Annotated in this window: 48 protein-coding genes and 2 tRNA genes (1 of these 50 running past the window's edge); 29 read left to right on the top strand and 21 right to left on the bottom strand. The window is 40.4% G+C overall.

All coding sequences use genetic code 11. From position 1 onward, the window contains the following. The 3 genes from GSF09_RS03465 to pruA all read left to right on the top strand — a co-directional run. Positions 1–39, top strand: the end of a protein-coding gene (locus GSF09_RS03465) for a DUF5103 domain-containing protein (RefSeq protein WP_159799545.1). It extends 1,227 nt beyond the left edge of the window; 39 of the gene's 1,266 nt are visible here — the last part of the coding sequence; the start codon falls outside the window, past its left edge; it ends in the stop codon at positions 37–39. Positions 40–138: 99 nt separating this feature from the next. Then, entirely contained in the window at positions 139–525 is a 387-nt protein-coding gene (apaG, locus tag GSF09_RS03460; RefSeq protein ID WP_159799544.1) for a Co2+/Mg2+ efflux protein ApaG, read from the top strand. A gap of 109 nt (positions 526–634) precedes the next feature. After that, positions 635–2,260, top strand: coding sequence for an L-glutamate gamma-semialdehyde dehydrogenase (gene pruA, locus GSF09_RS03455; RefSeq protein ID WP_159799543.1), 1,626 nt, complete (start codon positions 635–637; stop codon positions 2,258–2,260). A 47-nt stretch (positions 2,261–2,307) separates the two neighbouring features. Here pruA and rsmG read toward each other — a convergent pair whose 3' ends face one another. Beyond that, positions 2,308–2,937 (bottom strand): 16S rRNA (guanine(527)-N(7))-methyltransferase RsmG, encoded by a 630-nt coding sequence (gene rsmG / locus GSF09_RS03450; protein ID WP_159799542.1) that lies wholly within the window; start codon positions 2,935–2,937, stop codon positions 2,308–2,310. A gap of 108 nt (positions 2,938–3,045) precedes the next feature. Between rsmG and GSF09_RS03445 the strand changes: the two genes are divergently transcribed. The 7 genes from GSF09_RS03445 to GSF09_RS03415 all read left to right on the top strand — a co-directional run bounded on the left by GSF09_RS03445 (position 3,046) and on the right by GSF09_RS03415 (position 8,908). After that, positions 3,046–4,143, top strand: a complete 1,098-nt coding sequence (locus GSF09_RS03445) for an acyl-CoA desaturase (protein WP_159799541.1) — start codon at positions 3,046–3,048, stop codon at positions 4,141–4,143. A 22-nt stretch (positions 4,144–4,165) separates the two neighbouring features. Continuing rightward, positions 4,166–5,350, top strand: coding sequence for a pyridoxal phosphate-dependent aminotransferase (locus GSF09_RS03440; RefSeq protein WP_159799540.1), 1,185 nt, complete (start codon positions 4,166–4,168; stop codon positions 5,348–5,350). A gap of 64 nt (positions 5,351–5,414) precedes the next feature. Further along, complete coding sequence (purT, locus tag GSF09_RS03435) at positions 5,415–6,581, top strand: formate-dependent phosphoribosylglycinamide formyltransferase (RefSeq protein ID WP_159799539.1); 1,167 nt, start codon at positions 5,415–5,417, stop codon at positions 6,579–6,581. 73 nt (positions 6,582–6,654) lie between these two features. Beyond that, entirely contained in the window at positions 6,655–7,029 is a 375-nt protein-coding gene (locus GSF09_RS03430) for a DUF4878 domain-containing protein (RefSeq protein WP_159799538.1), read from the top strand. A gap of 23 nt (positions 7,030–7,052) precedes the next feature. Further along, complete coding sequence (locus GSF09_RS03425; protein WP_159799537.1) at positions 7,053–7,763, top strand: YiiX/YebB-like N1pC/P60 family cysteine hydrolase; 711 nt, start codon at positions 7,053–7,055, stop codon at positions 7,761–7,763. A 75-nt stretch (positions 7,764–7,838) separates the two neighbouring features. Beyond that, a complete protein-coding gene (gene fabD, locus GSF09_RS03420) occupies positions 7,839–8,720 on the top strand; it encodes an ACP S-malonyltransferase (protein ID WP_159799536.1) in 882 nt (293 codons plus the stop codon). Between the two features lie 2 nt (positions 8,721–8,722). Beyond that, on the top strand, positions 8,723–8,908 hold the full coding sequence (locus GSF09_RS03415) for a hypothetical protein (RefSeq protein WP_159799535.1): 186 nt from the start codon (positions 8,723–8,725) through the stop codon (positions 8,906–8,908). Positions 8,909–8,921: 13 nt separating this feature from the next. On the opposite strand, the gene GSF09_RS03410 is transcribed toward GSF09_RS03415, so the two are convergent. From GSF09_RS03410 to GSF09_RS03400, 3 genes are read right to left on the bottom strand one after another with little or no spacing between them, the layout of a single operon-like run. Next, positions 8,922–9,152: a hypothetical protein gene (locus tag GSF09_RS03410; protein ID WP_159799534.1), complete on the bottom strand. Its 231-nt coding sequence runs from the start codon at positions 9,150–9,152 to the stop codon at positions 8,922–8,924. A 1-nt stretch (position 9,153) separates the two neighbouring features. Next, positions 9,154–10,170 (bottom strand): UDP-glucose 4-epimerase GalE, encoded by a 1,017-nt coding sequence (gene galE, locus GSF09_RS03405; RefSeq protein WP_159799533.1) that lies wholly within the window; start codon positions 10,168–10,170, stop codon positions 9,154–9,156. Positions 10,171–10,197: 27 nt separating this feature from the next. Further along, the gene (locus GSF09_RS03400; protein WP_159799532.1) at positions 10,198–11,331 is read right to left on the bottom strand and encodes a DegT/DnrJ/EryC1/StrS aminotransferase family protein; all 1,134 of its coding nucleotides are present in this window, start codon (positions 11,329–11,331) and stop codon (positions 10,198–10,200) included. A 99-nt stretch (positions 11,332–11,430) separates the two neighbouring features. Here GSF09_RS03400 and GSF09_RS03395 point away from each other — a divergent pair, with 99 nt between their 5' ends. Together GSF09_RS03395 and GSF09_RS03390 are read left to right on the top strand one after the other, a co-directional pair. Continuing rightward, complete coding sequence (locus GSF09_RS03395) at positions 11,431–12,693, top strand: 3-deoxy-D-manno-octulosonic acid transferase (protein WP_159799531.1); 1,263 nt, start codon at positions 11,431–11,433, stop codon at positions 12,691–12,693. Then, positions 12,674–13,126: a GNAT family N-acetyltransferase gene (locus GSF09_RS03390; RefSeq protein ID WP_236564843.1), complete on the top strand. Its 453-nt coding sequence runs from the start codon at positions 12,674–12,676 to the stop codon at positions 13,124–13,126. Before GSF09_RS03395 ends, GSF09_RS03390 begins: the two co-directional genes overlap by 20 nt. A gap of 86 nt (positions 13,127–13,212) precedes the next feature. Here GSF09_RS03390 and GSF09_RS03385 read toward each other — a convergent pair whose 3' ends face one another. The 3 genes from GSF09_RS03385 to GSF09_RS03375 all read right to left on the bottom strand — a co-directional run bounded on the left by GSF09_RS03385 (position 13,213) and on the right by GSF09_RS03375 (position 15,584). Next, positions 13,213–13,650: a carboxymuconolactone decarboxylase family protein gene (locus tag GSF09_RS03385; protein ID WP_159799530.1), complete on the bottom strand. Its 438-nt coding sequence runs from the start codon at positions 13,648–13,650 to the stop codon at positions 13,213–13,215. 83 nt (positions 13,651–13,733) lie between these two features. After that, positions 13,734–14,306, bottom strand: coding sequence for a Crp/Fnr family transcriptional regulator (locus GSF09_RS03380; protein WP_159799529.1), 573 nt, complete (start codon positions 14,304–14,306; stop codon positions 13,734–13,736). Positions 14,307–14,315: 9 nt separating this feature from the next. After that, positions 14,316–15,584: an STAS-like domain-containing protein gene (locus GSF09_RS03375; protein ID WP_159799528.1), complete on the bottom strand. Its 1,269-nt coding sequence runs from the start codon at positions 15,582–15,584 to the stop codon at positions 14,316–14,318. Positions 15,585–15,705: 121 nt separating this feature from the next. On the opposite strand from GSF09_RS03375, the gene GSF09_RS03370 reads away from it, so the two are divergent. Together GSF09_RS03370 and GSF09_RS03365 are read left to right on the top strand one after the other, a co-directional pair. After that, positions 15,706–17,850 (top strand): S46 family peptidase, encoded by a 2,145-nt coding sequence (locus tag GSF09_RS03370; protein WP_159799527.1) that lies wholly within the window; start codon positions 15,706–15,708, stop codon positions 17,848–17,850. Between the two features lie 192 nt (positions 17,851–18,042). Next, positions 18,043–18,246 (top strand): hypothetical protein, encoded by a 204-nt coding sequence (locus GSF09_RS03365; protein ID WP_159799526.1) that lies wholly within the window; start codon positions 18,043–18,045, stop codon positions 18,244–18,246. 153 nt (positions 18,247–18,399) lie between these two features. Here the strand turns inward: GSF09_RS03365 and GSF09_RS03360 are convergent. From GSF09_RS03360 to mutS, 3 genes are all read right to left on the bottom strand, one after another. Continuing rightward, positions 18,400–18,485 (bottom strand) — tRNA-Leu (locus GSF09_RS03360). A 17-nt stretch (positions 18,486–18,502) separates the two neighbouring features. Beyond that, positions 18,503–18,575 (bottom strand) — tRNA-Gly (locus tag GSF09_RS03355). A 150-nt stretch (positions 18,576–18,725) separates the two neighbouring features. Next, positions 18,726–21,293: a DNA mismatch repair protein MutS gene (gene mutS, locus GSF09_RS03350; RefSeq protein ID WP_159799609.1), complete on the bottom strand. Its 2,568-nt coding sequence runs from the start codon at positions 21,291–21,293 to the stop codon at positions 18,726–18,728. 169 nt (positions 21,294–21,462) lie between these two features. Here mutS and GSF09_RS03345 point away from each other — a divergent pair, with 169 nt between their 5' ends. Both GSF09_RS03345 and GSF09_RS03340 read left to right on the top strand, forming a co-directional pair. Next, positions 21,463–21,993, top strand: a complete 531-nt coding sequence (locus GSF09_RS03345) for an RNA methyltransferase (protein WP_159799525.1) — start codon at positions 21,463–21,465, stop codon at positions 21,991–21,993. 34 nt (positions 21,994–22,027) lie between these two features. Next, positions 22,028–24,100, top strand: a complete 2,073-nt coding sequence (locus GSF09_RS03340; protein ID WP_159799524.1) for a T9SS type B sorting domain-containing protein — start codon at positions 22,028–22,030, stop codon at positions 24,098–24,100. Here the strand turns inward: GSF09_RS03340 and folK are convergent. Next, positions 24,090–25,238 (bottom strand): 2-amino-4-hydroxy-6-hydroxymethyldihydropteridine diphosphokinase, encoded by a 1,149-nt coding sequence (folK, locus tag GSF09_RS03335; RefSeq protein WP_159799523.1) that lies wholly within the window; start codon positions 25,236–25,238, stop codon positions 24,090–24,092. The two genes, GSF09_RS03340 and folK, sit on opposite strands and share 11 nt — an antisense overlap. Positions 25,239–25,370: 132 nt before the next feature. Here folK and sppA point away from each other — a divergent pair, with 132 nt between their 5' ends. Further along, entirely contained in the window at positions 25,371–27,143 is a 1,773-nt protein-coding gene (gene sppA, locus GSF09_RS03330) for a signal peptide peptidase SppA (protein ID WP_159799522.1), read from the top strand. 58 nt (positions 27,144–27,201) lie between these two features. Continuing rightward, positions 27,202–29,847 (top strand): AsmA-like C-terminal region-containing protein, encoded by a 2,646-nt coding sequence (locus GSF09_RS03325; RefSeq protein WP_159799521.1) that lies wholly within the window; start codon positions 27,202–27,204, stop codon positions 29,845–29,847. A gap of 31 nt (positions 29,848–29,878) precedes the next feature. Here GSF09_RS03325 and GSF09_RS03320 read toward each other — a convergent pair whose 3' ends face one another. Further along, on the bottom strand, positions 29,879–30,673 hold the full coding sequence (locus GSF09_RS03320; protein ID WP_159799520.1) for a DUF2797 domain-containing protein: 795 nt from the start codon (positions 30,671–30,673) through the stop codon (positions 29,879–29,881). 42 nt (positions 30,674–30,715) lie between these two features. On the opposite strand from GSF09_RS03320, the gene GSF09_RS03315 reads away from it, so the two are divergent. Continuing rightward, complete coding sequence (locus tag GSF09_RS03315) at positions 30,716–32,257, top strand: GH3 auxin-responsive promoter family protein (protein ID WP_159799519.1); 1,542 nt, start codon at positions 30,716–30,718, stop codon at positions 32,255–32,257. Between the two features lie 236 nt (positions 32,258–32,493). On the opposite strand, the gene GSF09_RS03310 is transcribed toward GSF09_RS03315, so the two are convergent. The 7 genes from GSF09_RS03310 to GSF09_RS03280 form a co-directional block, all read right to left on the bottom strand. Beyond that, on the bottom strand, positions 32,494–34,590 hold the full coding sequence (locus tag GSF09_RS03310; protein WP_159799518.1) for a glycoside hydrolase family 97 protein: 2,097 nt from the start codon (positions 34,588–34,590) through the stop codon (positions 32,494–32,496). A gap of 153 nt (positions 34,591–34,743) precedes the next feature. Further along, positions 34,744–35,976 (bottom strand): ATP-dependent Clp protease ATP-binding subunit ClpX, encoded by a 1,233-nt coding sequence (clpX, locus tag GSF09_RS03305; protein ID WP_159799517.1) that lies wholly within the window; start codon positions 35,974–35,976, stop codon positions 34,744–34,746. Positions 35,977–36,050: 74 nt separating this feature from the next. Further along, a complete protein-coding gene (clpP, locus tag GSF09_RS03300; protein ID WP_159799516.1) occupies positions 36,051–36,725 on the bottom strand; it encodes an ATP-dependent Clp endopeptidase proteolytic subunit ClpP in 675 nt (224 codons plus the stop codon). 87 nt (positions 36,726–36,812) lie between these two features. Then, on the bottom strand, positions 36,813–38,138 hold the full coding sequence (gene tig, locus GSF09_RS03295) for a trigger factor (RefSeq protein WP_159799515.1): 1,326 nt from the start codon (positions 38,136–38,138) through the stop codon (positions 36,813–36,815). 95 nt (positions 38,139–38,233) lie between these two features. Beyond that, a complete protein-coding gene (locus GSF09_RS03290) occupies positions 38,234–38,587 on the bottom strand; it encodes a phage holin family protein (RefSeq protein ID WP_159799514.1) in 354 nt (117 codons plus the stop codon). A gap of 78 nt (positions 38,588–38,665) precedes the next feature. Further along, positions 38,666–40,237, bottom strand: a complete 1,572-nt coding sequence (locus GSF09_RS03285; protein WP_159799513.1) for a G-D-S-L family lipolytic protein — start codon at positions 40,235–40,237, stop codon at positions 38,666–38,668. 13 nt (positions 40,238–40,250) lie between these two features. Further along, positions 40,251–41,552 carry an OmpP1/FadL family transporter gene (locus GSF09_RS03280; RefSeq protein WP_159799512.1) on the bottom strand — a complete coding sequence of 434 codons (1,302 nt, stop codon included), beginning with the start codon at positions 41,550–41,552 and terminating at the stop codon, positions 40,251–40,253. 269 nt (positions 41,553–41,821) lie between these two features. Between GSF09_RS03280 and GSF09_RS03275 the strand changes: the two genes are divergently transcribed. Then, the gene (locus GSF09_RS03275) at positions 41,822–43,399 is read left to right on the top strand and encodes a hypothetical protein (protein ID WP_159799511.1); all 1,578 of its coding nucleotides are present in this window, start codon (positions 41,822–41,824) and stop codon (positions 43,397–43,399) included. Here the strand turns inward: GSF09_RS03275 and GSF09_RS03270 are convergent, their stop codons facing one another. Beyond that, a complete protein-coding gene (locus GSF09_RS03270) occupies positions 43,400–44,167 on the bottom strand; it encodes an alpha/beta fold hydrolase (RefSeq protein WP_159799510.1) in 768 nt (255 codons plus the stop codon). Positions 44,168–44,175: 8 nt separating this feature from the next. Then, positions 44,176–44,889, bottom strand: coding sequence for a pyridoxine 5'-phosphate synthase (locus GSF09_RS03265; RefSeq protein ID WP_159799509.1), 714 nt, complete (start codon positions 44,887–44,889; stop codon positions 44,176–44,178). A 99-nt stretch (positions 44,890–44,988) separates the two neighbouring features. On the opposite strand from GSF09_RS03265, the gene GSF09_RS03260 reads away from it, so the two are divergent. The 9 genes from GSF09_RS03260 to GSF09_RS03220 form a co-directional block, all read left to right on the top strand. Further along, positions 44,989–45,648, top strand: a complete 660-nt coding sequence (locus tag GSF09_RS03260; protein WP_159799508.1) for a CBS domain-containing protein — start codon at positions 44,989–44,991, stop codon at positions 45,646–45,648. 7 nt (positions 45,649–45,655) lie between these two features. Then, positions 45,656–46,537: an NAD kinase gene (locus tag GSF09_RS03255; RefSeq protein WP_159799507.1), complete on the top strand. Its 882-nt coding sequence runs from the start codon at positions 45,656–45,658 to the stop codon at positions 46,535–46,537. 151 nt (positions 46,538–46,688) lie between these two features. After that, positions 46,689–47,375, top strand: coding sequence for a DUF6089 family protein (locus GSF09_RS03250; RefSeq protein ID WP_159799506.1), 687 nt, complete (start codon positions 46,689–46,691; stop codon positions 47,373–47,375). A 3-nt stretch (positions 47,376–47,378) separates the two neighbouring features. Next, positions 47,379–48,119, top strand: coding sequence for an isoprenyl transferase (locus GSF09_RS03245; protein ID WP_159799505.1), 741 nt, complete (start codon positions 47,379–47,381; stop codon positions 48,117–48,119). Beyond that, positions 48,052–50,760, top strand: coding sequence for an outer membrane protein assembly factor BamA (gene bamA, locus GSF09_RS03240; RefSeq protein ID WP_201309326.1), 2,709 nt, complete (start codon positions 48,052–48,054; stop codon positions 50,758–50,760). The genes GSF09_RS03245 and bamA overlap by 68 nt, the downstream gene beginning before the upstream one ends. A 37-nt stretch (positions 50,761–50,797) precedes the next feature. After that, the gene (locus tag GSF09_RS03235; RefSeq protein ID WP_159799503.1) at positions 50,798–51,934 is read left to right on the top strand and encodes an OmpH family outer membrane protein; all 1,137 of its coding nucleotides are present in this window, start codon (positions 50,798–50,800) and stop codon (positions 51,932–51,934) included. Positions 51,935–51,950: 16 nt separating this feature from the next. Next, a complete protein-coding gene (locus GSF09_RS03230; RefSeq protein WP_159799502.1) occupies positions 51,951–52,460 on the top strand; it encodes an OmpH family outer membrane protein in 510 nt (169 codons plus the stop codon). 67 nt (positions 52,461–52,527) lie between these two features. Then, positions 52,528–53,310 carry a glutamate racemase gene (murI, locus tag GSF09_RS03225; RefSeq protein ID WP_159799501.1) on the top strand — a complete coding sequence of 261 codons (783 nt, stop codon included), beginning with the start codon at positions 52,528–52,530 and terminating at the stop codon, positions 53,308–53,310. Positions 53,311–53,467: 157 nt separating this feature from the next. Then, positions 53,468–57,671 (top strand): fibronectin type III domain-containing protein (locus GSF09_RS03220; RefSeq protein ID WP_159799500.1); only part of this gene is annotated, 4,204 nt, incomplete at its 3' end.

Below are 57,671 nucleotides of genomic sequence, written 5' to 3'. Positions count from 1 at the left end.
GGCATAGGAGCAGCGAATTCGGAAAATATTATCAACTAAACACCAATAGGTTAAACAATAATTTCAATTAATTTAATATTTAAAATTTAAGGCTTAGCCAATAAATTTGTATTTTTGGGAACCTGAACCCGTAATTGTATGGTATCACAAATAACAAGAGGCATAAAAATATCTGTTTCCACCAGTTTTGAAGGCACCTACTTTAAAAACTACAGGATACAATTTGCCTTTACTTACCAGATTACCATAGAAAACCACGGAAAAGACTCGGTACAGCTCAACAGCCGCCACTGGGAAATTTATGATTCGCTTAACGATATTGAGATGGTAGATGGCGAAGGCGTGGTAGGGCAAAAGCCAGTATTAAAACCCGGCGAAAAGCATACTTACAGTTCAGGCTGCCTCCTCTCATCACCTTTTGGTGCCATGCGCGGGTATTTTAATATGGTAAACTTTACCACCACGCGCAGTTTCAGGGTTATTGTGCCTACTTTCAGGCTAAGTGCGCCGTTTGCGCTTAATTAACAATATCTTCATTATTTAGAGCGTTACACTGTACTTTCCTCAATTATAGGATAAATAATTTCTGTATATTTGCATAACTCATATTTTTAATCCTTTAATTAATTACATTATGCCAAAAGGAATTTATAATGTACCCGAAGCTTATAATGAGCCGGTTAAATCATATGCACCCGGCACAAAGGAGCGCGAAGAGGTTCTTTCAACTTTTAAAAAATTATACAGCACAACCGTAGATGTGCCCTTATATATAGGCAGTGAGGAAATCCGCACAGGAAAAACAAAAGAAATACGGCCGCCTTTCGACCATAAAAAAGTAGTAGGCACCTACCATGAAGCTGAAAAGCAGCATGTGGAAAAAGCCATAGCTGTTGCTCTTGAGGCAAGAAAAAAATGGGCTGCAATGGCATGGGAACACAGGGCATCTATATTCTTGAAGGCAGCCGAACTCATTGCAGGGCCTTACAGGGCAAAAATAAATGCCGCCACCATGATTGCACAGGCAAAAACCGTGCACCAGGCAGAAATTGATGCTGTGTGCGAGTTTATAGACTTCCTTCGTTTTAATGTGGAATTCATGTCGCAGATATATGCAGAGCAGCCAATATCATCAGACGGTATATGGAACAGGATGGAACACCGCCCATTGGAAGGCTTTGTTTATGCCGTTACTCCATTTAACTTTACGGCTATAGCAGGGAACCTGCCGGCCTCCCCTGCCCTTATGGGTAATGTAGTAATCTGGAAACCAAGCGCATCGCAGGTATATAGTGCCAATGTTATAATGGAAGTGTTTAAGCTTGCCGGATTGCCAGACGGAGTTATTAATATGGTACATGGCAACGCTGCCATGATTAGTGATACTGTATTTGAGAGTGCCGATTTTGCAGGAGTTCATTATACAGGCTCAACAGGAGTATTTAACGGAATATGGGCTAAAATAGGCCAGAATATTGATAAATATAAAACCTACCCAAGGATAGTAGGTGAAACCGGAGGCAAGGATTTTGTGCTTGCCCACCCTTCATCAAACGCTGCCGAGGTAGCTACGGCACTTTCCCGCGGTGCTTTTGAGTACCAGGGGCAAAAATGTTCTGCGGCTTCCCGGGCCTATCTCCCAAAATCATTATGGGCTGATATTAAGGAGCTTTTAATTAAAGATGTGCAGTCCATGAAAATGGGTTCTCCTGAAGATTTTGGCAACTTCCTTTCTTCAGTTATACATGAAGCTTCATTCGACAAACTTGCTTCTTATATTGACGCTGCTAAAAAAGCAAGTGATGCCGAAATTATAGTAGGTGGAAATTATGATAAATCGGTAGGTTATTTTATAAAGCCAACAGTTATTGTAACTACCAACGCAAAATATGACACAATGTGTACAGAGCTTTTTGGCCCGGTACTTACCATACATATTTATGAAGATGAAAAATGGGAAGAAACCCTTAAACTGGTAGATGAAACATCTCCTTACGCATTAACGGGGGCTATTTTCAGCCGCGACCGTTATGCTATTGAACAGGCTACAAAAGCACTTGAAAACAGCGCAGGAAATTTTTATATAAACGATAAGCCTACAGGAGCTGTAGTGGGCCAGCAGCCTTTTGGCGGCGCAAGGGCATCAGGAACTAATGATAAAGCCGGAAGCGTACTTAACCTTTTACGCTGGGTATCACCAAGAACTATTAAAGAAACATTTGTACCGCCAACAGATTATAGGTATCCGTTTCTTGGATAAATAAAATTGGATAAATAAAAAAAGGGCTGTTAGTAACAGCCCTTTTTTTATTTATTATACTTCATGGCAAGGTGTACTACCTTTTTGGTTTCAAAAAATTCATCTTCAAAATAATCAGAAAGATTATAAAGCGTTACACGCTGAAAAACCTGTAGCTCTTCTGCCAGGTCGCCACCTTTTAGGTAAAGTATGCCATTTGGCAATTCATGGTTTTGTTCTTTTTTCACTTTGCCCCTCACCCACTTTACAAAATCAGGCATATTGGTTACGGCACGGCTCACTATAAAATCGAATTCATCATTTACATTTTCGGCTCTTTTCTGCTCAGCTTTCACATTTTTAAGCCCAAGTGCCTGTGCCACTTCCTGTACCACCTTAATTTTTTTACCGATAACATCTATCAGGTAAAAATCGGTTTCAGGAAATAATATAGCCAGCGGTATGCCGGGAAAGCCTCCACCTGTACCTACATCCATAACCTTAGCACCGGGGTTAAACTCCATTACTTTTGCTATGCCAAGCGAATGCAGCACATGGCGTGTATAAAGCTCGTCAATATCCTTGCGGGATATTACATTTATCCTGCTGTTCCACTCTTTATACAATTCCTCAAGGCGCCCAAATTGTGCTTTTTGCTTATCTGTAAGGTTAGGAAAATACTTAATCACCTCCTGCATTATTTTTGTTTTTGGCAAAAGTAAACATTTGGTACTAAATTGTATATCTATTTTTGTTTTAAGCCCCTATTATAATTACCTTTGGCTTTTTTCTTTATAATATTATATATGCATATTAACCCTCCCGTTTTTTCTAAAACTGACTCTATAAAATTTTTCCGCACACTAAATAAGCGTGTAAACGATTATTTTAAGGAAAACAACATAAAAAAAACCGGCAACTGGAAGCTTCACATTAAGGCTTTTGTAATGTTTGCCCTATACCTTACCCCCTACTTTTTTATCCTTGCGCTGGATATGCCCGTTTGGGTTCAGCTATTGCTAACGGTGGTAATGGGCATAGGCATGGCAGGCATAGGGATGAATGTAATGCATGATGCCAACCATGGCTCATATTCATCTAAATCATGGCTTAATAAAATAATGGGCAGCAGCATGTACCTTTTGGCCGGCAATGTGTATAACTGGCAGGTACAGCACAATGTACTGCACCACACTTACACCAATATACACGGGCACGATGAAGACCTTGATGCAGGACGAATTATACGCTTTACACACACGGCACAATGGAGGAGGTTCCATAAATTCCAGCACTATTATTCTGTATTCTTATATGGTTTGCTAACCTTTAACTGGGCAATTACCACCGATATTAAACAAATGAGGCGCTATATTAAGAAAGGGCTTTCTTATGGGGAATTCCGCAGCCCTGTAAAACAATGGACTGTATTGGTTATAACAAAAATTATATATGTATCCATGTGGATTGCAACACCTATACTTTTAGGCATAGTTTGGTGGAAAGTACTTATAGGCTTCTTTATAATGCATTACACTGCCGGGCTTATTTTAAGCATCGTTTTCCAGTTGGCGCACGTGGTTGAAGAAACGGAAAACCCTGTACCGGATGAAAATGGCGAGTTACAGAACACATGGGCAATACACCAGCTTTATACCACTGCTAACTTTGCACCAAAAAATAAAATTGTAAACTGGTTTACAGGGGGGCTTAACCACCAGATAGAGCACCACATCTTCCCGCATATCAGCCACGTGCATTATAGTAAAATTGCCGAAATTGTAAAACAGACAGCAAAAGAGCATAACCTGCCATACCATGAGTTTAAAACCATGCGCCAGGCAGTGGCAGCCCATTTCAGGCACCTGAAAGACCTGGGCATGAAGCCTGCAATGAGTAACTAATCTATATAACTACAACACAAAAATGAATCAGCTTTCTGACAGGATTAATAACCTGAGCACATCGCAAACCCTTGCTATGGCAGCCAAAGCACGCGAGCTTAAAGCACAGGGTAAAGATATTATAAGCCTTAGCCTTGGTGAGCCCGATTTTAACACCCCTGACTTTATAAAGGAAGCCGCCAAAAAGGCTATAGATGAAAATTACAGCACCTACACTCCAGTAGATGGCTATGTGGAATTAAAAGAAGCTATATGCCGTAAGTTTAAACGCGATAACGGCCTTGATTATAAGCCATCGCAAATTGTAGTTTCCACAGGGGCAAAACAGTCGCTTTACAATATAGCACAGGTTATGCTTAATGAAGGGGATGAAGTTATATTACCGGCACCTTATTGGGTCAGCTATTATGAAATAATCAAACTATCCGGTGGTGTACCGGTGGTAGTGCCAACTTCTGTAGAAACAGATTTTAAGATAACTCCGCAGCAGCTTGAGGCTGCCATAACGTCCAAAACAAAAATGATGTGGTTTAGTTCGCCGTGCAACCCAAGCGGTTCCGTTTATAACAGGGAAGAACTTACCGCACTTGCCAAGGTACTGGAAAAGCACAGCAATATTTATGTAGTATCTGATGAGATATACGAGCATATAAATTTCTCAGGGACTTTTTGCAGTATTGCCTCTGTTCCCGGAATGTTTGAAAGGACTGTTACCGTAAATGGCGTGGCTAAGGCTTTTGCCATGACCGGATGGCGCATAGGTTATATAGGTGGGCCGGAGTTTATTGCCAAAGCCTGTACCAAAATGCAGGGGCAGGTTACCAGCGGTGCTAACAGTATTGCACAGCGTGCCACTATTGCTGCTGTAGATGCAAACCCTGAAGTACTTAAAGACATGGTAAATGCTTTCCACAGCAGGAGAGATTTAGTTATAGGGCTTATAAATGAAATACCCGGCTTAAAAGTAAATGTGCCCGAGGGTGCATTTTACGTTTTCCCTGATGTTTCTTATTATTTTGGAAAAACGCTTAACGGCTACGAAATTAAAAATGCCGATAATTTTTCCATGTACCTCTTAGAGTATGCTAACGTTGCCACTGTTACAGGGGATGCTTTTGGAAACCCTGACTGCATACGCTTTTCATACGCTACCAGCGAGGCACTTTTAACAGAAGCACTGCGAAGGATTAAAGATGCGCTTGCATAAAATATAACTTCCCGCCACTGTGCGGGATTTTTTTATTACACGCTATAACAACACAATATACATAATGCAAAAAAAGATTTTACTGTTAGGATCAGGGGAACTGGGAAAGGAGTTTGTAATTGCCGCCCAGCGCCTGGGGCAAACCGTTATTGCGGTTGACAGCTATGAAGGTGCACCTGCAATGCAGGTTGCCCATACGTTTGAAGTTATAAATATGCTGGATGGCAATGCGCTGGATGCTATAGTAGCAAAGCACCAACCCGATTTTATAGTTCCTGAAATTGAAGCAATACGCACCGAACGCTTTTATGATTACGAAAAGCAGGGAATAACGGTAGTACCCTCTGCTAAGGCGGCTAACTTTACCATGAACCGTAAGGCAATACGTGACCTTGCCGCTAAAGAACTGGGGCTTCGCACGGCGGCTTACCAATATGCAGCCTCGGCAGAAGAATTGTACAAAGCAGTAGCACAAGTAGGTATTCCCTGTGTGGTAAAGCCTTTAATGTCTTCATCGGGGAAAGGGCAAAGCACAATAAAAAGCGAAGCTGATATTGAAAAAGCATGGAACTATGCAGTTGAAGGCTCGCGTGGCGATGTTGTAGAGGTTATTGTAGAAGCATTTATAAATTTTCATTCCGAAATTACTTTGCTTACAGTAACACAAAATAACAATCCTACACTTTTTTGCGCACCTATAGGCCACAGGCAGGAACGGGGCGATTACCAGGAAAGCTGGCAGCCCGCAAGGGTATCTGAAAAAGATATAGCAGAAGCACAGCAAATGGCCGAAAAAGTAACCGAAGCCCTTGGCGGTGCAGGCATTTTTGGTGTTGAATTTTTCCTGACAGATGAAGGGGTTTATTTTTCTGAGCTATCGCCAAGGCCACACGACACCGGCATGGTTACACTTGCAGGCACGCAAAATTTTAATGAGTTTGAATTGCACCTTCGCGCTATCCTGGGCTTACCAATACCGGAAATTACATTGCAAAAAGCCGGGGCAAGTGCAGTAATACTGGCAGCGGGCAGCGGTGTACCTGTCATTAGCGGATTAGAAGAAGCGGCTGCATTACCAAAAACAGACATAAGGATATTTGGCAAGCCAACTACCCGCCCTTTTCGCAGGATGGGTGTAGCTTTGGCATATGATTTTGTTGAAGCACCTATAGAATCTGTAGTGGAAAATGCCAAGGCAGCAGCGAAATTGATTAATGTAGCCGAAAAATAATTGAATTATCGATAAATTTTGTTTTATATCTGATTAAAAATATTATTTTTACCAGAATTTAACAACTGTTTATATGAAAAAATTATTTACGATTATTGCTATTGCATGCTTAACATTGATTTCATGCTCCGGCAACGGCCCTGAAGGTGTTGCAAAAAGTTTTCTATCGCACACCAATAAAGGCGAAATGGCCGAGGCTAAAAAATATTGTGATGAGAAAACGGCATCAATACTTGGCATGGCTGAATCTATGTTAACCCCTGAAAGGATTGAAGTGATGAAGAAGAAAAATGTTAAGATAGATATTGTTTCTTCCGAAGTAAAAGATGAAACTGCTAAAGTAACTTACCAGCTTACATCTGAAGGTGAGAAAAGTGATGAAAAAACACTTGACCTTAAAAAAGTTGATGGCGACTGGAAAGTTACCATGAACAAAGAGGGAATGTAATTACCCTTTTTAACTATATTATTATGAAGCATTATCCTGTAAAGAAAATATTTTTTTGCCTGGTAATGCTTTTTCTTTTTGCTGTGTTGCTGTATAAAGCATTTTTTTATTTTGATAAGAAAAGTGAGGAAAAGCAATTTACAATGCATAAGCACACTACCAGGCTTAGCCCTGACGAAATGAGTAATATTGAAGAAGGGGACTTTATACTGCGCAGGGGATTTGGTTTCATTAGTGATTATATTTCTAAAAACCTTAATAATGGGGCTATAGATGTAACCCATGCCGGGATACTTGTAAAAATGGATAACAAATGGCATGTTATCCATTCCCTCTCATCTGACGTAAGTGCTATAGATGGTATGCAAATACAACCCCTGAGTGATTTCCTGAGTTATTCGGCACCGGGAAAAATAATTATTACCAGCCCTAAAAACTGCACCACCGCACTGCGCAAAAATATTTCTTATCTCGCCCAAAACTACCTTTCTAAAAAAATACCCTTTGACCACAAAGGGAAAATTGATGATGCCAATGAATTTTTCTGTACTGAACTAATATGGCAGATACTGGAAAAGGATCTTCACCATATAAACCTTCCAAAGGAAACCGAAGCAAGGAGAAAGCTGCTTTATTCCATGCAGTCAATGTATAGCAGCAGCTATTTTGATGTAAAAATAAACCAGTACCAACAGCAAGAATGCAGAATTAATGGAGATAAATTTACTCTGTAAAAATCCCAAAAATGCCTTATCAGGGCATCTTGCAAAAAAAACCTATTTTTGCAGTACAAACAAAACCTAAAACAAATGAAAGCATATGTTTTTCCGGGCCAGGGTGCCCAGTTTACAGGAATGGGTAAAGAACTGTATGAAAATTCTGCCGAAGCAAAAGAAATGTTTGAAAAAGCGAATGATATATTAGGCTTCCGCATAACTGATATAATGTTTGAAGGCTCTGCCGAAGAACTAAAACAGACTAAAGTAACACAACCGGCTATATTTTTACATTCTGTAATCCTTGCAAAAACCTTAGGCAGCAATTTTAAGCCTGATATGGCGGCAGGCCATTCGCTTGGCGAGTTTTCTGCACTTGTTGCGGCAGGTGCCCTTACTTTTGAAGACGGGCTTAAGCTTGTTTCACAGCGCGCCATGGCAATGCAGAAAGCATGCGAACTTGCCCCTTCAACGATGGCAGCCGTGCTTGGCCTTGAAGATAATATAGTAGAAGAAATATGCGAAAAAACCGAAGGTGTTGTAGTTGCCGCTAATTATAACTGCCCTGGGCAGTTAGTAATTTCCGGTGAAACGGGCGCAGTGGAAAGAGCCTGTGAGGCACTTAAGGCCGCGGGTGCAAAAAGAGCTTTGCTTTTACCTGTTGGCGGGGCATTCCATTCGCCCATGATGGAGCCTGCACGCGCCGAACTGGCAGCAGCCATTGAAGCAACAGCAATATCAAAACCGGTATGCCCTGTTTACCAGAATGTACCAGCTACCGCAGTTACAGAACCAGCCGAAATTAAGAAAAACCTTATTACACAGCTTACTGCCCCTGTAAAATGGACGCAGAGTGTACAAAACATGATTGCAGACGGTGCTACTGAATTTATTGAGGTAGGCCCGGGCAATGTTTTACAAGGGCTGGTTAAAAAAATTAATAAGGACGCACAGGCATCTGCCGCAATAATGTAATTATGAAACGGAAAAAGGGACTTATTTTATTAGGTATAATAATTGCGGCTGCATTTGTAAATCTTATTTTTATTAAGCATGCAAATGACCATAAAGAATGCAATGATATTACAGTGAAATATAAAGATGCAGAGGGTAATGATGTGATTGAAAAACGACATATCTGTAAAGAACAATTCAATTTCTGATAAAAAGAGGGGCTTAATTAAGCCCCTCTTTTTTATTCTTCAGGTACCTATACCACATCCACCCTATTAAAATAGTATCGGCAACTAATATTATAAGCAGGAAACTGTATTCTTTTTGAAATTTGAACTGTGTAAACATATCAGTCATTGCCATCAGTATGAGAGTTCCGCCAAGAATATAAAGCCCCGTCATGATAGCAGCCTTCTTTAATGTAATGTTCTTAAAAAAAGTACCTCTTGCCATTTTATTTATTTCTTATTTTCTGTTCCCATTTCCAGGCTGAAGATAAAGCATCATCCAGCGCCAGCTCAGCTTTCCAGCCCAGCACATCATTCGCTTTCCTGGTATCGGCATAAGCTTCGGTAATATCTCCTGCCCTCCTGTCTACAATTTTATAATTCAATTTTTTTCCGCTTACCTTTTCAAAAGTGTTTATAACTTCTAAAACAGAGTTACCCTTACCGGTACCCAAGTTAAATACCTCAACTTTTTCTTTATTTTTCTTTTCAATAAGCCTTTTAAGTGCGGTAACATGCGCTTTGGCCAAATCTACTACATGTATGTAGTCACGGATACAGGTACCGTCAGGTGTAGGATAATCATCTCCGAAAACTGAAAGCTGTTCCCTTAAACCTATTGCGGTTTGAGTGATGAAAGGCACCAAATTTTGTGGTACACCAATAGGTAACTCCCCTATATGAGCTGAAGCATGTGCCCCAACCGGATTGAAATAACGCAGCAGTATAGCATTTATACCTGTAACACCGGCAGTGTCCCTTATAATCTCTTCCCCTATCTGCTTGGTATTGCCATAAGGCGACATTGCTGCCTGTACAGGCGCATCTTCTGTAATGGGCATTTTTTCCGCTTGTCCGTAAACCGTACAGGATGAACTGAATATAAAATAGGACTCCTCCTTTTTTTGAAGCTCCTGCAACAGGTAAACCAGTACGCCAATATTATTTTCATAATACAACAACGGGTTTTCAACACTTTCTCCTACCGCTTTTGATGCAGCAAAATGGATAACGCCACTAACATTATCATGCTTTTTAAAAAAATCCTGAACGGCTTTCTTATCACGCAAATCAATCTGTTCAAACTCCGGCTTTTTTCCCGTTATGGCTGTAATGCCATCCAGCACGTTGATTGAAGAATTGGAAAGATCATCTGCAATAACTACATCAAAACCTTCATTTTGCAATTCAACCACCGTGTGCGATCCTATAAAGCCAAGGCCGCCTGTTACAAGTATTTTCATTAGAGGGGGTTTTTGTTAATTTATTGGTTAAACACTTAAAAATTCAAGAATGGTATCGGTTATATATTTTATCTGCTCATCATCAAGTTCAGTATGCATCGGCAATGCTATTACTTCCTTTACCAATTGGTTAGTAACCACAAAATCATTTTCATTATACCTGCTGTCAGCATAAGCCTTTTGGCTGTGCAATGGTATTGGGTAATATATAGCACATGGAATTCCTCTATCTAACAGGTGCTGCATTAAAGCATTCCTGTCAGCATTTAAAACCCTTAAAGTATATTGGTGAAAAACGTGGCTGTCAGCATCCCCCTTAACTACAGGTGTAATTATATCCGCATGGCCTGCAAAAGCTTTGTTATATTTTTCTGCTGCTTCACGCCTTGCTTTGTTATAACTGTCTAAAAGTGGCAGCTTAGCATTAAGCACTGCCGCCTGAACGCTGTCCAGCCTGGAGTTTACCCCCACAACATCGTGGTGGTAGCGCACATACATACCGTGATTAACAATCCCTCTTAATTTATGTGCAAGTTCATCGTCATTGGTAAAAATTGCACCGCCATCGCCATAGCAGCCTAAATTTTTTGAAGGGAAGAATGATGTAGAAGCTACATGCCCTATAACACCGGCTTTCTTTTTTGAGCCATCGGCATATTTATAATTGGCACCAATAGCCTGTGCATTATCCTCAATTACATACAGGTTATGTTCTTTTGCAATAGCCATTATAGCTTCCATATCGGCAGCCTGGCCAAACAAGTGTACAGGCACTATAGCTTTTGTTTTGGGTGTTATAGCCTTTCTTATTGCCTCTATTGATATGTTAAAAGTATCGGGGTTAACATCTACCAGAACAGGCGTAAGCTGTAAAAGTGCAATTACCTCAACTGTTGCTGCAAAAGTAAAATCGGCTGTTATAATTTCATCGCCCGGCTTTAAATCCAGCCCCATCATGGCAATCTGTAAAGCATCTGTACCATTGGCACACGGTATAACGTGTTTCACGCCCAGGTAATCTTCAAGTCCTTTCTGAAATTTCTGAACTTCAGGCCCGTTGATATAAGCCGTAGTATCCAGCACTTCCTGTATGGAAGCATTAACCGTATCTTTTATTTTATCATATTGACCCTTTAAGTCAACCATTTGTATTTTTTTCATATGCTTTAATTTAAGCCATCACAAAGCTACTAATTTATATGTGTGCCTGCCAATGAAAATAATATAAAGTACGTAATTTAGCAGTTCAATACTTACAATATGCTTTTTCTTTACAACCTGTTTACATACCTGGCATTTCCTGTTTTAAAAATAGCTGCATTTTTCAGCCCAAAAATGAAATTATTTATGGAAGGCAGGAAAACAGTTTTTAAAACGCTGAAAGAAAGAATAAGCCCTGCCGACAAAACCATTTGGTTTCATGCGGCATCATTAGGCGAATACGAGCAAGGGCTGCCTGTTATGGAAAAAATAAGGCTTTTATACCCACAGCATAAAATCATCCTCACATTTTTTTCCCCTTCGGGATATGAAATACGAAAAAACACCAATGCTGCCGACGTGGTGGTTTACCTGCCACTGGACACCAAAGCCAACGCAAAAAAATTCCTTGAGCTTGTACATCCTGAAACAGTATTTTTTATTAAGTATGAATTTTGGCCCAATTACCTTAACGTCTTAAAAAATTCAGGTGCAAAGGTTTACCTTATATCAGGGCTTTTTAGGGAAAAGCAGGTGTTTTTTAAATGGTATGGCGGCTTTTACAGAGATGCCCTCAAGGTTTTTACCCATTTTTTTGTGCAGTATGAAAGTTCCAAAAAACTATTGCATAGTATAGGTTTTAACAATGTGAGTGTGAGTGGCGACACCCGTTATGACCGTGTTAGTGAAATACTGGAACGTGATAACCGACTGCCTTTTATAGATGAATTTATAAACGGGAAAACCACATTTGTATTCGGCAGTTCGTGGCCAAAGGATGAAAGCCTCTTTGTAAATTTTATTAATAGTGCCATAAGGCATAACAACGATGCGAAATTTATAATTGCTCCGCATACTGTTGACAAACCCCATATTGATTCCCTAAAAGCCAGTATTACTTCGGGCAAAACAATTTTATTCTCTGAAAAGAATGGGAAAGACCTCGCCCCTTATAATACTTTTATTATAGATACCATAGGCATATTGGGCAAGATATACAGCTATGCCAGTGCAGCTTATGTAGGCGGTGGGTTTGGCACTGCCGGCCTGCATAATATCTTAGAGCCAGCCGCTTTTGGTGTGCCGGTGGTTATAGGGCCTAACCACCAAAAATTCCCTGAAGCCGTTGCACTGGTAAAAGCAGGCGGGTGTATAGCGGTGCATAATGGCTACGCACTGGAAGAAGCATTAATGAAATTACTGCACAACCCAGCTTACCGTGAAGAGGCAGGGCATATTGCCGAAACGTTTGTAAACAGCAACCGTGGCGCGGTAAGCATAATAATTAAAAAGGTTAAAGCCGATGCAGGAAATAACATTTAAGCCTATAACAGTTAAGGATATAGATATTGCGGTGAGCATGATGCATGATTTTTATGCCATTGACAATTATCCTATGGATAGGGCCACAGCCAAAAACCTGTTTATAGAGTTTGTTGAAAATGACAGTTTAGGGAAAAGCTGGCTTATTTATTTTGAAGGTGAACCTGTGGGCTATGTAATATTAACCTTTATTTTCAGTTTTGAGTATAAGGGCAGGATAGCCTTTCTGGACGAATTATTTATTATACCGCAGGCACGGGGTAATGGGCTTGGTAAAAAAGTACTTGACTTTATACACCGGCAGGCAAAAATACATTCGGTTAGGGTTATTTACCTTGAGGTGGAAGGGCACAACGAAATAGCACAAAAGCTGTATGCCTCAAAAAACTTTACAGTGCATAACCGGAAGCTGATGAAAAGTACTATCAGTTAAACAATGAGACAACACAATACGACCATGCTGAAAAGCCAATAGGTTTTATTAAACTTATCGGCTGTTCAGAATGGGAGTTTCTTTACTTATTCCGGCATTAAGCCTGTAGTTATGGCTATCCTGTTCCAGGCGTTTATGGATATAATAGCCATTAAAACCTGTGCCGTATATTTTTCACCCAGCAGGTTTACCGCATTTTCATACACCGCATCCGGAACGTGGTTATGGGTAATATCAGTCACGGCTTCGGTCATTGCCAAAATGGCTTTTTCCTCATCAGTAAAAAATGTAGTGTCGCGCCATGCACTTAAGGTATAAATGCGCTGTTCGGTTTCGCCGTTTTTACGTGCATCTTTGGTATGCATATTTAGGCAAAAAGCACAGCCGTTAATTTGCGAAGCCCTTATTTTAATAAGTTCCCTGTGGGCTTTTGTAATTTCTGCACCTTCAAAGTATTTTTCCCAGTTTATCATGGCTTTCCATGCTTCCGGATCAGCGTCATAAAGTTTAAATCTTGTTTTCATACTACTTGTTTTTTGTTATTATTACATGGCAAATTTCCGCCATGCACATCGCAAAAAACTTAAAGTAGTTTAAGAAATGGCAATCAGTCTTTCCTGGCGCGGAGCATACTCAAAAATTCAGGGGTTATCCCTAAAAAAGTGGCCAGCATATACTGGGGCACGCGCTGCACAAATTCAGGATATTTGTCGCGCATCATCTTGTATTGTTCCTCGCCGGTCAGGTTAAAAATGTAGTGTATGCGGTTTAGCTGTGCAGCATAGGCTTTTTCCAGCACCAGCCTGAAATATTTTTCCAGTTGCGGCAGTTGTGCAAAAAGGCTTTCCTCATCTTTGCGTTTTAAAACCACTACCTGCGAATTTTCTATGGCTTGTATATAAAAATTGGAAGGTTCTCCTGTTTTAAGGCTGAAATACTCGGTTATCCACCAGTTTTCAATCCCGAACTGTATTACCTGTTCAGTCCCTTTATCGGTTATAAGGTACAGGCGGAAACAACCCTGTACTATAAAATAGTTTTCCCGGCACACCTCACCCGCCCGCAGCAAATGCCCTTTCTTTTTTACATCACGCAGCTCCAGGGTACGAGTTAGTAGTTCTTCTTCCTCGGCATTTAGGCTTATATGCTTGCGCATGTGGGTTAGGATTTCGGAAAACATAAATTATTATTAAATGTTTACTTCTTCATCTTCTGCTTGTGTTAATCTTTGTGCAACAGCTTTGTCCAAAAGACCTCTAACTAAATCTTCCATTGATATATTTTTTACTAATGAAGAAAATGACATTGCACCCATTTCTAAAAACAATTTTCCTATAATTTCATCTGCAAAACTACTTGATATAACAGGTACACCACTCCAATCAATTATTATAGGATAACCAAACTTTGAATTCAATAAATTTTTAACTTTTGTACGAATTTGATAACCTGACCTTCTCGAACCAAACCCTGTAGTTTCTTCAGCCATTTTTAATAAAAGACAATCTTTTTCATCCATCTCATATCTATAGTCAACTATATTCAAAGGTATATACTTAACCTTCCCATCAAAATCCAATGCTTCTGAAATTGAGAAATTTTCATCAACTTTTATCTGCCCACAAACAATAGTTCCCTTATAAACAGAATATAATCGTTTTCTAGTCGATTCATTATTAGTCACTATTAATCTTCCACTACCACTTGTTATATCAAACGAACCTCCTGTTAAAGTTGAAACTCTTAAAGAACCGGCTAATCCATTTCCTTGTCCAAACTTTGGATCTCTAGTTACACCTGCCTTTATAGCTTCTCCTATTGCATCTAAATCTGTTCTTAAATTAGGAAATCCTTCTTGCATCGATTTTAAAATCCCTCTTCCAGAATCTGCTACTGCAAATGCAATAGTTTGAGTACTGATATATGTACTTGCTTGTATATATCCTCCTTCATTTGACTCCGAGTGATTTAATACATTGTCTGTTATTTCATTAATTGACCACTCTAAACCAGAAATAACATCTTTTGGAATAGGCATACTCCTAAGAACCACATCCATAAAGTCATTAACCACATTTTTTTGTTGTTCAGGAGTTTCAAATTTTCTAGTAACTAAATGTCTATCATGCACAGATTCAGATTTCTCGAATTGATCAGGAGATAAATAATGAGCCCAATTAACACTTCTAAAAAGTTTTCGAGTATCGTCGTGATTAGGCAATTTTATATAAACTCTTATACTATCCCTCCTTAAACTATTTAGAGTACTTATAACTGGAAGCATTCCATTTGGATAGGCTTTCACTACATTTTGAAAATCAACTGTTAAGTTCTTTTGACCCCCCTCTATAAATTTATCAATAGCTGAACAAAAATCTTTCACACAATATGCATTAACCTTATCTCCAAAAAACAAAGTAGGATTCTCTTTTCTATAATAACAAGTTCTAAATACCATTTTAAATTCTATTGAACTCTAAATTAACAAAATTTTAAGAGAATTTACAATACGTAAAACTACCTGTTTTCACTCCACTGTAAAATTTCCTATCTTGCAGCCACTAACATAATTCAACACCATGAGAATACTACGATTGCTGGTACTCCTGCTTGTATTGCCTGCTTATGCACAGCAGGGCGGCATGTGGATACCTTCCCTGCTTAAGGGCATGAACGAAAAGGAAATGAAGAGCCTGGGCATGAAAATGTCGGCTTCCGATATTTATGATGTCAATAATTCCAGCCTTAAAGATGCCGTGCCGCATTTTAACGGGGGCTGTACTTCAGAGGTTATTTCACCCAAAGGGCTGCTGCTTACCAACCACCACTGCGGCTATGGCGAAATACAGGCGCACTCTACCGTAGAGCATGACTACCTTACCGATGGCTTTTGGGCCATGAGCCTTGAGGAAGAATTGCCGAATCCTGATATGGAAGTTACCTTTATTGTGCGCATAGAAGATGTAACCGCAAAGGTTCTGGAAGGTGTAAGCCTTATCAGCAACGAACAGGACAAACAGAAAAAGATACAGGATAATATAGCACGACTTACCAATTCACTTCCCAAAGAAAGCTATCAGGAAAACAAGATACGTACGTTTTACGAAGGGAACCAGTACATGCTTTTTGTAACCGAAACGTATAAAGATGTACGCCTTGTAGGTGCTCCGCCATCATCCATTGGTAAATTCGGTTCAGATACCGACAACTGGGTTTGGCCGCGCCATACGGGCGATTTTTCACTGTTCAGGATTTATGCCGATAAAAACAACCGCCCGGCAGAATACAGTAAGGATAATGTGCCTTACACACCAAAACATTATTTCCCAATATCCCTTGGCGGCATAAAAGAAAATGATTTTACACTTGTATTCGGTTATCCCGGCCGTACCCAGGAATACTTGCCATCTGTAGCTGTAGAGCAGATTGTAAATGTGCTTAACCCTGCCAAAATTGAAGTGCGTGATGCTGCCCTTAAGGTAGCCGACCAGTTTATGAGGAAAGATAATGCCATCAAAATTCAGTATGCCGCGAAATATGCAAGCATTGCCAACTACTGGAAAAAATGGATAGGCGAAACACAGGGGTTAAAGCAAACCAATGCCATCGGCATTAAAAAAGCCTGGGAAAAAGATTTTATGCAAAAGGTAGCCAAATCAGGCAAACAGGCTGAATATGGCAGCCTGCTGAGCTATTTTGATAAATACTATAAGGAGATTGAACCCTACACCCTTAGCCGTGACTATTTTATTGAGGTTGTGCTACGCAATACAGAACTGCTTACCATAGGCTACAGGCTTTACCAGCTTGAACAGATTTATAATGCCCGCGGCGAGCAGTCGTTTAACGACAGGAGAAACAACACCCTGCAATCGTTGGAAAGTGTATATAAAGACTTTAATAAGCAGGTAGATGAAAAAATATTTGAGCAGCTTATTGCCCTTTATGCCACTAAATCGCCCCAGCAGTTCCTGCCTGAAGAGGTAAAAGGAAAAGATTTCAAGGCACTCACACAGGAAATATACAGCCAGTCCAAACTTACCGGTTATGATGCGGTTAAGGACTTGCTGACTGGTGATGCAAAATCGGTAATGGAAAAACTGAACAATGACAAAGGCTACACCCTTGTAAAAGCTATGACCGAAGCCTACATTAATAAGGTTAGCGAACGCTATGAAGAACTAAACAGCAAAATTGCAGCACTACAACGCACCTATATGAAAGCCATACTGGAGCTTAGTCCTGAAGACGCCCGCATTTTCCCCGATGCCAACAGTACTATGCGTGTAACCTACGGAAAAGTAAAGGGATATGAGCCCCGCGATGCTGTGTACTATGAGCCCGTAACCTATCTTGAAGGTGTTATGGAAAAATATGTGCCCGGAGATTATGAGTTTGACGTTCCGCAAAAACTTATTGAGCTGTATAATAAAAAGGATTTTGGCCCCTATGGCGAAAAAGGAAAAATGCCTGTATGCTTTATAGGTACAAACCATACCACTGGCGGTAATTCAGGCAGCCCTGCAATTGATGCAAAAGGTAACCTGATAGGCCTTAATTTTGACCGTGTGTGGGAAGGAACGATGAGTGATATATATTATGACCCATCTATTTGCAGGAATATAATGGTTGATATTCGTTACGTGCTGTTTATCATTGATAAATATGCCGGGGCAGGCCATTTGGTGAAGGAAATGAAGATTGTAAACGCCAAAAAGAAATAAGCCGGAAATATTCTTACACAGGTTTTGCATCTGTAAGAGAAATTTTTTAGGAATTTGAGCTATAATTGCACCATAATATATTGTATTTCAATAATAAAAGATTTATAAAAAATTTATCGATATTTATTTTGCGATGTCAAAAAATTTATATCTTTGCTCCGAATTAATAATTAACCTTTATAATTTAGTAAGATGAAAAAAGTTGTTTTAAGTTTAGCACTAGTAGCTATGATGAGTGTTTCTTTCGTTTCTTGCAAAGAAACTGCTAAAGAAGAAACTCCAGTTGAAGAGACTACAGTTGAAGAGACTACAGTTATTGAAGAGCCTGTAGCTGTTGATACTATGGCTGTTGATACTACTGCTGCTCCAGCTGCTGAAACTCCAGCTGCTGAGTAATTAGACGACATCTAGTTAAAGCATTTAAAGCTCCGCAAGGCGGGGCTTTTTTATTTGCCGTATTTTGCTGAAAATCCTGTATAGGAAAAAAGCCTGAGGAAGTTTCCAAAAACAAAAAATCCCGTATAATTACTATACGGGATTTTTAATCTGTACTCAAGGCGGGACTTGAACCCGCACGGGCATTTCTGCCCACTGGATTTTAAGTCCAGCGTGTCTACCAATTCCACCACTCGAGCTTAATTAGGTAGTGTTGAGCGAAAAACGGGATTCGAACCCGCGACCTCCACCTTGGCAAGGTGGCGCTCTACCAACTGAGCTATTTTCGCATTATATCAATTACCGCTGTTTGCTTCAGTATTGCGGATGCAAATGTAGCACATAAATTCAATTTTGCAAGGCTTTTTTCAAAAAAAATTACACAAAAAAACATAACTTTCTGATAACCTTATTTTTAATTTATAGATTTTTTTTACGCCCTACTTAGCCAGCATCCTTTTTATCTCATTCAGTTTCATTAAAGCCTCTACAGGAGTAAGCGTATTAATATCCAGGTTTACTATTTCTTCTTTTATCTCCTCCAGCAATGGGTCGTCAAGATTAAAAAAGCTGAGCTGCATTTCTTCCTTTGCCGATGCCTTCACATTTGCCAGTGCTTCGCCGCTATGGTCTTTCTCAAGCTTTTTAAGCAGCTTTTGCGCCTTTTGTATAACAACCTGGGGCATTCCTGCCATTTTAGCTACATGTATTCCAAAACTGTGTGCAGAGCCGCCCTTAACAAGCTTGCGGATAAAAAGCACTGTGTCTTTAAGTTCTTTTACCGATACATTATAGTTTTGTATGCGGGCAAATATATCCTGCATTTCATTTAACTCATGATAATGGGTGGCAAAAAGGGTTTTTGGCTTTGCCGGGTGCTCATGTAAAAACTCAGCTATTGCCCAGGCTATGGATATACCGTCATAAGTACTGGTTCCCCTGCCAATCTCGTCCAGCAGTATAAGGCTTCGGTCGGATATATTATTCAATATGCTGGCCGTTTCATTCATTTCCACCATAAAGGTTGATTCTCCCATCGAAATATTATCGGAAGCCCCTACCCTTGTAAATATTTTATCTACTACGCCCATCCGCACATGCTGGGCAGGAACAAAGCTGCCCATTTGAGCAAGCAGTACAATCAGTGCCGTTTGCCTCAATATGGCTGATTTACCCGACATATTGGGCCCGGTTATCATTATAATCTGCTGCGACTCCCTGTCAAGATATACATCATTGGTAATATACGGCGTGCCTACAGGCAATTGCTTTTCAATAACAGGGTGCCGCCCCTCTTTTATATCAAGTTCAAAACTGTCCTCAATTTCAGGGCAAACATATTTATTGTCAATAGCAAGCTGCGCAAAAGAAGCAAGGCAGTCCACCTGCGCTATAAGCGATGCATTAAGCTGCACAGGCTTAATATAAGTGGCTATCCAGGCCACCAGTTGTTCAAACAACTGTGTTTCCAGTTGGTGTATCTTTTCCTCTGCACCTAATATTTTAGTCTCATATTCTTTTAATTCCTCTGTTATGTACCTTTCGGCATTAACAAGGGTCTGTTTGCGTATCCATTCTGCCGGCACCTTATCTTTATGCGTGTTACGCACTTCTATATAATAGCCAAAAACATTGTTAAAGGAAATTTTAAGCGATGAAATGCCGGTACGCTCCGCCTCCCTCGCCTCTATCCCGTCAAGATATTCTTTACCGGAATAAGCAATACTCCTAAGCTCATCAAGCTCTGCATTTATTCCTTTTGCTATAGCATTTCCTTTATTTATGGAAACAGGAGCTTCGGCATGCAGAGTGCTTTTTATCTTTTCACGCAGCAAATCGCAACTGTGCAGGCTGTCGCCTATTGCCCTTAAAGCCTCGTTATCGCTTTCCAGTGCCAGCTGTTTTACAGGCACTATGGCATCAAGCGAATCTTTAAGATAGTTCACTTCACGCGGAGATACCCTACCTGTGGCTATTTTGGAAATAAGCCTTTCCATATCAGATATCAGCTTAACCTGCTGCTGTATTTTTTGCAGTACACTTTTATTTTCCTTTAAATAAGCCACAACTTCATGGCGTGCTTTTACTTTATTAGCATCCTTTAGCGGAAGAGCCAGCCAGCGTTTCAGCAGCCTCCCACCCATGGGTGAAAGTGTCCTGTCAATTACATCAAGCAGGGTTACAGCGTTTGGATTTGTACTGTGATAAAGCTCCAGGTTCCTTATGGTAAACCTGTCCATCCACACATAAGCATCCTCCGCAATCCTTTGTATGGCAGTTATGTGCTGCACTTTGTTATGCTGTGTTTCCGAAAGGTAATACAACACTGCACCCGATGCTATTATCCCTTCCTGCAACTCCTCTACTCCAAAACCTTTTAGTGAATTGGTTCCGAAGTGTGACGTAAGGCTTTCAAAGGCATAATCTTCCTTATAAATCCAGTCCTCCAGGTAAAACGTATGGTAATTTTCACCGAAGGCATCTTTAAAAGCGCCTTTTTCATTTTTAGCCACAAGCACTTCGCTGGGGCTGAAATTCTGAAGGAGTTTATCTATATATTCCTCGTTGCCCTGCGCTGTTAAAAACTCTCCTGTTGAGATATCCAGGAATGATATGCCCACTGTTTTCCTGCCGAAATAAACTGATGCCAAAAAGTTATTTGACTTAGACTGAAGTACCTCATCATTCATGGAAACTCCCGGTGTTACCAGTTCGGTTACACCACGCTTCACAATAGTCTTTGTCATTTTAGGGTCTTCAAGCTGGTCGCATATCGCTACCCGAAGCCCTGCTTTTACCAGTTTGGGCAAATAAGTATTTAGCGAGTGGTGAGGGAAGCCCGCCAACGCCGTTTCAGTTTCGCTGCCATTACCCCGCTTGGTAAGTACAATACCCAATATTCCTGCTGTCCTTATGGCATCTTCGCCAAAGGTTTCATAAAAATCTCCCACCCTGAATAACAGGCACGCATCAGGGTACTTCGCCTTAATGCTGTTATACTGCTTCATTAGCGGGGTTTCCTTAACCTGTTTTTCTTTTGTAGATGCCAAAGGATTATAATTTAAGTAAAAGGCGAATTTAATCAAAATCCAAAAAAACAGCTACCCTTGTTGGTAAATGGTGGATAAATTAAAAAAATTATAATACTTACTTTTGCAGCAATACAAATTAAACAGCATGAGAAAATTGGCTAATAGCGAACTGGAACGCAAGAGTATTGAAGATTTTAAGGCCGCCGAAAAAACACCGGTTATAATTATACTGGATGACATAAGGAGCCTGCACAATATTGGTTCGGTTTTTCGCACTGCTGATGCCTTTTTAATAGAAAAAATATACCTGTGCGGCATTACTGCCACACCACCCAACAAGGAAATACACAAAACCGCGCTGGGGGCTACAGATACAGTAGAATGGGAATACCGTAAAAATGTGCTTAATGTTATTGAAAGCCTTAAACAGGAACAGGTTTCGGTATGGGCTGTAGAGCAGGTGGAAAACTCAGTTTTACTGAATGATTTTACTCCTGAAACAGACACGAAGTATGCCGTAGTTTTTGGCAATGAAGTTAAAGGGGTATCCCAGGACGCCATAAAACTATGTGACGGAACTATCGAAATACCCCAGCTTGGCACAAAGCATTCCCTGAATATATCGGTAAGTGCAGGAATAGTTGTATGGGATATCTTTCAAAAAATGGCTCATTAAAGCAACCTTTGGTATATTTTTATATTTTTACAGGATGAACACATCCAAAGCCCCTTTATTTCTTGCTTTCCTGCTAATCATATTCTATACAGGAAGAATAAAAGCCCAAAGTACACCTGTGCTTGCGGCTACAGGAAGCCAGATATACTGTCCGGGCAGCCCTATGAATATTGCCGGTTCATTCAGCATTAACGACCCCGGTTTGCTACTTAATGGTATTTACATACAAATATCCGAAGGTTATGTTAACGGGCAGGATATATTAAGCCTTAGCGGGACTAATACCGGGCTTACCGCCAGTTGGGACGCGGTTTCTGCCAAACTTTCCATAAGAAGCATAAATGGGCAAAATATTCCACATGCAGATTTGGAAGCTGCAGTACTAAATGTTGTTTACTCCAACATATCTGCTACACCTTCAGCCGGCATAAGGCGTTTTTCCATAACTATAGGCGAAGCCAACTACCTGCCCTCTACAGGGCATTACTACCGCTTTATCTCGCAACCATTTATAAGTTGGACAAGCGCGAGGACAGCGGCACAAAACAGTACATATTATGGCAGGCAGGGATACCTCGCCACCATATTATCCCCTGATGAAGCCCAGTTATGTGGTGAACAGGCTACAGGAACAGGCTGGATTGGCGGTTCGGATGCAGAAACGGAAGGGATATGGAAATGGGTAACCGGCCCGGAAGCTGGCGCAATATTTTGGTTTGGCGGTGCCAATGGCTCTACCCCTAATTTTGCTTTTTGGAATAATGGTGAACCTAACAATGCAGGCGATGAAGATTATGCCCATGTTACAGCACCGGGTGTGGGCATTCGCGGCTCATGGAACGACCTGCCCAACAATGGCAGCACCGGTGTGTATGAGCCAAAAGGCTATATTGTAGAGTATGGCGGTATGCCGGGCGATAGCCCTATAGATATTTCTGCCAGCACAGAAATTACTGTACCGAGCATAACTTCCGTAATACCGGCCTCGGTTTGCGGACAGGGTACGGTTACATTACAAGCCTCAGGCAATAACACCCCAATTTACTGGTATGATGCCCAAAGCGGCGGTAGCGCGCTTGCCACAGGGTCAAGTTTTACCACACCTGTATTAACAGCCACAACAACTTACTATGTTTCTGCATTTGCGGCAGGCTGTAATGCAAACCGTACCGCAGTAACTGCAACGGTTAACAATATACCCGTAGTAACACCAATAAGCCCTATAACCCTTTGTGGCGAAGGTACGGTACAACTTGAAGCTGCTGCAACAGCAGGTACAATAAACTGGTATGACGCACCTTCAGGGGGTACGCTTATTGGTTCGGGCAATACAATAACCAGCCCTGTAATTACAGGCAATACTACTTTTTATGCCGAAGCTGTACACAACAACTGCACCTCATTGAGGGAAGCTGTAACCGTAAATTTTTTCCCTGCTTTTGAGGTTAGTGATGAAAGCGTGGTTTTTTGCACAGGCAATAAAGTAATACTGGATGCAGGACTTACTGATGTGGATTATGAATGGCCCGGTGGCGAAGCAACACAAACTATAGAGGTTAGTGAAGCAGGAACTTATGATGTAATATTAACTAATGCTTCCGGCTGTGTAGCTGTAAAAACTTTTACGGTTACAGCCCTGCCTTCACCGGTTATTGAGGTTGTAATGGTAAATTCCGACAGGGCTACTATAGTAGTTACAGGAAATGACCAGGATAATTATGAGTATTCCTTAAACGGCATTGACTACCAGTCATCCAACACATTTGTTAATCTTTCAGCGGGCAGCTATATTGCTTATATAAAATCAGGCAACGGATGCGGATTGGACTTTAAAGAATTTACGGTTTTTCTCATCCCAAAATTTTTTACACCTAACAATGATAGTGTTAATGATGTATTCAGCATTGCCGGTATGGCATCATTCCCTGAAGCAACTATTGATATTTTTGACCGCTACGGTAAGTTAATAATACAGTTAAACCGAGCACAGCTGTGGTGGGACGGCACATTTAACAACCAAAAGCTGCCTGCAACCGATTACTGGTATATAATAAAGCTTGATGATAAAACTCCTGAAATTAAAGGCCACTTCAGCCTTATAAGGTAGGTTTTGTATTACGGGCCTCCTCAATGCGTTGTAAAATCCAGATATAATCTTCCTGATTTTTTACAAAATCACGGTCAGACACATCAATAACCAGCACATTTAGCCCTGCCTGAGATTTAATATAATCAAAATATCCCCTGTTTATCTTTTCAAGATATGCGCCCTCTATGTCCTGCTCATAACTGCGCCCCCTCTTTTTTATATGCTGCAAAAGCCGTTCTGTATTTTGGTAGAGGTAAATATACAAGTCAGGCTTCGGCATTTCCTTGTATATTATATCAAAAAGTTTACGGTACAGGCGGTATTCGTCTTCACTTAGTGTAACCTTTGAGAAAATAAGCGATTTAAAAATATGATAGTCTGCTACAATAAAATCCCTGAATAAATCAAATTGTGCCAAATCATCCGAAAGCTGGTGGTAACGGTCAGCAAGAAAAGACATTTCCAATGAAAAGGCATAGCGTCCCTGGTCTTTATAAAACTTTGGCAGAAACGGGTTATCAGCAAAACGCTCTAAAACCAGCTTAGCATTAAAGTCTTCCGATATTTTACCTGCCAGTGTTGTTTTACCCGCCCCAATATTACCTTCAATAGCTACATAATTAAAACCACTAAGGCTGAATTTATCTAAAGGGCTTCCAAGTTTCTGTACCCACCTGCAGTTACTTTTATCAGTTGAGGACGCTATAAGGGCAGTAATGTTTTTTTGTGTTACAGGGTGCTCCCACTGGGGAAGCAAATCCCTTAACGGGTACAGCACAAAATTCCTTTCCGCCATCCTGGGGTGTGGCACTTCTAAATTTTCACCTGTTATAACATCATTATTAAAGGCAATAATGTCAATATCTATAGTACGGGGCTGGTAGCCTTTTTCATCGCTCCTTACACGCCCCATTACTTTTTCTGCAGTAAGAATGCTTTGCAGTAAAACTTCGGCAGATTTGGCGGTGTGTACCAGCAACGCACAGTTATAAAAATCATCGCTTTCAAAACCCCAAGATGGCGTTTCATATAATCCGGAAACCTTTACAACAGTGGCTATGCTGTGGTGAATATAATTAATGCATTGCTGTATGTTTTCCAGCCTGTTCCCCCTGTTGCTGCCTATAGATAGTATTACGGTGTTTTGAAAACTCATAGTTTGCAAAGTAAACAAAACAAAAGCAAAGGATAAGGCTTGTTAATAAATTTAGGCTGTTACTAATTATGCTTTAACGTGTAACATATTGCTTACTTTTGCAACTTATACTCAAAATTAAATTTTACTACTATGCAGTTTTTAAAAAATGTGCTGTCCACTATAGTGGGGCTGTTCCTGTTCTGTTTTATATTTTTCATGGTAATTATAATAATCGGCGTTGCTGCAGGCAGCAGTAATGAAGATGTTGTAAAAGTTAAAGACAATTCGGTAATAGAGCTTGACATAAGTGATGTTACTCAGGATTATGCCGGAAAATTTATTTATAAGGATTTCAGTATGCTTGACTCTGAACCCAAAGAAGGGCTTACTGATGTATTAAATGCTATTGAAGCTGCAAAAGACGACAAAAAAATAAAGGGTATAACCCTTACCAATACCAACTCATTTTTAGGGATGGCGCAGGCCAAGGCATTAAGGGACAGGCTGGAAGACTTTAAAAAGTCAGGAAAATTTGTGGTATCTTATGCCGACAGCTTTTCACAAACCGATTATTATTTAAATTCCGTAGCCGATACTATATACCTGAACCCTATAGGAAGCCTTGATTTTAAAGGACTGTCCTCTGAAGTTATGTTTTTTAAAGACCTTCAGGAGAAAACAGGCATTAAGATGGAAGTTATACGCCACGGTAAATATAAAAGTGCCGTTGAACCTTTTTTAAGCAACGAAATGAGCCCTGAAAACAGGGAGCAGATAAGTGTGCTGCTTAACTCTATATGGAGCGCGGTTGCCAGCGACATTTCAAAAAGCAGGAAAATTTCTGTGGACAGCCTTAACAGCATAGCCGAAAACCTTTCGGCAAGGACGGCCGAAATGGCAAAAGCGACAAGGCTTGTGGACAAACTTGGGTATGAGGACGAATTCCATAACGGCATCCGTAAGGCTTTAAAAGTAAAGAAAGAGGAAGATTATAACAGCGTAACCATATTAGACTATGTAAAAGCAAATGCATTATCTGACCTGCTTTCTGCCGCTAAAGACAAAATTGCCGTTATTTATGCTCAGGGTGAAATAATGGGCGGTGAGGGCGACATCAATATTATTGGTGAAGGTGCCATGAGGGAATCATTAAAAAAAGCACGTGAGGATAAAGATGTAAAAGCTATAGTGCTAAGGGTAGATTCACCGGGTGGCGATGCCCTAACCTCTGAACTTATATGGAGGGAAATAGAAATTACCAAAAAGAAAAAGCCGGTTGTTGTATCTATGGGTAACCTTGCGGCATCGGGCGGTTATTATATTTCATGCAATGCCAGCAGGATTTTTGCTGAACCGAATACCATTACAGGTTCTATAGGTGTGTTTGGGGTACTGCCAAACTTTACCGGAATTTCCAATAAAATGGGCATACATACCGAGCAGGTAAGCACGCACAGCAATGCTGCCGGCTACAGCCTGTTTACACCGTTACAGGATAAAACAAGGAATATTATCCAGGAAAGTATAGAAGACATTTACAGCACATTTGTTAACCGCGTGGCTACAGGGCGCAAAATGACTTTTGAGCAGGTTGATGCCATTGCCCAGGGAAGGGTATGGACAGGAAGCGATGCTGTTAAAAACGGCTTGGTTGATGAGCTTGGCGGGCTTGATGAAGCTGTAGCCTATGCTGCCAAATTAGGTAAAACAGACAGCTATACCACCCAGGCATACCCGCAGTTTGAGCGTTCGGTTGATGATATACTGAAAAGCCTTAGCGGAATGCCTTTTGCAAAAACCAAAGAGGAATTTATTAAGGAAGAGGTAGGCCAGGAAAATTATAAAATGATTGAGCGCATAAGGCGTGCCAGCCAGTTAAGGGGTGCACAAACTATTATGCCTTATGAAATAACCATACGTTAATATCCGTTATTAAGTTTTACAGTTTCTTTGTATCTTTAAGGGAAAAACGATTTTTATTATGGTTAAAAAAATTTTGAAGTGGACAGGGATTACCCTGCTGATTATAATTATACTGCTGGCTGTTGCCCCTTTCCTTTTTAAAGGAAAAATAAAGGAGATGATAGCAAAGGCTATTAACGAACAGGTTGATGCAACTGTCACTTTTGACGATGTACACCTTAGCCTGTTTAGCCATTTTCCTAAAGCCAGCGTTACCGTAGATAAGCTAAGTATAGTCAATAAAGCCCCGTTTAAAGGTGATACACTGGTATATATGGGGGAGCTTGACCTCAATATGTCGGTCATGGAGTTGTTCAAAGGCGATGGGGAGGCTATGAGTATAGAATCGGTTACGTCTAAAAACGGCATCATCAATATACTTTTCAATAAGGATGGCATAGGCAATTTTGATATTGCGCTTAAAGATGAAAAAGAAAAAACAGCAGACGATTCTGAAAGCAAACCTTTTGCGCTTAATATACAGGACTATGATATTGAAAACTTAAGGTTCATGTATTTTGATGAACGTTCGCAGATAAAAATGGTTATTGACAGCATTAACCACAAAGGCAAAGGTAATTTTGCCGAAAGCAAGCTCGACCTGGATACCGAAACCACTGCCAGCCTTACGCTTGATATGGACAAGACCAATTACATGCGCAATGTAAAACTCAAGCTTGATGCGGTTTTGGGGCTTGACCTTGATAAAAGCGTTTATACATTTAAAGAAAACAAGGCATTGATTAACCAGTTGCCTTTAGAGTTTGACGGGAGTATGGCATTGCTTGATGAAGGGCAGCAGTTTGACCTGACATTTAAAACACCAACCTCTTCTTTTAAAAACCTGCTGGGGCTGGTACCGGAATCATACTCCGGCAATATTGAATCGGTTAAAACAGAAGGCGATTTTACTATAAACGGCAAAGTAAATGGGCTGAACAGTGATAGCAGCGTCCCTAAATTTAATATTGCCATAGCATCAAACAATGCCTCATTTAAATATCCTGATTTACCAAAATCAGTCCAGGATATTGTAATAGATACAAAAATAGTAAATGAAACAGGTGTGCTGAATGACACCTATGTAAACCTAGACAGGCTTTCATTCCGCATAGACCAGGATGTGTTTAATGCAAAGGCAACCATAAAGAATGTAACGGAAAATGCACTGGTTGATGCCAACCTTAAAGGAACCATAAACCTGGGCAATGTGGGGCAGGCCTACCCTGTTAAGCTTGACATGCCGCTATCGGGCATACTTAAGGCCAATGTGGAAACAAAGTTTGACATGAATGCTGTTGAAACTGAACAGTATGAAAAAATACAGAACAGCGGCAGCCTGAGCCTGAGCGGCTTTACTTATAAGGGTGATGCAATGCCTAAACCGGTACAGATTAACCAGGCCGACCTGCAGTTTAATCCAAGCAGAATTAACCTGAGCAGGCTGAATGTAAAAACGGGCAGCAGTGATGTGGCAGCCACCGGTACACTTGATAATTTTTATGGCTTTGTTTTTAAAGACCAGGTATTAAAAGGAAACTTTAACCTTGACTCCAACCAGATAGTGGTATCGGATTTTATGACTACTGAAACTGAGGAAGAAGCCAAAAAGAAAGAAAAAGCTGCACCTTCAGACGCGGTTAAAATACCTGCTTTTTTAGACTGCACAGTTACTGCAAAAGCCAATACTGTTGTTTATGATAACTTAAACCTGAAGAACGTATCCGGCAAACTGATAATTAAAGACGAGGCAGTTTCCATACAAAACCTGAAAACAAGTATGTTTGACGGACAGATTGCAGCCAATGGCAAAGTTTCTACCAAAGCTGCAAAACCAACTTTTGCCATGGATCTTGACTTGAATAAGGTAGATATACCGCAAACATTTACCCAACTGGAAATGCTTAAATCAATTGCCCCAATAGCAAATGTTATTACAGGCAAACTCAGCACAACCATAAACGTATCGGGTAATCTTGACAGTAAAGAAATGACGCCCGACCTATCTACACTTACGGGAAGCCTTAACGGACAGTTATCATCCGCAGCGGTTAAAGCCGATAATTCAAAACTGTTGAGTGCGCTGGACCAGAAACTTAATTTTCTTGACTTCAGCAAGCTAAAGCTTGACAACCTAAAAACCAACCTTACCTTCAATAACGGGAAAGTGAACATACAACCGTTTAACTTAAATTATCAGGATATAGCCATTAAAGTTGGCGGGCAGCATGGTTTCGACCAGTCAATGAACTACGATATAACTTTTGATGTTCCTGCTAAATATTTAGGCAGTGACGTAACCAAACTTTTAAGCTCGCTTAACAGTACAGATGCCAGTAAGATAAGCGTTCCTGTAAAAGCTAATTTAACCGGTACTTTTAAAAGCCCTAAAATAAGCACTGATTTATCACAGTCGGTAACCAGCCTTACTCAGCAGCTTATACAGCAGCAAAAGGACAAGTTGGTAAAACAGGGCACATCTGCCTTAGGCAATTTAATTAAAAACGCCACAGGCGGAAATAAAAATGAAACCGCAAAGGACACTGCTAAATCAAACCCTAAAACTAATGAGGAGATAAAGCAGCAGGCCGCCGAAAAAGGCAAGGAAGCCATTGGCAATGCAGTTAAAAACCTGTTTAAGAAAAAAGACAAGAAAGAAGAATAAAAATAAAAAGCACTCATAGGAGTGCTTTTTATTATAAATTTATCTGCACCGAGAATCCTTCATAGGCCCGGACATTAAATACGGTGCCATCTTCAAACATAAGGTACTGTCCTTTTATTCCTGTAAGTTTACCCTGGTAAACGGGTGTAGTAACAAGGTTAAGGCTTTTTATCTTTGCAGGATATTGCAATACAGGGTAATCCAGTATATAAAGCGGCTGGTCTTCACTGCTGAAATGCTCCTTTACCTCATCCGGTAGGAGGCTTTGCAATTCCCTCCTTTTTTGTGCTAGGTCTATAGGTGTAACCGCGTTCAAAAGCATCTTTTTCCAATTAATTTTATCACTAAAGTGGTTTTTTAATGCTACCTCGGTAATACCTGCAAGGTAACGGTTAGGCACTTCAACCACAGGCATAGCCTGTGATGCACCCTGGTCAATCCATCGTGTTGGAACCTGCGTTTTGCGTGTTACCCCTACCTTAATTTCGCTTGATGAGGCTATATAAACAATATGGGGCTGCAACTGTGCCCGCTTTTCATACACAAGGTCGCGGTCGGCAATATCAAGGTGGGCAGTACTTAATTCGGGGCGCATAATCCAGTCGCCCGCTTCGGGGATTGCATAAAAGCAGTCATAGCAGTACCCCATGCGGTATATTTTTTTCTTTTTGGTGCACTTAAGGCAGCTAAACCCCATAAAGTTAATCTCCAGGTCGCGCCCCAGCAACTGGTTCACGTTCAAAAAACTGTTTTCAAACACCAGGTAATACTGTATGGGCGAGCCTTGTTCTGTTTGCATTTTTGTCAGTACGCCTTCGTATTGCATAGTAAATTTTAGTATTTTTATAGGCATAAAGATACTATAAATATGGCATTGGCTATCCTAAACTCAATTGCATCATGGATTCTTAAAAAAAGGATACACCAGATGGAGTTGTTTCTTAAATACCCCAACGAAGTACAGGAAGAGCTGTTAATGAACCTTATACGTGTTTCTGAAAACACGATTGTAGGTAAAAAATATGATTTTGCATCAATAAAAAGCTACAGGACTTTTGCCGAAAGGATACCTATATCTACCTATGAAGACCTTGAGCCGATGATTGAGCAAACCCGCAGGGGCGAACAAAATGTTTTTTGGCCGGGGCAGATTAAGTGGTTTGCAAAATCAAGCGGAACTACGAACGCCAAAAGTAAATTTATCCCCGTAAGCACAGAGGCACTGGAAGACTGCCACTATAAGGCAGCAAAAGACCTGCTTTGCCTGTACCTGAATAATAATGAAGATTCGCAACTGTTTACAGGAAAAGGGCTGCGCCTTGGCGGCAGCAAGCAGTTGTATGAAGACAATAACACTTTTTTTGGCGACCTTTCGGCAATACTGATTGATAATATGCCCATGTGGGCTGAATTTAGCAGCACACCCAGCAATAAGGTATCGCTGATGGGCGAATGGGAAACCAAGCTTGATGCCATTGTTAAGGAAACAATTAATGAAAATGTAACCAGCTTTGCAGGTGTTCCTTCCTGGATGTTGGTTTTAATGAACCGCATACTGGAAGAAACCGGCAAAAACAGCCTGCTTGAAATATGGCCTAACCTTGAAGTATATTTTCATGGTGGCGTGAGCTTTGAGCCTTACAGGGATCAGTACAAAAAAATTATACCGGGTAACGACTTTAGGTATTATGAAATCTATAATGCATCTGAAGGTTTTTTTGCCATACAGGATTCCAATGACAGCAATGAGTTACTTTTAATGCTGGATTATGGTATTTTTTATGAGTTTATCCCTATGGACACCTTTGGTACAGCCAACCAAAAAGCCGTACGCCTTGCAGATGTGGAAAAAGACAGGAATTATGCGGTTGTGATTACCACAAACTCGGGTTTGTGGCGTTACCTTATTGGCGATACCGTACGCTTTACCTCTGTAAACCCATACAGGATAAAAATTACGGGAAGGACAAAACACCATATAAATGTTTTTGGCGAAGAGCTCATGGTTGAAAATACCGACAGGGCATTGGCCAAAGCCTGTAATGCCACAGGTGCAGAAGTTATTGATTATACTGTAGCCCCTGTATTTATGCAGGGCAGGGAAAAGGGCGCACATGAATGGATAATCGAGTTTAAAAAAGCGCCACTGGATGCAGAGAAATTCAGCACTATACTGGATGAGGCGCTGCAATCTGTAAACTCTGACTATGAAGCCAAGCGATATAATAACATGACCCTTAATCCCTTAGTCCTGAACATAGCCCGCCCAAAACTGTTTTATGACTGGCTTAAGGCGCAGGACAAACTGGGCGGCCAACACAAAATTCCACGTCTTTCCAATGACAGGCAATATGTAGAGCAGTTAAAGGCCTTGCAGGAAGACAAAAAGCTTTCCACAGGCATGGTTTAAACTTTAACATATTGAAAATCAATATGGCTCGTTATTTGTTATTACCTTTGCAGTACATTTAAAAACAACATTAATGAAGAAGGTTTATTTACTGTTAGCTGCGGGAATGTTTTTAATGATGGCCTCCTGTGGGCCCAAAAGGTATGGTTGCTATGGCAAACGCCGATGCATAACACAATCAACACAAAAGACAAATACAATAGAAAAAGGCTGCCAAATGGCAGCCTTTTTTATTATTACTTAATACTTATAGCAGCCCCGCCACCCGGCGCAAGCCTTTGCTTAAGCTTCGTTTTATTGTTCACCTTAACTTTTTTAATAGTATAGCTTTTCGGGTTTTTATCATAGCTGGCATCTTTACCGTCTGCATATATTGTTGCAGTATAGGTTTTCCCTTTAGGTAAAAATTCAAAAGTAAATGTTGCCGTACGCTCATTTTCATCCGTAACCGCGCCAAGGTACCACTCGTCTTTTCCTTTTGCCTTACGTGCCATGGTAATATAATCTCCCGGTTCTGCTTCAAGCACCCATGTTTTATCCCAGTCAACCGCAACATCCTTAATAAACTGGAACGCATCAAGGTATTTATTATAGGTTTCCGGCAGGTCGGCTGCCATTTGCAAAGGGCTGTACATTGTTACATATAATGCAAGCTGTTTTGCCAGTGTAGTATTTACCTTCGAGTTATTGTCAGGATTATAGGCGCTCACATTCATCTCAAAAATACCCGGGGTATAGTCCATAGGCCCTCCCAAAAGCCGGGTAAACGGCAGTATAGTAGTATGGTCAGGATTATTACCTCCAAATGATTCATATTCAGTACCTCTTGCCGATTCATTACCGATAAGGTTAGGATAAGTACGTGCCAACCCTGTAGGCCTTACAGCCTCATGAGCATTAACCATTATTTTATATTCAGCCGCTTTTTTAATGGCATACAGGTAATGGTTAACCATCCATTGTCCGTAATGGTATTCGCCACGGGGAATAATATCACCCACATAACCGCTTTTTACAGCGTTGTAGCCATTATCCACCATAAACTGATATGCCTTATCCATCCAGCGTTCGTAGTTTCTTACAGAACCGGATGTTTCATGGTGCATGATAATTTTTACCCCTTTGGATGCAGCATATTGATGTAATTCCTGAACATCAAAATCAGGATATGGAGTAATAAAATCAAAAACAAAATCCTTCGACTTTCCAAACCAGTCTTCCCAACCCTGATTCCAGCCTTCAACCAGTACAGCATCAAAGCCGTGCTTCGCAGCAAAATCTATATATTCCTTAACATGGGCAGTATTCGCTGCATGTTTGCCATTAGGCTTTACTTTGCTGAAATCTGTTTCCCCCAGTTTTACACTGTTAAGGTCGGCATAAGCCCAGCTGCTTTTACCGGTTATCATTTCCCACCACACGCCTACATATTTAACAGGCTTTATCCATGATACATCTTTAAATTCTGTAGGTTCATTAAGGTTATATATCGTCCTTGATAATAATATATCGGCTGCTTTATCACTAACAAGCACTGTTCTCCATGGTGATTGCGTTGGCGCCTGCATATAACCTTTATTACCCACAGCATCCGGTGTAAGCCATGATTCCAGGACCATGTTTTTATCATCAAGGTTTAGCGACATGCAGGAATATTCAACCAAGGCAGCTTCATGTATGTTTATGTAAAGCCCATCATCACTTTTCATCATAAGGGGAGTTTGTACCCCTGTAGGCGAAAAAGTTTCCTGCGATGCATTCGGAGTTATTGCAGCATCCATTTTACCTCTTACTTCGCTTAGTTTAGATGTAACTGTACTGTATTCCTGTGTATCATAATCTCCCGGAAGCCAGAAAGCCTTATGGTTGCCGGCAAGGGCAAACTGTGTCCTTTCTTCCTTAATCACAAAATAGTTTAGGTTTTTCTGCTCCGGGAATTCGTAGCGAAAACCAAGCCCATCATTAAACAGGCGGAAGCGTATGCGTATGTACCTGCCATCCTGTTCCTTTTGGCTTAATGTAACCAAAAGTTCATTATAATTATTACGTATGGTTTTTTCTTCTCCCCAAACCGGTTCCCATGTTTCATCAAAAGAGGAAGTTTCTGTTTTATCTATGCTAAAACCGCTTAACATTGGCGGCACATCCTTGGTCTCAATACCAAGCTTGCTGGGCTTTATTACAGGCTTATTTTTATAAGCAAGTTCATACATTGGTTCACCTTTGGTGCTAATGCTGAATTTCAGAGTAATATTTTTATCGGGAGATGTTATTTGCTGCGCATGCAATAGTAGGCCTGCCAACAGGAAAACAGCTGAAAAAAGTTTTTTCATGAAGTTAATTTTGAATGTTTGTTACTGATTGATAAAAATATCAAAATTAACGATAGTATAACCCACAAGGTTTTGATTTTATCCTTCGCAAACCTTTTCGTGTTGAAAACTTAAAAACCAAACCCTGCTATTAGCAGGGTTTGGTTAGTGTTATTAAGATGCCGCTTTAAGGCGTTTTAATAAAGTTTTGTTTAAGTGGTGCTCAACATATTCCCTGTCAATCATAAGCTCTTTTTCATCAGAGCTTGGCAGTTCATACATTGCCTCAGTTAGTATCGCTTCACAAAGGGAACGAAGCCCACGTGCACCCAGCTTATACTCTAATGCCTTATCTACTATGTAATCCAGTGCCTCATCAGTAACAGAGAGTTCAACCTCATCCATAGCGAAAAGTTTTTTATACTGCTTTACCAGTGCATTTTTAGGTTCGGTAAGTATGGCGCGCAATGTTTCCCTATCCAGCGGATCCATATGTGTTAACACCGGCAGCCTGCCAATAATTTCAGGTATCAGCCCAAAATCTTTTACATCTTTTGGTATAATATACTGTAAAAGGTTGTCCTTATCAATATTGTCATTGCTTTTTGATGTACTGTAACCTACAGCCTGCCTGTTCAGCCTTTTGGAAATTACACGCTCGATACCGTCAAAAGCACCGCCTGCAATAAACAATATGTTTTGCGTATTTACCTCGATAAACTTCTGGTCAGGATGTTTTCTTCCCCCTTTTGGCGGAACATTAACTACAGTGCCTTCAAGCAATTTAAGCAAAGCCTGCTGCACGCCTTCCCCAGAAACATCCCGTGTAATGGAAGGGTTATCGCTCTTGCGGGCTATTTTATCAATTTCATCAATAAACACTATGCCCCGCTCCGCTTTTTTAACATCATAATCGGCAGCCTGTAAAAGTCGCGTCAGTATACTCTCAACATCCTCGCCCACATAACCTGCCTCTGTAAGTACAGTAGCATCTACTATGGTAAGCGGTACATTAAGCATACGGGCAATAGTTTTGGCTACAAGCGTTTTGCCCGTACCTGTTTGCCCAACCATTAAAATGTTGCTCTTTTCAATTTCAACTTCATCTTCGGTGCTTTGCTGCATAAGCCTTTTATAATGGTTATACACTGCAACCGAAAGCACTTTTTTGGTTTGATCCTGTCCTATTACATACTGGTCAAGAAAAGCCCTTATTTCCTTAGGCTTTTTTAACTCAAGTTCAGCCGAAAGGGACGATGAGCCGCTTTGGCGCAGCTCCTCAAGCACTATACCGTGCGCCTGTTCTATACAGCGGTCGCATATATGTGCATTAATGCCTGCTATAAGCAGGTTTGTTTCCGGCTTTTTCCTCCCGCAAAATGAACACTCTAAAACTTCTTTAGCCATATTTAAAATTTATTATCCTGTACAGAAAGGATATTTCTGCACAGGATAACGGTTATTTTTATTATTTATTCTGTTTATTCCCTTATCAATACTTCATCAATCATACCATACTCTTTTGCCTCCGGCGCTTTCATCCAGTAATCCCTTTCACTGTCCTTATGCACTTTGTCATAACTCTGGCCCGAGTGCTTGGAAATTATATGGTAAAGCTCTTCCTTAAGCTTCAGCATTTCACGAAGGTTAATCTCCATATCTGTGGCCACGCCCTGCGCACCACCGGAAGGCTGGTGTATCATAACGCGTGAATGCGGTAATGCCGAACGTTTTCCTTCTGTGCCGGCACAAAGCAATACCGCACCCATAGAGGCTGCCATACCGGTACAGATAGTGGCTACATCAGGTTTAATATACTGCATAGTATCATACATCCCTAACCCTGCATAAACGCTGCCACCCGGCGAGTTGATGTATATCTGTATATCTTTACTTGAATCTGTGCTTTCCAAAAACAAAAGCTGTGCCTGCACAATGTTTGCCACCTGGTCATCAATACCGGTGCCCAGAAAAATAATCCTGTCCATCATAAGGCGTGAAAAAACGTCAAGCTGGGCAACATTCATCTGGCGTTCTTCCATAATGTACGGAGTCATGCCTGTAGGCGTTACACGGTTAACAATTTTATCATAATATAGATTATTTACGCCATGATGCTTTGTGGCATATTTCCTGAATTCTTTACTGTAGTTCATAAATTTTTTAAGCTTAATTAAATATAGAACAAAAAAACGCCAAACCACAAGGTTTGACGTTCAAAGATACTTATTTTTTGCAATATATTATTCGCCGTACATTTCTTTAATAAAGTCTTGGTAAGAAACTTCTTTCGACTTATATTTTACATTCTCTTTAAACAGATTAAGCATTTTTTCGCTCATTACCTGCTCAGAAAGCCTTTTAACCTCATCTTTATTAGAAAGCACCCTTGCCACAATGTTTTCCACATCAGCATCAGTCGGGTTCATCTGGCCAAATTGTGCCATCTGCTTTTTAATAACCTCGGTGGTATAAGCCTTAAGGTCTTCAAAGTTTATTTGCAAGTTGTTATCTGCTATAATCTTACCTTCAATAAGCTGGTAGCGCAGTCCTTTTTCAGATTTTTCATATTCCTGTTCCGCTTCTTCAGCAGTCATTTCCTTTTCGCCTGCGGTCTGCAGCCATTTTTTAAGGAATTCGGCAGGAAGGTCAAATTTCGTGTTCTCTATAAGAAAATCAGTTACATCATTTAAAAACTTCTGGTCAGCCTGCTGTGCAAACTGCTGCTCCGCATCCTGCTTAATTTTTTCCTTTAGCTGCTCTACAGATGTTACTGTCCCTTCACCAAAAAGTTTATCGAAAAACTCCTGGTTAAGTTCCGCTTTTTCGTGAGTGTTTATTTCTTCAATGGTAAAGTTAACCTCAACATCCAGGCCATGAACATCGTCATGCTCCACTTTAAGATAATCCATAAGTTTATGGTCATCATCAAAAAGTCCTTTTGTTGATACAGTTACCACATCACCTACTTTTTTGCCGATAAATTTCTTAGCTGCTTTTTTGTCTTTAAATATATCGGTAGTAATGGTTGTAGTATTGTTTATACCTTTTTCCTCGTTGGTGAATGTGCCACGAATGTCGTCGCCTTCCTCAACTTTATCTTTAGGTATAAGTTTGCCGTATTGCTTTTGTATACGCTCAACCTGTTCGTCAAGCATTTTATCATCTGCAACTATATCATACTTTACAAGCTTGTTTTTTGCACCAAGGTCAACAGAAAACTCAGGAGCTAAGCCAAGCTCAAACTCAAATGAATAATCATCGGCATCCCAGTTGAAATCTTCAGTTACCTTTGGAAGCGGGTTACCCAGTATGTCAAGTTTTTCTTCTACAAGGTAATCGTTTAGTGATGATTGCAAAATTTTATTTACCTCATCAAGCAAAACCGCCTTACCATATTGTTTTTCTATAAGGCTCATAGGCACTGCACCTTTCCTGAAACCCGGAATATTTGCATTTTTCCTGTAGTCCTGTAACACTTTATCTACTTTAGGCTTATAATCTTCCTTTGTTATAGCCACTGTAACAACAGCATTTAGCGCATCTACCTGCTCTCTTGTAATATTCATTATCTAAATTGTTTAAATACCATAAAAATAGGGTTGCAAAATTATACTTTTTTTGCAACCCATACAAGTTTTTAAAACTGTGAATTTCAATATACTTAAAAGTTTGACTGCTGCCTGTCCGAAAGGCCTGAAACAAGCGACTGGAGAAACGACAGCACAAGGCTGAAAAGCAGTGCCCACCAAAAACTCTCTACCCTGAACCCCGGCACCAACTCACCGCACAGCATAATAATTATGGCATTTATAACAAGCAGGAAAAGCCCAAGCGTAAAAATTGTAGCAGGCAGGGTGAGCAGTATTAAAACCGGCTTTACAAAAATATTCAGCAGCCCCAGTACCACTGCCACAAGTAATGCTGTGGCCCAGCTACTAACTTTAATGCCGGGCATTACCTGAGATAGCAGCACTACAAAAACAGTAGTAAAAAATATATTTATAAGTGTTTTCATCCCTAAAGGTTTTACTATTGTAAATATACAAAAAGCGCCCATAACCAGGGCGCTTTAAAGGTATTTTAATATTGCTTATTAGTTGCTTGGCAGCACGGTTGCACCAGGAAAATCTCCTGCACTTACTAATGGCAGCTTCGCTTTATAATAGCTGTTTATTACCTTAATAATTTCATTGGTAACAATAGCATAGCCCCTTGCATTTGGATGGATACCATCAAGGGAAAACAGAGCAGTACTTAATGTTGCAGTGCTGAAATAGTTACCGTAATATACCTGTCCGTCATCTGTCTTTAAACCATTTGTTAACTGTGCTAATATAGCATTCATATCTGCCACAGCCAATCCTTTTGATTGCGCTATAGCCTTAATGGTGTTATTAAACTTAACGGTAGCGGCATTAGCAAGGCTTGCCTCTGCAGCCGTTAAAACGTGCTGGTCTTCAAGCGGGTAAGTAATACCATATTTATTAAGCATGGCAGGTGCGCCAGCCGGTGCCGAACCTATAACCGACCTTGTTGGCAATAAAACAAAGTCTGCATCAGTAGCCTGCCTTGCCTGCCCGAAAACCATACCTAAGCCCGCTGCTGTTACAGGATCTACCCCGCCGCCTACAAGAGCAGCCGTTAATGATACAGAAACATTGGTAAGGCTTTCATCCTTAATCATAACAGGGTTACCACCTTCAGCAGAAAACAAGCCTATCCTTCCCGGCTGTCCGATAGCATCTAAAGCAGCTGATAATGGGCCGTAAAGACTGGTATTAAGCTCCTGGATTGTTGCAAGCCCTACAGCTTCATTGCCTTCACCCAGTGTAACGGCATTTAGCGGATTGTAAGGTACTGTTGTAAAATAGGGTACAGAAGTTACATTAGGTATTGTAGCCACAACTCCTTTTGCACCGTTAGAGGTTAATGTATTTATTATAGCAGAATAAGCCCCTGCAAAAACATCCGGGTCAGTTATATCGTTACTGCCATAAGTTGCAGGGTTCATATTACCCATCTGGTCTACACCTACCCCACCCGAAGTTGTATAAGAAAGCACATCATTATTACCTATCCAGTTGGTAAAAAAGGTAGGGGCTTTCATCATGGCATCTCCCAGTACGGTAGCATCTGCAGCAGTGGCATGCCTAACAAAATACGGATTTGCACTAATAGGCGTTGTAGCCAGCCCGGCAGGGTCGCCATAGCCCGGCGCAATAAGGTGAAAGGATTTTGCTCCCGGCACACCCATATTGTTATATGCCGTTTTTTGCTGAGTAAGTGTTATTGTTGATGTACCGGCAATTGGTTCAGGCCCGCCTGCACTGGCATCAATTATAAGCCTTGTAGGAAAACCGGGCAGCCCGCTTATCCCCCCAAGGTTATTTACATCTTCCTCAAATGATGGCTGTGTAAACTCACCACCGCCCACAAGTGCAAATTGCTTTGCAAGCATGCTTGGGAAAGAATATTTTTGCCCAACGCAGGATAATGTACCATCCATTGTTCCTGCCGTTAGTGAATTTCCCAAAGCTACATAGGAGCTGAAATCAGCTTCTCCTGCCGAGTAGCTGCCATTGGTAACTTCGTTGTCAAACTCAGGCTCACAAGCCATAATACCTGCTGCCAAAAGTGCCAGATAAACTATTTTATTATTTTTCATCTCAATTCTTTTTTTAGAAACTATACGTTAAACCAACCCCTGGTGAAAACACCACATTTTTGTAAGTACCGCCAAAGGAAACATTGGTACCGTCTTCATTATAATAATCGTATGAATTGTCGGTTTCATCAAAGTGAAGGTAAAGGAATGACACATCCACACCCAGTTTAGAGGTTATCTGGTAAGTTAAACCTCCTGTAAAGCCCATAGAATCGTTTCTTGGTGTTTCAGGTGCAAAATAACCATCCTGAACAGGACTTTCATCATAGTACCATCCTGCACGGAAAGCAAACTTACTGTTCGGCTTAAATTGTGTACCTACCCTGTAGGTGCTGGCATCTTTGTAGTTCCTTGGGTTAACAGATGTTGGTACATTTGATGTTGATGTCTTTTTAAAATCAACCACAAGCGCATCATATACGTGCCAGAAAGCACGGTTGTAATCAAATGCCACAAGCCATTTATCTGTTACCTGGTAGGATATACCTGCGGTTAGCTCAGCAGGAAGCGGAAGGTCAGCATTAAATGTAGTATTGCTTAGTACTGTAGCATTCGGGTTAACAGTAGGGTAAGCCGGGTTGCTTCCCAAAGCTGCAGGTACATTATAAAAATTAGCATCGCCATCGCGTGCCTCCATTATTATTTCCGAACGGTAATTTACACCAAGGCGAACTTTATCAAGCGGGTTAAACATAAAACCCGCAGTCCATCCCCAGGCATTAACGCCTTTGGCCTCAATAGTAAGGTTAGAGCGGTTTCCGTCTGGCGTCCAGTCATCAGTCATGCTCCTGCTCAGGTTCCTGTTAAATTCAACGCCACCGGTTACATATATAGGCCCACCACCCACACTGAAATAATCACTTAGTTTTAATGATATGGTTGGCTGTATGTATATTGCCTGAAGGTCGATATTGTTTACAAGGTGCGAACCTTCCCAGTCCCTATCCCATTCTACTGCACTACCGTATGGGCTGTAAACCGCAAGCCCAACAGATAACCAATCGGTTGCCTTATATGATGCATATACGCTGAACGGGGTTCCCATATTTTCTGTTGAAGCCCTCCAGTTGTAGGTTTCATTCTGAAATTTTGTTCTTGCAAAAAGGGCGTTACCACCCACCGAAACATTAAAACGGTCCTGAAGGTAAACTGCACCGGCAGGGTTAAAAAACAATACTTCGGCACTGTTAACCACCGCTACCCCGGTATGGCCCATGGCAAGTTGCTTTTGCCCCTGCAAAGCAACACGGTACCCTCCCGCAAAAGCAGCGGAAGCTGTAAGGGCCGTTAGTGTTAAAGATAATAATTTCCTCATAGTCTAAAATAGGTGTTAGCTTTTATAAAATGTTTATATCAAAATTATAATAAAATATGAATTATACAATATTTTGAGCGATTTTATTATGCATTCATAATATAAATTTTCATAATTTATATTTTAATAATTTTTACCATAGTGAGGTTTATTGAACACCTCATATTAAAAACATCACCATTCTTCTTTTACCCATATATTAATAAAAACCTAAATATTTAATTACTAAAAAATTAATATGTAAATTCAGCATATAAACCGTGTCAAAAATGCCGTCAGCTTTAAAAAAAACATCATATGTAGTCCTGGGCCTTATCGCTTTGGTTATAGTTATAAACTTCGGGCTCTCCTATTGGGTATCCAAAAAGCTGCCTGAACTGCTGGCATCTGAAAAAAAATTTCCTTACAACCTTGCCTACAAAGATTTAGACTTAAACCTGTTTACAGGCAGTGCAGCCTTAAAGGAAGCTTACCTTGCCCCAAAAGACAGCGCTGAGCAGAAGATTAAAACCGGTATTTATGCCCATATAGATAAAATTGAGATAAACCACCTCAACCTCTGGGCATTATGGAGAGAAAATAAAATAAAGGTAAAAGGCATAAACATTGTTTCACCCAAAGTTATACTGCACAACAGCGGAAAAGACTATAATGCCAAAGACGAGGCCGTTAAACCGTTAAAACAGGCTATAACCACGAACGGACTGGAAATACACAAAGGTAATTTCACAATGCTGGACTCAACGGGGCAAACGGTATTAAAAGCTGCAAACATAAACTTTAGCCTGAATGACATAAAAGTTGACAGCACCACTGTAAAAGAAAATATCCCTGTAAGGTATAATGGCTACAATTTTGATTGTGACAGCCTGCTTTTTAAACCTGATAACTTTTACAATATTACTGCAGGTAAATTTTCCTGTAATGACAGTTCGCTCACCGTACAGGATTTTAAAATGCTGCCCCGGCAAAGCCGGGCGCAATTCAATAACATGATACCGGTAGAACGCGACCAGTTTACCTTGCAGGCAGGCAGGATAGCTATACCTGAAAATGACTGGGGTTTTTTAAATGACACGCTGTATGTGCATGCGCCGGAGGTATTGCTGGAAAAAGTGAATGCCAATATTTATCGCGGCAAAATGGTAAAAGATGATTTTTCCATAAAAAAACTGTACAGCGAAATGCTCAGGTCTTTAAACTTTGACCTCAAGGTTGAAAAGCTAATGCTTAAAAACTCAACAATAGAATATGAGGAACAGTTAACCTACAGCCGCCCTCCTGCCAGCGTTACGTTTTCCTCCTTTTATGCCACGGTGCATAATGTGTACAGCCCCATAAATAAAGACTCGATGCCCAACACAGTTATTGATGTGCAATGCCGCTTTATGAAAGCAGCCCCTTTAAAAGTAAACTGGGCTTTTAATGTTATGGATACCAGCGATACTTTCAATATCACCGGGCATCTTCAGAATATTGACAGCAAAAACATAAACCCTATATCCCGCCCGTTGATGAATGTTACCACTACAGGCACCATTAAAAATGTAAAATTCAATTTTATGGGCAACCGGAATGACGCAACAGGCACATTTGCCATTGAGTATGACGACCTGAAAGTAAAACTTTATAAAAAAGACGGTAAAGAAAAAAATAAATTCATGTCGTTTATAGGCAATATGCTGGTTAAAAATGACAGCAGGGACAAATTAAAAGAAACCCATATAAAAACAGAGCGCGTAAAACACAAGTCGTTTTTTAATTTCCTCTGGCGTTGTGTGCAGGACGGCCTTAAGCAAACACTCCTACCCGGTATTATAAGTGGAGGCTCTAAAGAAAAAGATTAATTACCGTTTCAGGAAATGCAGGGTTTCATCCATAAAATCCTTTGGATTTTCGGCGTGCAGCCAATGCCCTGAATTTTTAATATCCCTTATAACAGCTTTAGGAAAATGGTGCTTAATGCCATCAAAATCACGTTCCCTTATATAATTTGATTTATCACCTCTTAAAAATAACACATCGCCATTATACACGGCATCTTCAGGAAGTGCCTGCCCAATATTTTCAATCTTTTCATTAAAAACAGCAAGATTAAACCGGAAAGCAAGCTGCCCGGGTTCTTTCCAATAAAGGCTTTTCATAAGAAACTGCCGCGTGCCAAAGTCAGGTATATATTGTTTCAGTATTTCCTCAACATCACTGCGTTCCGGTTTTTTTGTAAAGTCAACCGCATTAAGCCCCGCCAGTATATCCTGGTGGTGGGGTGCATAGTATTTAGGACCTATATCGGCTATAATCAGCTTATTAACAATTTCAGGGTACATAACCGCAAAAAACATAGCTGCTTTACCACCCATTGAATGCCCTATTACATCTGCCTTATCAATATTATTATGTTTACAATATTCCAGTATATCACCTGCCATAGTATCATAATCAAAAACATCCGAGTGGAAACTTTTCCCATGGTTACGCATATCCACAGCATGAACTTCAAAGCCATTTTCAGCATATTGCCCCGCAAGTGTTTTCCAGTTATCCGACATACCTAAAAAACCGTGTATTATAAGCAACGGCCTGCCTTCCCCTTCTATTCTTGATTCTAATACCATAATAGTTTTTACTTTAATTTTTGCAGATACATATTCACCACATTCTCCAGCCCCAGGTATATTGACTCGGATATAAGCGCATGCCCTATGGATACTTCCAGCAGGTTTGGAATGTTTTCCCTGAAGTATTTAATGTTATCAAGGCTAAGGTCGTGCCCTGCATTAACACCCAACCCCAGTTGCCCTGCAAGCACTGCCGACTCTGCATAAGGCTTAACACCTTCTTTATTTCCTTTGGAATATTCATGTGCAAAAGCCTCGGTATATAATTCAATTCTGTCAGTTCCGGTTTCTTTTGCTCCTTCCACCATGTTTAAAACGGGATCAACAAAGATAGAGGTACGGATTCCGTTGCTCTTAAATTCCTGTATTACTTCCTGTAAAAAACTTTTATGCTTTACCGTATCCCACCCTGCGTTTGATGTTATTGCATCATCTGCATCAGGAACCAGTGTTACCTGTGTGGGCTTAACTTCAAGCACAAGGTCTATAAACTTTTTTACCGGGTTGCCTTCAATGTTGTATTCCGTATAAACTACCGGAACAAGGTCGCGTGCATCCTGGTAACGGATGTGCCTTTCATCAGGCCTGGGGTGTATGGTTACTCCCTGCGCGCCAAACTTCTGTACATCAGCAGCTACTTTAAGCAAATCAGGTACGTTTCCGCCACGTGAATTACGCAGCGTTGCTATTTTATTTATGTTTACACTAAGTTTTGTCATATCTTTGTTAAAGTAACGTTATACCGCAAAAATACAAAGTAAAACCTGTAGCATTGTCCTTATTTTTGATTATTTTGCATACTGATAACACTCTTGCTTATGATTGACATTAACGATTTTATCAGCAACGATATAAAACCTTTACGAACTACCGATTCTGTTGCCACAGCGCAGGATCTTTTTGCCGAATATCCTTTTTCTCATTTTCCTGTACTGGAAAATGGCACCTATATAGGCAGCGCAGGTTCTGAAGATACCGAGCTGATGGAAATCGAAAAAAAGCTGGGGGATATGCGCTACAGTTTTGAGCGATTTTATGTAAGGGACACCAGTATATGGCTGGACGTGCTGGAGGTTTTTGCAAAAAACGAAACCAATATTTTACCCGTTCTTGACAAGGATAATAAATATTTAGGCTATTATGAAATGGCCGATGTTATAAAGGCATTTCACGAAACGCCTTTTATGAAAGAGCACGGCGGTATACTGGTGGTTCAAAAAGGCGTAATGGACTACACGCTTAGCGAGGTGGCACAAATAGTAGAGAGTAATAATGGGAAGCTGCTGGGCATGTTCATTTCGGAAGTAGTGGATGACAAAGTACAGGTAACGGTTAAAATAAGCCTTGGCGGGCTCAGCGAAATAATACAGACATTCCGAAGGTATGATTATGAAATTATATCGGAACACCAGGAAGATGCCTACCTGAACACGCTAAAAGACCGTTCGGATTACCTTGACAAATACCTGAACATATAACCCTGCCATGAAAATTGCTGTTTACGGACAATATTATAAAGAGAATACCGAAGAAATAATAAAAAGCCTTTCGGCTGTTTTCAGGCAGCACCGGCCGGAAGTACTATTTGAGTCAAACTTTTACAAGGTTTTAAAAGACTATAAGCTTTTAGAGGGTGATTATCCTTTATTTACAAATCACGAAGAGCTTGAAGGGGTAAATATGTTTATAAGCATTGGCGGAGACGGTACCATGCTGAGGGCTGCTACCTATGTGCGCGACAAAGGCATACCGGTGCTGGGCATAAATGCCGGCAGGCTGGGCTTTTTGGCAACCGTACAGCAGGAAAATATTGAAAGCCTTTTACCACTTGTATTCGAAAACAGGTACAAACTTTCGCCCCGCTCCCTCCTCACCATTGATTATAAAGGAAAACACAGGGAAAATGAAGACCTTGACTTTGCGCTTAATGAAATTACCGTAAGCCGCAAGGACACTACCTCCATGATAACCATTGAAACAAAACTTAACGGCGACCACCTGAATTCATACTGGGCAGACGGGCTTATAATTTCTACGCCCACAGGTTCTACAGGATACTCATTAAGCTGTGGCGGGCCAGTACTGATGCCCGAAGTTAACAGCCTTGTTATAACACCCATAGCACCACACAACCTTAATGCACGGCCACTTGTAATTCCTGACGATACCGAAATTGAGCTAAGCGTTTCCAGCCGCGAGGAGCAACACCTTGTTTCGTTGGATTCCCGCATAATTTCTGTTGATGTGGAAACCGTGCTTTGCATAAAAAAAACAGATTTTAAAATAAATCTTGTTGAGTTTCCTCAGGAAAAATTTCTTGACACCCTTCGTAAAAAACTGCTTTGGGGTGAGGACAAAAGAAATTAATTTTTCATTTTCGGCAGCAGCCATATACTACACTGCCGTATATTTCGTTTTCACAACTGTATAAGTATAATTTCAACATTTATAATTGTAAATTATTTCAATTTGGGTAATTAGAAATCTATATTGTTATATTTGCACCCAATTTCATGTAATGAAGAGGATTTTTTTTGTTTTATTATTAACCGTAATTTCCTTTAGCGCAAAGGCCCAGATAAATGAAGTAGGGGTTTTTGCCGGGGGCAGCAACTATATAGGCGATATTGGCCCTACAGATTATATAGCCCCCGAAAAACTGGCTTTGGGAATATTATATAAATGGAACAGGAGTCCGAGGCATTCATACAGGGCATCGTTTACCTATGCCAAAATCAGTTCGGCTGATGCCGATTCGGACGTTACGGGCAGGAAGCAGCGAGGCTATGAATTTGAGAATACCCTGAAAGAATTATCTTTAGGACTTGAATTTAATTTTTTTGACTTTAACCTCCATGAAGACGATCTTAAAATTACGCCTTATGTGTATGGAGGGTTAAGTTATTTTTGGTATGACGATATGTATATTGACAATGTAAACGGCAGGACATATAACAGGGGAAATGAAAGTGCACTGGCCATACCGATGACGGTAGGGATAAAAACCAATGCGCTTAAAAACTTTGTAATTGGCTTTGAAATAGGCGCAAGATATACTTTTACCGATAACCTTGACGGCAGCAACCCGAAAGATGTGGATGAAAGCCTTAGGTTTGGCAACCTTGACAGTGAAGACTGGTATGTTTTTACAGGCTTAACACTTACCTATACTTTTGGCGAAAAACCCTGCTATTGCTCAGAATAATATATGGACAGAAAGATTACCATAAATACCGAAAAACTGCCTCGCCATATAGCTATTATAATGGACGGCAACGGGCGTTGGGCAAAGCAAAAAGGAATGCTTAGGGCTTTTGGCCATGAAAATGGTACAAAATCTGTGCGCGAAACTGTGGAGGCGTGTGCAAAGCTGGGTATAGAAAACCTTACATTATATGCATTTTCCACCGAAAACTGGAACAGGCCCAAACTGGAGGTTGATACCCTTATGAAGCTTCTTGTAAGCTCGCTTAAAAAAGAGCTTCCTACTTTAAAGGAAAACAATATAAGGCTTAATACCATTGGCAATACCAACATGCTTCCTGAAAACGCACAGAGAGAGCTTGCCGATGTAATACAGCAAACAAAACAAAACACACGAATGGTGCTAACCCTTGCCCTTAGCTACGGCTCCAGGGAAGAGATAATAAGCGCCATTAGGCATATAAGCGAAAAAGTTAAAAATAACCAATTACAAACAGCTGATATAAATGAGCAGGTACTGGCACAGCACCTTTACACCCATAACCTGCCCGATGTTGACCTTGTTATAAGAACAAGCGGCGAACAACGCATTAGCAATTTCCTTTTATGGCAGATAGCTTATGCAGAGTTTTATTTTACCGAAGTTTTATGGCCGGATTTCAGGGAAAAAGATTTAAATGAGGCAATTATCAGTTATCAAAACAGAGAACGTAGATTTGGAAAAACCAGTGAACAAATTAAATAAACCACTAATGCTTCAAAGAAGTATTACATTATTTTTCAGTATTATATTGCTAGGCGCAGCAAATGTTGCCAAAGCTCAGGAAAACGGAGGGCTTGAAGCCGGAAAAGAATATATACTTGCCGACATTACCGTATCAGGCAAAATGAGTTATAACGAGCAAACCGTTATTACTTTTACAGGCCTTGAAAAAGGCCAGGTAATACACGTGCCCGGTGAGGAAATAAGTATAGCCATTAAAAAGTTATGGAAACTGGGGCTTTTTAATGACATAAATTTTTATGCTACAAAAATTGAGGGCGACAGTATTTATCTTGAATTAAGCATAAATGAGCTGCCGAAATTAAGCGATGTAAAAATTCAGGGTGTAAGAAAGGGAAAACGCGAGGGCCTTATAAAAGATACCCAGCTTACCCTGGGCAAAGTGGTTAATGAAAACCTTATTACCACTACTAGGAATTATATAGAAAACAAATATAAAAAGGATGGCTATTACAATACCAAAGTAGCCATTAATGTAATTCCTGACAGTACTAATACCGTAAAAATGGTGGTTAATATTGATAAAGGCAAAAAAGTAAGGATAAGCAGCATTGACTTTGAAGGCAATTCCCAACTGACTGACGGACAATTAAGGAAAGCCATGAAAAAAACCAAGGAAAAAAGCTTCCTTAACCCTCTGCGCATTTTTAAGCCTTCCAAATTTATTGCTGATAAATACAAAGAAGACCTCAATAACATTATAAATAAATACAAAGAAAAAGGCTATCGCGACGCACGTGTACTATCTGACACCGTAGTATATAACCCTAAAAAGAATACAGTAGCTATTGACATAAAGGTTGAAGAAGGCCGCAAATATTACTTTGGCGATATACGCTTTTTAGGAAACTCTGTATATAACAACCAGCAGCTTAACCAGGTATTGGGTATTAAAAAAGGTGAGGTATATAATGGTGTAATGCTTCAAAAAAGGATTGCCGACCCTACCAAACCAGACGGGCAGGACCTTACCAACCTTTACCAGAATAATGGTTACCTGTTTTCTAACATTAATGCTGTAGAGGTTAGGACAGCCAATGATACAATTGACTTTGAAATAAGGATTTCAGAAGGGCCTATAGCCTACTTTAACCATGTTACTGTGGTGGGTAATGATAAAACCAATGACCATGTAATATACCGTGAACTTAATACAAGGCCGGGACAAAGATGGAACAGGGAAGAAATTTACAACACCATCAGGGAACTTGGTGCATTAGGTTTCTTTGACCCTGAAACTATACGCCCTGACGTTAAAAATGCCGACCCTTCTACAGGAAACGTTGATGTGGAATGGCACGTAACCGAAAAAGGCTCCAGCCAGATACAGCTCCAGGGTGGTTATGGCGGCGGCGGCTTTATTGGTACGCTTGGCTTATCATTCAGCAACTTCTCAGCCCGGAACATCTTTAATAAAAAAGCCTACAGGCCAATCCCTATGGGCGACGGGCAAAAGCTATCGTTGCAGTTACAGGGTAGCACCTATTTCCAAACCTACAGCCTTTCATTCACAGAGCCGTGGTTTGGAGGAAAACGGCCGATACAGCTATTCTCGTCAGTATCGCACAGTAAACAGTTTTTATATAACTTCCAGAGCAGGGATGTTGACAGGTCGCGCAGCTTTACCATATCATCCGTATCGTTTGGTGTAGCAAAAAGGTTAAGGGAACCGGATTATTTTATGAAATTATCCCACTCGTTAACATTTCAGTATTATGCGCTAAGTAATTATAATACAGGATTGTTTACCTTTGGAGATGGAACATCAAGGAACCTTGCCTACACAATTGAGCTGACAAGGGATAACAGATACGGAGGCTTTATTTACCCAACAAACGGTTCGGTATTTACAGTAAGCTTCAGGACAACCTTCCCTTATTCACTAGTTAATGGTGTAGATTATGGCAGCCTGGGCGATAAAAAAGAGTACAAGCTGAAAGATGCAAACGGCAACTATTTATCAGAAGTGCCTTCGGCATCCAACCCTAACCCAAGCGTAGTAGATGATTACAGGGATGCAGCAGCAGACGCTTCGAAAGTGGACCAGGAAAGGTTTAACTGGCTGGAGTATTATAAAGTTAAATTTAAGGCCGATAATTATACCCGTATTTATGACAAGCTTGTATTGCGCTCGTTAGGTGAATTTGGTTTCATGGGGGCTTATGATTCAGAGCGTGGCCTGGTACCTTTTGAAAGGTTTTATCTGGGTGGTGACGGACTTGCCAACTATGCACTGGATGGCCGGGAGGTTATACAGCTAAGGGGCTACCCTAACCAGTCATTAACACCGGTAGATGCAGATGGCACACAGATTGGTGCAACAATTTATAACAAGTTCTCGTTAGAGTTACGTTACCCAATAACATTAAAGCCGCAGGCTTCAATATATGCGTTAACATTTCTTGATGCAGGTGCATCATACGACAGGTTTAAAAATTATAACCCATTCCAGCTTAAACGTTCTGCAGGGTTTGGCTTAAGGGTATTTATGCCTGCCTTTGGTTTACTGGGTATTGACTTTGGGCACGGGTTTGACCCGCTGCCGGGGCAAACGCAAAAGAACGGATGGGAAACGCACTTTATTATTGGCCAGCAGTTTTAAAAAAACTGGCATGATATTTTCTAATACGTTATTAGTTATGAAAAAATACTTTTTGGTTTTTCTTACCGTTTTTGCAGCCGTAGCGGCCACAGCCCAGTCCAGGGGCTTAAAGATTGCGTATATAGATATGGAATACATTCTTGATAAAGTTCCTGATTATGCGGACTCAAAAAACCAATTGGAGCAAAAGGCACAAAAATGGAAGCAGGAGATAGACGTTAAGAGGAATGAAATAAATAAATTAAGGGAAAGCCTAAGTGCAGAAAAAAGCCTTTTAACCAAAGAGCTTTTAGAAGAGCGTGAAGAGGAAATTGCCTTTATGGAAAAAGACCTGCTGGACTACCAGGAGAAAAGGTTTGGCCCAAAAGGCGACCTTATTAGCCAAAAGGCTGTTTTGGTAAAGCCGATACAGGATCAGGTTTTTAATATAATCCAAGACCTTTCTGAGCAGAGGAAATATGATTTTGTATTTGATAAATCGTCTGACCTTACCATGCTTTTTGCTGCAAAAAAACATGATATAAGCGAACTTGTTGTAAATAGGCTCACCAGGGCTGCCAACCGTGAAAAACTAAGCAGCAAAGAAGTTAAAAAACTGGAAGAACTGGAGGAAAAAGAAGAAAGGGAAACTAACCCTGAGTATGTGGACAGGCAGAAAAGACTTGAAGAGAGAAGGGCCGAAAGACAAAAGCTAATAGACCAGCGAAATGCCGACAGGGAAGCCAAAAGACAGGAAGCACTTGACAAGAGGGAAAAATTAAGGCAGGAAAGAGAAGCCAGGAGAAATGGCACCAGTGTCCCGGAAAATAATAACGATACACCGGCACAGGACGACCTTAATTCTGAAGATGATGCTCCTGCAACAGCAAACCGTGCAGCAACAACCGGTGGAGGAAAAACAGAGGAAGGCGATAACGCCCGTGAAGGTAAAACTACTGCAAACGACAGCCCTGACAATACTGATTTTAAAACTATTGACAAGAGTGCGGCAGCAGAGCAGGCCAAGCAGGATAGGGATGATAAAATTGCCGCGCGAAAAAAAGCGATAGAAGAAAGAAAACAAAAAATACTGGCTGACAGAGAGGCTGCAAAAAAAGCAAGGGAAGAAAAAAGAAATGCCAATAAAGAGCCAGAACAAAAAGAACAGGACGAAGAAAACAAAAACGAAAATTAATTAAATAACTTAAATGATGAAACGATTGAAATCTTTATTAATTGCTGCAATGTTAATTATAGGTGCAAGCCAGGCTGTATCGGCTCAGGCTAAGGTTGCCCATATTGATGTACAGGCACTTATGAGTGCTATGCCGGAAATGAAAACAGCTAAAGCCCAGCTTGAAAAGCTTACACAGTCTTACGACAGCGAGTACTCAACAATGGTTGAAGAATACAGGAACAAAATAAAAAAATATGACCAGGAAGCAGCTACAGTAACCGATGCGGTAAATGAAACACGCTCTAAAGAAGTACAGGATTTACAGCAAAGGATACAACTATACCAGCAAAATGCTTCAAAAGAGCTTCAGCAAAAACAAGAGGATATTGTTAAGCCTATCATGGAGAAATCTATAGCTGCAATTAAAAAAGTGGCAAAAGCAAAAGGATACCAGTATGTGCTTGACTCTACTGTGGGCAGCGGAGTACTTGTAGCAGACGGCCCGGATTTAATGGCTGACGTTAAAAAAGAATTAGGATTTTAATTCCCGATATAATAACATACAAAAAACGGCTCTTATTCAAGAGCCGTTTTTTATTATATTTGCTGCAATGGATAAAAGCAGTAATCCCATAGGTTTATTCGATTCGGGTGTGGGCGGCACTTCTATTTGGAAAGAAATACACAGCCTCCTTCCCGATGAAGATACCATTTACCTTGCCGATAGCAGGAATGCCCCCTACGGGCAGAAAACCAAAGAGGAGATTATTGAATTAAGCTTTAAAAACACCGAATTTTTACTGGAGCAAAACTGCAAAATAATTGTTGTGGCCTGCAATACTGCCACAACAAATGCTATAAAAGAACTACGTAGTAAATATAGTGTGCCCTTTATTGGCATTGAGCCGGCAATTAAACCGGCAGCCATGCGTACTAAAACGCAAACTATAGGTATACTGGCTACAAAAGGCACACTTAACAGTGAACTATTCCATAAAGCTGTACTCACTTATTCTAATATCAATATTATAGAACAGGTGGGCTTTGGGCTTGTAAGCCTTATAGAGGATGGCAAACTGGAATCTGCCGAAATGACTAATTTGCTTGGGGAATACTTAACCCCTATGATTAAAGCCAATATAGATTACCTGGTGCTTGGCTGCAGCCATTATCCTTATCTTGTACCGCAGATAAAAAAAATACTCCCTGACAGTATTAAAATAATTGATTCCGGAGAGGCGGTGGCCAAACAAACACAAAAAGTACTTGAAGAATATAAGCTGTTAAACAAATCCGGAAAAAAAGGCCGGCAGGTATTTTATACCAATTCCAACCCTGCGGTGCTTCAAAATATTCTTGACAATAAATATGAAGCAGAAAAAATGGATTTTTGACTTAAAATCCAAGCTTAATAAATCCTATAATTTTAATAATTATAAAACCCAAATTTAAAATTAAGATAACATATATTTGTCGGAATACATGTTAAAATAATTTCTATATTTGGCTTCCATAAAACCAACTTACAATTAACCTCCCAAAAAGAAGCTTATGAGCTACAACTACTTAGCAGCAAAAATCTGTCTTGCAAAAAAAAGCAGTGCACTACAGATTTTATTTTTTTTTACAGCATTATTTTATGCCACAAGCGGCCTTGCCCAATGTGATGCCCCTACCGGGATAGCACTGGTAAAAGCAACAGAATATAATGCTACCATAACATTCAATTCGCAGGGTTCCGATTTTATTGTTGAATACGGCCCACTTAATTTTATTCCGGGCACGGGTGCAACAGCAGGCACCAATGGTACAATAATTACCACACAAAACAATTTACCCGAACTAACCGAATTAACATCAGCTACAACTTATGATGTTTATGTGCGCCGCGTGTGCAATGGTACTACTTTTAGTACCAATACCGCAAGGTTAACATTCCGCACGGCTGCCTGTGGCCCGGTTAACCTTGCTGCTAACAGCTTTTTTGAATTTTTTCAATCAGGCTCAACTTTTGGTAGTTGTAACGTTGTACAGCAGCCTAACATAAATTCAAATTGGTCTGTAACCTATTCTACAGTATTTGGAAGTGATGTAGCTAATTATAATACTATTAACAACCAGGGAGGTGCCGGCAATGCCTGGTTTATTACCAGGGGCATAGACATGGTTGCAGGCACTATATATCATATAAGCTATTATTATGCTAATTCAGGCACCAGCCAAGAAAAAATGAAAGTAGCCCTTGACAGGGCTCCCGACCATAGCGTAATGAATACTGTAATAGCAGACCATAATAACATCATTACGCAGGATGTTACCTTAAATGATATCTTTTATACCGCAACAGAAACAGGTACTTTTTATTTAGGGTTCAATGGATATTCAAATGAAAACTTTAACTCCAGCATTATGCTTGACAATATCAGGGTAGAGGTGCTTCCTTGCGACCCTGCCCCAACAGGCATAAACATTACCAATATAACACATAATTCGGCAAGATTTGAAGTTACATTCAACACTCCTGGCGAATTTCAGTTAGTGTTGGGCCTGGAAGGTTTCACTCCTTTTGTATCTCCTTCAGTAGCAGTACCAATATTAAACAATGCAAACAATTATACTTTTACTGCCAATAATCTTCAGCCGGGAGTTACTTATGATGTTTATGCCAGAAGAAAATGCGGAGGCACTATAGATAATCCTGTTAACAGCGAGTTTACTGAAAAAATAACCTTTACAACCCCGGAGGCTCCACCGTGCCCACCTTCAAGCCTGCCCTATACCATAAACTTTGATTCTGCGCAGCCTTATATGCCGGAGTGTACCAAAGAAGAAACAGTTGGCGAGGGGACTGGCTGGGTAACCAAGTATATAGTAGCTACCGATAATGATGTTTTAAACATTTACCATGGTAGCGGCACAGTAGCCGACCAAGCCTGGTTTTTTACTAATGGTGTAAACCTTACTGCCGGCCAAACCTATTATATAAATTATAAATCATGGGTGGGTGTAAGCTATCCTGAAAAACTAAGGATATGGGCAGGAACATCTCAAACTGTGGCAGGCATGACAGAAACCATTGCTACTTATGAGAATATAATAAATACCCAGGCACAAACCAATACTGAATACTTTGTACCTGAAACCAGTGGTGTTTATTATTTTGGTTTTGAAGCCTTTTCAACAGCAAACAATGGTGACCTTTATATAGACGATGTTGTAATTAACTTATATACCTGCCCTGCGCCTTCTGCTGTAAGCTTGGAGTACCTTAGCAATAACTGGATAAGGCTGTATCATGGCGGCGCATCATCAAACGGAAATTATTTGATTATTGAATATGGCCCGGTAGGGTTTAATCCCGGTACAGGGACAACAGCAGGTGTAAATGGCACAATTATAACAGTTACATCCACCAGTTCAACTACCATAATTGAAAACCTTACTCCGGAGACATCTTATGATTTGTACGTTCGCCGTGTGTGTATGAGCCCATTTGTAAGCCTTAACTCACAAAAATTAAATTTCACAACGCCTCCGGCATGTACCGCAATTACTGATATAACAGTTGAACCGGAAAATTTTTCTGCAACAGTTTACATATCCGGCAATCCTTATGGCTCTATATATTTAGAGTATGGCCCGCAAGGCTTTACACCGGGAACAGGAAGTACTGCCGGTGAAGGTACATTAGAATATGTAGGTTCATCAACCCCTACACTTTTTGAAATTGAAAATTTAATGGAAGGTGTTACTTATGATGTATATGTGAGAAGGGCATGTAGTCCTGTAACTTTTAGTGCTAATATTTTAACCACCTTTACAACTTTAGGTACCTATTGCGCACCGGTTTCAGTACCTTATACAGAGGACTTTGAAACCGCGGTTTTACCCTCGGCACCGGTTTGTACAAAAATAGTAACGCCCACAGGTAATAATAGTTGGGTAACAGCTTATAATCCCGGAAGCGGATTTACATCTATAGCTTTGCGTTATACTGCCAGTATATTTACCAATGCCAACACCTACTTTATTACCAAAGGTATAAACTTGAACGCCGGTACTATGTATAAAATAACATATAGATACGGTAATAATAGCAGCACTGATACAGAAAAACTTAAGGTATACTATGGTAATTTACCTAATGCAGAATCAATGACCACAGTTTTGGCCGACCACAGCCAAATTAACCAGGGGTATGCTTCATATGGCCAGATTTATTTTACGCCACCATCCACAGGAGTATATTATTTCGGTTTCCAGGCCTATTCATATGCTGATGAAAACCGTTTGTACCTGGATGATATTAGTGTAGTTGAAGCCAATATTACCTGTAATGCACCAACAGCAGTTGCAGCCACACCACAATCAGCTACATCTGCAAGTGTTAGCTTTACATCCGGCGGTAATAACTTTATTATTGAATACGGCCCTACAGGCTTTACCCCGGGCTCAGGTAATATTGCAGGCAGTGGTGGAACCATTGTAACCGCAACAAGCTCTCCAAAGCTGCTTACCGGGCTTACAGGAAATACAAATTATGATGTTTATGTGCGCCAGGTATGTGCCGGGCCTTCTTATAGTGTCAACTCTGTTAAAGCATCATTTACAACACCTGTTACACCACCAACAGGATGTACAGAAGACATTTATGGGCAATATCCTGAGTTTACATTTATGCCAAATTGTACAGGCAGTAACGAACTAATAGCGAATGATGCCTGGGCCAGCGAATATACCGAAGTTGCCATTCAAAGTAATAAACAATATACATTTACCAGTTCTGTAAGCACAGACTTTATTACTATAACAAATGCATCAGGTTCACAAATATATGGTGTAGGGCAAACTCCGTTTGTATGGTCATCCGGCAACAACACTGGTACTATACGCTATTATATCCATAGTAATGCGTTTTGCGGCTTCCAAAACTCAAACAGGTCAAAATATATTAAATGTGCTTCAGGTGGCTCTACAGCCTGCGCTTCGCCTTCCGCATTAACTGTAAGCAATATTACTTCAAATTCTGTAACGCTTTCATGGACTGAACCTGCCAGCTTGCCATCTACAGGATACCAGTTTTATACATCGCAAACCAATACTGCTCCGCTTGATGATGTTGTACTGACAGGCAATATTGCAGAAGACTCAGCTATTATAATCAACTCACTTAGCAGCAATACTACTTATTATTTCTGGATACGCTCTATATGTGGTACTACAGCGGGCAGTTGGGTTTCAGGCGGCAGCTTTACCACAAACGCTTCCTTTAACTGTAACGGGGCAAGTTATGGCCTGTATCCTGAAAACACCTTTACGCCGGCATGTACGGGCAATAATGAAGTTATTGCTAATAACTCATGGGCAGGAGAATTCTCAAAAGTTAATATTATACCTAACAGGCAATATACTTTCTCCAGTTCTGTAAGTTCAGATTATATTACTATAACCAATGAGGCAGGAACAGTGGCATTGGCTTCAGGGCCTTCACCTTTAGTATGGTATTCTACAACAAACAGCGGAGTAGTAAGATATTTCCTTAATTCCAACTCATCATGCGGAACACAACAGTCAAGCCGTACAAGGTACCTGAAATGTTCTTCGGTAGCGGGAACAGAGGAGTTTGAAGCAGGATTTACAATTTATCCAAATCCGTTTGATAATGTAATAAGCATCAGCAACAGCCAGTCTATTTTAATAAATAAGGTAGAAATTACAGATTTAAACGGAAGGACTGTAAAGAGCATAACTCTTA

The organism is Flavobacterium sp. MK4S-17, from assembly GCF_009848495.1.
Lineage (GTDB): Bacteria > Bacteroidota > Bacteroidia > Flavobacteriales > Flavobacteriaceae > Flavobacterium.
Note: the sequence above shows the minus strand (reverse complement) of the source record. Positions and strands in the feature narration are given on the sequence as shown.

What these genes read in the sequence shown, in the direction of transcription:
- apaG (WP_159799544.1), top strand. Translation starts at nt 139, where the DNA reads ATGGTATCACAAATAACAAGAGGCATAAAAATATCTGTTTCCACCAGT.
- pruA (WP_159799543.1), top strand. Translation starts at nt 635, where the DNA reads ATGCCAAAAGGAATTTATAATGTACCCGAAGCTTATAATGAGCCGGTT.
- rsmG (WP_159799542.1), bottom strand. Translation starts at nt 2,937, where the DNA reads ATGCAGGAGGTGATTAAGTATTTTCCTAACCTTACAGATAAGCAAAAA.
- GSF09_RS03445 (WP_159799541.1), top strand. Translation starts at nt 3,046, where the DNA reads ATGCATATTAACCCTCCCGTTTTTTCTAAAACTGACTCTATAAAATTT.
- GSF09_RS03440 (WP_159799540.1), top strand. Translation starts at nt 4,166, where the DNA reads ATGAATCAGCTTTCTGACAGGATTAATAACCTGAGCACATCGCAAACC.
- purT (WP_159799539.1), top strand. Translation starts at nt 5,415, where the DNA reads ATGCAAAAAAAGATTTTACTGTTAGGATCAGGGGAACTGGGAAAGGAG.
- GSF09_RS03430 (WP_159799538.1), top strand. Translation starts at nt 6,655, where the DNA reads ATGAAAAAATTATTTACGATTATTGCTATTGCATGCTTAACATTGATT.
- GSF09_RS03425 (WP_159799537.1), top strand. Translation starts at nt 7,053, where the DNA reads ATGAAGCATTATCCTGTAAAGAAAATATTTTTTTGCCTGGTAATGCTT.
- fabD (WP_159799536.1), top strand. Translation starts at nt 7,839, where the DNA reads ATGAAAGCATATGTTTTTCCGGGCCAGGGTGCCCAGTTTACAGGAATG.
- GSF09_RS03415 (WP_159799535.1), top strand. Translation starts at nt 8,723, where the DNA reads ATGAAACGGAAAAAGGGACTTATTTTATTAGGTATAATAATTGCGGCT.
- GSF09_RS03410 (WP_159799534.1), bottom strand. Translation starts at nt 9,152, where the DNA reads ATGGCAAGAGGTACTTTTTTTAAGAACATTACATTAAAGAAGGCTGCT.
- galE (WP_159799533.1), bottom strand. Translation starts at nt 10,170, where the DNA reads ATGAAAATACTTGTAACAGGCGGCCTTGGCTTTATAGGATCGCACACG.
- GSF09_RS03400 (WP_159799532.1), bottom strand. Translation starts at nt 11,331, where the DNA reads ATGAAAAAAATACAAATGGTTGACTTAAAGGGTCAATATGATAAAATA.
- GSF09_RS03395 (WP_159799531.1), top strand. Translation starts at nt 11,431, where the DNA reads ATGCTTTTTCTTTACAACCTGTTTACATACCTGGCATTTCCTGTTTTA.
- GSF09_RS03390 (WP_236564843.1), top strand. Translation starts at nt 12,674, where the DNA reads ATGCAGGAAATAACATTTAAGCCTATAACAGTTAAGGATATAGATATT.
- GSF09_RS03385 (WP_159799530.1), bottom strand. Translation starts at nt 13,650, where the DNA reads ATGAAAACAAGATTTAAACTTTATGACGCTGATCCGGAAGCATGGAAA.
- GSF09_RS03380 (WP_159799529.1), bottom strand. Translation starts at nt 14,306, where the DNA reads ATGTTTTCCGAAATCCTAACCCACATGCGCAAGCATATAAGCCTAAAT.
- GSF09_RS03375 (WP_159799528.1), bottom strand. Translation starts at nt 15,584, where the DNA reads ATGGTATTTAGAACTTGTTATTATAGAAAAGAGAATCCTACTTTGTTT.
- GSF09_RS03370 (WP_159799527.1), top strand. Translation starts at nt 15,706, where the DNA reads ATGAGAATACTACGATTGCTGGTACTCCTGCTTGTATTGCCTGCTTAT.
- GSF09_RS03365 (WP_159799526.1), top strand. Translation starts at nt 18,043, where the DNA reads ATGAAAAAAGTTGTTTTAAGTTTAGCACTAGTAGCTATGATGAGTGTT.
- mutS (WP_159799609.1), bottom strand. Translation starts at nt 21,293, where the DNA reads ATGAAGCAGTATAACAGCATTAAGGCGAAGTACCCTGATGCGTGCCTG.
- GSF09_RS03345 (WP_159799525.1), top strand. Translation starts at nt 21,463, where the DNA reads ATGAGAAAATTGGCTAATAGCGAACTGGAACGCAAGAGTATTGAAGAT.
- GSF09_RS03340 (WP_159799524.1), top strand. Translation starts at nt 22,028, where the DNA reads ATGAACACATCCAAAGCCCCTTTATTTCTTGCTTTCCTGCTAATCATA.
- folK (WP_159799523.1), bottom strand. Translation starts at nt 25,238, where the DNA reads ATGAGTTTTCAAAACACCGTAATACTATCTATAGGCAGCAACAGGGGG.
- sppA (WP_159799522.1), top strand. Translation starts at nt 25,371, where the DNA reads ATGCAGTTTTTAAAAAATGTGCTGTCCACTATAGTGGGGCTGTTCCTG.
- GSF09_RS03325 (WP_159799521.1), top strand. Translation starts at nt 27,202, where the DNA reads ATGGTTAAAAAAATTTTGAAGTGGACAGGGATTACCCTGCTGATTATA.
- GSF09_RS03320 (WP_159799520.1), bottom strand. Translation starts at nt 30,673, where the DNA reads ATGCAATACGAAGGCGTACTGACAAAAATGCAAACAGAACAAGGCTCG.
- GSF09_RS03315 (WP_159799519.1), top strand. Translation starts at nt 30,716, where the DNA reads ATGGCATTGGCTATCCTAAACTCAATTGCATCATGGATTCTTAAAAAA.
- GSF09_RS03310 (WP_159799518.1), bottom strand. Translation starts at nt 34,590, where the DNA reads ATGAAAAAACTTTTTTCAGCTGTTTTCCTGTTGGCAGGCCTACTATTG.
- clpX (WP_159799517.1), bottom strand. Translation starts at nt 35,976, where the DNA reads ATGGCTAAAGAAGTTTTAGAGTGTTCATTTTGCGGGAGGAAAAAGCCG.
- clpP (WP_159799516.1), bottom strand. Translation starts at nt 36,725, where the DNA reads ATGAACTACAGTAAAGAATTCAGGAAATATGCCACAAAGCATCATGGC.
- tig (WP_159799515.1), bottom strand. Translation starts at nt 38,138, where the DNA reads ATGAATATTACAAGAGAGCAGGTAGATGCGCTAAATGCTGTTGTTACA.
- GSF09_RS03290 (WP_159799514.1), bottom strand. Translation starts at nt 38,587, where the DNA reads ATGAAAACACTTATAAATATATTTTTTACTACTGTTTTTGTAGTGCTG.
- GSF09_RS03285 (WP_159799513.1), bottom strand. Translation starts at nt 40,237, where the DNA reads ATGAAAAATAATAAAATAGTTTATCTGGCACTTTTGGCAGCAGGTATT.
- GSF09_RS03280 (WP_159799512.1), bottom strand. Translation starts at nt 41,552, where the DNA reads ATGAGGAAATTATTATCTTTAACACTAACGGCCCTTACAGCTTCCGCT.
- GSF09_RS03275 (WP_159799511.1), top strand. Translation starts at nt 41,822, where the DNA reads ATGCCGTCAGCTTTAAAAAAAACATCATATGTAGTCCTGGGCCTTATC.
- GSF09_RS03270 (WP_159799510.1), bottom strand. Translation starts at nt 44,167, where the DNA reads ATGGTATTAGAATCAAGAATAGAAGGGGAAGGCAGGCCGTTGCTTATA.
- GSF09_RS03265 (WP_159799509.1), bottom strand. Translation starts at nt 44,889, where the DNA reads ATGACAAAACTTAGTGTAAACATAAATAAAATAGCAACGCTGCGTAAT.
- GSF09_RS03260 (WP_159799508.1), top strand. Translation starts at nt 44,989, where the DNA reads ATGATTGACATTAACGATTTTATCAGCAACGATATAAAACCTTTACGA.
- GSF09_RS03255 (WP_159799507.1), top strand. Translation starts at nt 45,656, where the DNA reads ATGAAAATTGCTGTTTACGGACAATATTATAAAGAGAATACCGAAGAA.
- GSF09_RS03250 (WP_159799506.1), top strand. Translation starts at nt 46,689, where the DNA reads ATGAAGAGGATTTTTTTTGTTTTATTATTAACCGTAATTTCCTTTAGC.
- GSF09_RS03245 (WP_159799505.1), top strand. Translation starts at nt 47,379, where the DNA reads ATGGACAGAAAGATTACCATAAATACCGAAAAACTGCCTCGCCATATA.
- bamA (WP_201309326.1), top strand. Translation starts at nt 48,052, where the DNA reads ATGAGGCAATTATCAGTTATCAAAACAGAGAACGTAGATTTGGAAAAA.
- GSF09_RS03235 (WP_159799503.1), top strand. Translation starts at nt 50,798, where the DNA reads ATGAAAAAATACTTTTTGGTTTTTCTTACCGTTTTTGCAGCCGTAGCG.
- GSF09_RS03230 (WP_159799502.1), top strand. Translation starts at nt 51,951, where the DNA reads ATGAAACGATTGAAATCTTTATTAATTGCTGCAATGTTAATTATAGGT.
- murI (WP_159799501.1), top strand. Translation starts at nt 52,528, where the DNA reads ATGGATAAAAGCAGTAATCCCATAGGTTTATTCGATTCGGGTGTGGGC.